39 protein-coding genes, 2 tRNA genes, 1 pseudogene and 1 other annotated feature (1 of these 43 running past the window's edge) are annotated in these 49649 nt (G+C 69.4%); of the genes and pseudogenes, 23 read left to right on the top strand and 19 right to left on the bottom strand.

From position 1 onward, the window contains the following. Window positions 1-56 carry the 5' end (the start) of a UxaA family hydrolase gene (locus AC1RRS_RS21780; protein ID WP_492856980.1) on the bottom strand. 1453 nt of this gene lie to the left of the window's left edge, so 56 of the gene's 1509 nt are visible here — the first part of the coding sequence; the start codon lies at window positions 54-56; its stop codon lies off the left edge, out of view. A 158-nt stretch (window positions 57-214) separates the two neighbouring features. Between AC1RRS_RS21780 and AC1RRS_RS21785 the strand changes: the two genes are divergently transcribed. The 7 genes from AC1RRS_RS21785 (at window position 215) to AC1RRS_RS21815 (ending at window position 9877) form a co-directional block, all read left to right on the top strand. Beyond that, the gene (locus tag AC1RRS_RS21785; protein WP_110120131.1) at window positions 215-1297 is read left to right on the top strand and encodes a LacI family DNA-binding transcriptional regulator; all 1083 of its coding nucleotides are present in this window, start codon (window positions 215-217) and stop codon (window positions 1295-1297) included. A 104-nt stretch (window positions 1298-1401) separates the two neighbouring features. After that, window positions 1402-2856 (top strand): glucuronate isomerase, encoded by a 1455-nt coding sequence (gene uxaC, locus AC1RRS_RS21790; RefSeq protein ID WP_492856981.1) that lies wholly within the window; start codon window positions 1402-1404, stop codon window positions 2854-2856. A 25-nt stretch (window positions 2857-2881) separates the two neighbouring features. After that, the gene (gene kduI, locus AC1RRS_RS21795; protein ID WP_492856982.1) at window positions 2882-3724 is read left to right on the top strand and encodes a 5-dehydro-4-deoxy-D-glucuronate isomerase; all 843 of its coding nucleotides are present in this window, start codon (window positions 2882-2884) and stop codon (window positions 3722-3724) included. A gap of 156 nt (window positions 3725-3880) precedes the next feature. Continuing rightward, complete coding sequence (gene kduD / locus AC1RRS_RS21800) at window positions 3881-4639, top strand: 2-dehydro-3-deoxy-D-gluconate 5-dehydrogenase KduD (RefSeq protein ID WP_492856983.1); 759 nt, start codon at window positions 3881-3883, stop codon at window positions 4637-4639. A gap of 293 nt (window positions 4640-4932) precedes the next feature. Beyond that, the gene (ppc, locus tag AC1RRS_RS21805; RefSeq protein ID WP_487291009.1) at window positions 4933-7659 is read left to right on the top strand and encodes a phosphoenolpyruvate carboxylase; all 2727 of its coding nucleotides are present in this window, start codon (window positions 4933-4935) and stop codon (window positions 7657-7659) included. Window positions 7660-8096: 437 nt separating this feature from the next. Continuing rightward, window positions 8097-8771, top strand: coding sequence for a bifunctional 4-hydroxy-2-oxoglutarate aldolase/2-dehydro-3-deoxy-phosphogluconate aldolase (locus AC1RRS_RS21810; RefSeq protein ID WP_058348668.1), 675 nt, complete (start codon window positions 8097-8099; stop codon window positions 8769-8771). After that, window positions 8771-9877, top strand: a complete 1107-nt coding sequence (locus AC1RRS_RS21815) for a PfkB family carbohydrate kinase (protein ID WP_492856984.1) — start codon at window positions 8771-8773, stop codon at window positions 9875-9877. The genes AC1RRS_RS21810 and AC1RRS_RS21815 overlap by 1 nt, the downstream gene beginning before the upstream one ends. 289 nt (window positions 9878-10166) lie before the next feature. Here the strand turns inward: AC1RRS_RS21815 and AC1RRS_RS21820 are convergent. Beyond that, window positions 10167-12941, bottom strand: a pseudogene (locus tag AC1RRS_RS21820) (M14 family metallopeptidase); the annotation flags it as partial. 159 nt (window positions 12942-13100) lie between these two features. Further along, window positions 13101-13154: a sequence feature (sul1 is cis-regulatory element that is thought to sense ions involved in sulfur or methionine metabolism; They are found in Alphaproteobacteria), on the top strand. Between the two features lie 20 nt (window positions 13155-13174). Between AC1RRS_RS21820 and AC1RRS_RS21825 the strand changes: the two are divergent. Continuing rightward, complete coding sequence (locus AC1RRS_RS21825; RefSeq protein WP_492856985.1) at window positions 13175-14647, top strand: SulP family inorganic anion transporter; 1473 nt, start codon at window positions 13175-13177, stop codon at window positions 14645-14647. Here AC1RRS_RS21825 and AC1RRS_RS21830 read toward each other — a convergent pair. From AC1RRS_RS21830 to pepN, 7 genes are all read right to left on the bottom strand, one after another. After that, window positions 14631-15422 carry a CPBP family glutamic-type intramembrane protease gene (locus AC1RRS_RS21830; RefSeq protein ID WP_492856986.1) on the bottom strand — a complete coding sequence of 264 codons (792 nt, stop codon included), beginning with the start codon at window positions 15420-15422 and terminating at the stop codon, window positions 14631-14633. The genes AC1RRS_RS21825 and AC1RRS_RS21830 overlap by 17 nt on opposite strands. Window positions 15423-15433: 11 nt before the next feature. Next, the gene (locus AC1RRS_RS21835) at window positions 15434-16219 is read right to left on the bottom strand and encodes a MipA/OmpV family protein (protein ID WP_492856987.1); all 786 of its coding nucleotides are present in this window, start codon (window positions 16217-16219) and stop codon (window positions 15434-15436) included. A 132-nt stretch (window positions 16220-16351) separates the two neighbouring features. Next, window positions 16352-17488 carry a helix-turn-helix domain-containing protein gene (locus AC1RRS_RS21840; protein ID WP_492856988.1) on the bottom strand — a complete coding sequence of 379 codons (1137 nt, stop codon included), beginning with the start codon at window positions 17486-17488 and terminating at the stop codon, window positions 16352-16354. 77 nt (window positions 17489-17565) lie between these two features. Beyond that, on the bottom strand, window positions 17566-17943 hold the full coding sequence (locus AC1RRS_RS21845) for a VOC family protein (protein ID WP_492856989.1): 378 nt from the start codon (window positions 17941-17943) through the stop codon (window positions 17566-17568). 6 nt (window positions 17944-17949) lie between these two features. Continuing rightward, complete coding sequence (locus AC1RRS_RS21850) at window positions 17950-18729, bottom strand: hypothetical protein (protein WP_492856990.1); 780 nt, start codon at window positions 18727-18729, stop codon at window positions 17950-17952. A gap of 93 nt (window positions 18730-18822) precedes the next feature. Continuing rightward, window positions 18823-21291, bottom strand: a complete 2469-nt coding sequence (gene pleC / locus AC1RRS_RS21855; protein WP_492856991.1) for a cell cycle histidine kinase PleC — start codon at window positions 21289-21291, stop codon at window positions 18823-18825. 410 nt (window positions 21292-21701) lie between these two features. Then, window positions 21702-24293: an aminopeptidase N gene (pepN, locus tag AC1RRS_RS21860; RefSeq protein WP_492856992.1), complete on the bottom strand. Its 2592-nt coding sequence runs from the start codon at window positions 24291-24293 to the stop codon at window positions 21702-21704. Window positions 24294-24394: 101 nt separating this feature from the next. Between pepN and AC1RRS_RS21865 the strand changes: the two genes are divergently transcribed. Next, window positions 24395-25324: a CPBP family glutamic-type intramembrane protease gene (locus tag AC1RRS_RS21865; RefSeq protein ID WP_492856993.1), complete on the top strand. Its 930-nt coding sequence runs from the start codon at window positions 24395-24397 to the stop codon at window positions 25322-25324. Between the two features lie 103 nt (window positions 25325-25427). Continuing rightward, entirely contained in the window at window positions 25428-26081 is a 654-nt protein-coding gene (locus AC1RRS_RS21870; protein WP_487291021.1) for an OmpW/AlkL family protein, read from the top strand. 170 nt (window positions 26082-26251) lie between these two features. Here the strand turns inward: AC1RRS_RS21870 and AC1RRS_RS21875 are convergent, their stop codons facing one another. Further along, complete coding sequence (locus tag AC1RRS_RS21875) at window positions 26252-26806, bottom strand: hypothetical protein (protein WP_492856994.1); 555 nt, start codon at window positions 26804-26806, stop codon at window positions 26252-26254. A 158-nt stretch (window positions 26807-26964) separates the two neighbouring features. Here AC1RRS_RS21875 and AC1RRS_RS21880 point away from each other — a divergent pair, with 158 nt between their 5' ends. The 6 genes from AC1RRS_RS21880 to AC1RRS_RS21905 all read left to right on the top strand — a co-directional run bounded on the left by AC1RRS_RS21880 (window position 26965) and on the right by AC1RRS_RS21905 (window position 33419). Beyond that, window positions 26965-28080: an acyl-CoA dehydrogenase family protein gene (locus AC1RRS_RS21880; RefSeq protein ID WP_492856995.1), complete on the top strand. Its 1116-nt coding sequence runs from the start codon at window positions 26965-26967 to the stop codon at window positions 28078-28080. A gap of 11 nt (window positions 28081-28091) precedes the next feature. Next, window positions 28092-29312 (top strand): acyl-CoA dehydrogenase family protein, encoded by a 1221-nt coding sequence (locus AC1RRS_RS21885; protein ID WP_492856996.1) that lies wholly within the window; start codon window positions 28092-28094, stop codon window positions 29310-29312. 495 nt (window positions 29313-29807) lie between these two features. Beyond that, window positions 29808-31388 (top strand): tetratricopeptide repeat protein, encoded by a 1581-nt coding sequence (locus tag AC1RRS_RS21890; RefSeq protein ID WP_492856997.1) that lies wholly within the window; start codon window positions 29808-29810, stop codon window positions 31386-31388. Then, complete coding sequence (locus AC1RRS_RS21895) at window positions 31385-32785, top strand: hypothetical protein (protein WP_492856998.1); 1401 nt, start codon at window positions 31385-31387, stop codon at window positions 32783-32785. Before AC1RRS_RS21890 ends, AC1RRS_RS21895 begins: the two co-directional genes overlap by 4 nt. Next, window positions 32782-33276, top strand: a complete 495-nt coding sequence (locus tag AC1RRS_RS21900) for a hypothetical protein (RefSeq protein ID WP_492856999.1) — start codon at window positions 32782-32784, stop codon at window positions 33274-33276. The genes AC1RRS_RS21895 and AC1RRS_RS21900 overlap by 4 nt, the downstream gene beginning before the upstream one ends. Beyond that, window positions 33270-33419, top strand: coding sequence for a hypothetical protein (locus tag AC1RRS_RS21905; protein WP_492857000.1), 150 nt, complete (start codon window positions 33270-33272; stop codon window positions 33417-33419). Before AC1RRS_RS21900 ends, AC1RRS_RS21905 begins: the two co-directional genes overlap by 7 nt. Window positions 33420-33797: 378 nt before the next feature. Here AC1RRS_RS21905 and AC1RRS_RS21910 read toward each other — a convergent pair whose 3' ends face one another. Together AC1RRS_RS21910 and AC1RRS_RS21915 are read right to left on the bottom strand one after the other, a co-directional pair. Beyond that, window positions 33798-35426 carry an amidase gene (locus AC1RRS_RS21910; protein WP_492857001.1) on the bottom strand — a complete coding sequence of 543 codons (1629 nt, stop codon included), beginning with the start codon at window positions 35424-35426 and terminating at the stop codon, window positions 33798-33800. Between the two features lie 69 nt (window positions 35427-35495). Beyond that, window positions 35496-37718, bottom strand: a complete 2223-nt coding sequence (locus tag AC1RRS_RS21915) for a S9 family peptidase (RefSeq protein ID WP_492857002.1) — start codon at window positions 37716-37718, stop codon at window positions 35496-35498. A gap of 97 nt (window positions 37719-37815) precedes the next feature. Between AC1RRS_RS21915 and AC1RRS_RS21920 the strand changes: the two genes are divergently transcribed. From AC1RRS_RS21920 to AC1RRS_RS21930, 3 genes are read left to right on the top strand one after another with little or no spacing between them, the layout of a single operon-like run. Then, window positions 37816-38130, top strand: a complete 315-nt coding sequence (locus AC1RRS_RS21920) for an ArsR/SmtB family transcription factor (RefSeq protein ID WP_487291031.1) — start codon at window positions 37816-37818, stop codon at window positions 38128-38130. 10 nt (window positions 38131-38140) lie between these two features. Continuing rightward, complete coding sequence (locus AC1RRS_RS21925) at window positions 38141-38356, top strand: hypothetical protein (RefSeq protein ID WP_492857003.1); 216 nt, start codon at window positions 38141-38143, stop codon at window positions 38354-38356. Further along, window positions 38356-38790, top strand: coding sequence for a hypothetical protein (locus AC1RRS_RS21930; protein ID WP_492857004.1), 435 nt, complete (start codon window positions 38356-38358; stop codon window positions 38788-38790). Before AC1RRS_RS21925 ends, AC1RRS_RS21930 begins: the two co-directional genes overlap by 1 nt. A 7-nt stretch (window positions 38791-38797) precedes the next feature. Here the strand turns inward: AC1RRS_RS21930 and AC1RRS_RS21935 are convergent, their stop codons facing one another. The 3 genes from AC1RRS_RS21935 to AC1RRS_RS21945 all read right to left on the bottom strand — a co-directional run bounded on the left by AC1RRS_RS21935 (window position 38798) and on the right by AC1RRS_RS21945 (window position 43056). Next, a complete protein-coding gene (locus tag AC1RRS_RS21935; protein ID WP_492857005.1) occupies window positions 38798-41077 on the bottom strand; it encodes a tol-pal system YbgF family protein in 2280 nt (759 codons plus the stop codon). A 20-nt stretch (window positions 41078-41097) separates the two neighbouring features. Continuing rightward, window positions 41098-41832 (bottom strand): hypothetical protein, encoded by a 735-nt coding sequence (locus AC1RRS_RS21940; RefSeq protein ID WP_492857006.1) that lies wholly within the window; start codon window positions 41830-41832, stop codon window positions 41098-41100. Window positions 41833-42081: 249 nt separating this feature from the next. Further along, window positions 42082-43056 (bottom strand): alpha/beta fold hydrolase, encoded by a 975-nt coding sequence (locus AC1RRS_RS21945; protein WP_492857007.1) that lies wholly within the window; start codon window positions 43054-43056, stop codon window positions 42082-42084. A 107-nt stretch (window positions 43057-43163) separates the two neighbouring features. Here AC1RRS_RS21945 and AC1RRS_RS21950 point away from each other — a divergent pair, with 107 nt between their 5' ends. Continuing rightward, window positions 43164-44384 (top strand): multidrug effflux MFS transporter, encoded by a 1221-nt coding sequence (locus AC1RRS_RS21950; RefSeq protein ID WP_110118172.1) that lies wholly within the window; start codon window positions 43164-43166, stop codon window positions 44382-44384. A 253-nt stretch (window positions 44385-44637) separates the two neighbouring features. Here the strand turns inward: AC1RRS_RS21950 and AC1RRS_RS21955 are convergent, their stop codons facing one another. The 4 genes from AC1RRS_RS21955 to rlmB all read right to left on the bottom strand — a co-directional run bounded on the left by AC1RRS_RS21955 (window position 44638) and on the right by rlmB (window position 48476). Then, complete coding sequence (locus tag AC1RRS_RS21955) at window positions 44638-45021, bottom strand: DUF423 domain-containing protein (RefSeq protein WP_492857008.1); 384 nt, start codon at window positions 45019-45021, stop codon at window positions 44638-44640. Window positions 45022-45025: 4 nt separating this feature from the next. After that, window positions 45026-45757, bottom strand: coding sequence for a TerC family protein (locus AC1RRS_RS21960; protein ID WP_487291039.1), 732 nt, complete (start codon window positions 45755-45757; stop codon window positions 45026-45028). A gap of 124 nt (window positions 45758-45881) precedes the next feature. Beyond that, on the bottom strand, window positions 45882-47537 hold the full coding sequence (gene stpX / locus AC1RRS_RS21965; RefSeq protein WP_492857009.1) for a stalk-specific protein StpX: 1656 nt from the start codon (window positions 47535-47537) through the stop codon (window positions 45882-45884). Window positions 47538-47639: 102 nt separating this feature from the next. Beyond that, on the bottom strand, window positions 47640-48476 hold the full coding sequence (rlmB, locus tag AC1RRS_RS21970; RefSeq protein ID WP_492857010.1) for a 23S rRNA (guanosine(2251)-2'-O)-methyltransferase RlmB: 837 nt from the start codon (window positions 48474-48476) through the stop codon (window positions 47640-47642). A 173-nt stretch (window positions 48477-48649) separates the two neighbouring features. On the opposite strand from rlmB, the gene AC1RRS_RS21975 reads away from it, so the two are divergent. From AC1RRS_RS21975 to AC1RRS_RS21985, 3 genes are all read left to right on the top strand, one after another. Beyond that, window positions 48650-48733, top strand: a tRNA-Tyr gene (locus tag AC1RRS_RS21975). Between the two features lie 105 nt (window positions 48734-48838). Continuing rightward, window positions 48839-48912 (top strand) — tRNA-Gly (locus AC1RRS_RS21980). A gap of 54 nt (window positions 48913-48966) precedes the next feature. Continuing rightward, on the top strand, window positions 48967-49649 hold a 683-nt coding region (locus tag AC1RRS_RS21985), incomplete at its 3' end, for a GTP-binding protein (RefSeq protein WP_492857011.1).

A 49649-nucleotide genomic window follows, 5' to 3' on the forward strand; every position in this document is an offset into this window, starting at 1 on the left:
TCGCGCGGGTCGACGCCGTGGATCGATTCGCCGGGTAGGGAGGCTGTTTCGCTCATCTGGGTCTTTGTCTTTGCGACTTTTTGTGCTGCCATCCGGTCCTAAGGGAGTGGAAACCGGTGTCAAGAGCTTCGCCAGCGTGCTTTTTGCCGCTTGATTAGCGACGCTCCAGACGCTGGAGTATGACAAAAAACGAAAACCACTGCATGGAAACGCCGTGACCTCGTCTAAGACGCCAAACAAGTCCGCCGACGACACGGATGTGAACGCCGCGCTGGAAAGCGGTCGTCGCCGCGCCACCATCAACGACATCGCCCGCCTGGCCGGGGTCTCCAAGAAGACCGTCTCGCGGGTCATCAACCAGTCGCCGTTCGTCCGCGAGGAAACCCGCCAGCGTATCGAGGCGGTGATCGCCGAGTGGGGCTACGCCCCCGATCCCCAGGCCCGGGGCCTGGCGTTCCGCCGCTCGTTCCTGATCGGCATGATCTACGACAACCCCAACCCGCAGTACGTCGTCAACATGCAGCTTGGCCTGCTGGACGGCATGCGCGGCTCGGGCTTCGAGCTGGTGGTCCACCCCTGCGACCGCTCCAGCCCGACCTTCCTGCAGGACGTGCGGATGTTCATCGAGCGGCAGAAGCTGTTCGGCGTGATCCTGCCGCCGTCGGTTTCCGAAGACGAGCGCGTCGCCGACCTGTTGCGCGACATCGGCTGCGAATACATCCGCATCGCCTCAGTCCCGCTGGACGAGGAAGAGCACATGATCGTCGGCCACGACCGGCTGGGCGCCCAGGCCATGGGCGAGCACCTGGTCGGCCTGGGCCACGAGCGCATCGGCTTCATCACCGGCCTGCCCAGCTTCCGTTCGTCGCACGAGCGGCGAGGGGGCTTCGAGGACGCCCTGGCGGCGGCGGGGCTGAAGCTCGACCCGGACTATGTGGTGCAGGGCGCCTACACCTTCGAATCGGGCCTGGCCGCCGGCGAGGCGCTGCTGGCCAAGACCCCGCGTCCGACCGCCATCTTCGCCGGCAACGACGAAATGGCCGCCGGCGTGCTGCAGGCCGCCCGCCGCGCAGGCCTGACGGTGCCCGAGGACCTGACCGTGGTCGGCTTCGACGACTTCCAGATCGCGCAGGCCGTCTGGCCGCCGCTGACCACCGTCCACATCCCAACGCGCCAGGTCGGCCGCATGGCCGCCGAGAAGCTGATCGCCCGCGAGGGCAAGGAGCCGGGCGATCCGGCGACCACGATCCCCTATCTGGTGGTGCGCGAGTCTTCCGCCGCTCCCAAACCTGTGTAGGGTGCGCGCCGCGCCCTGCACCTTGCACCAAGTTCTGACACCGGTTACCAAGCGCCTCGAAGCGACCCGCTAGGGTTCGAGGCGAAGGGACGAGGAGACACGCCATGGCCCGCCCCCTGATCTTGCACGACGATCGTCTGTTCCCGGCCGATCCGACCGTGCGCGGCATCGCCCGCGAGCTCTATTCCACCGTCGCGGCCCTGCCGATCATCAGCCCGCACGGCCATACCGACCCGGCCTGGTTCGCCACCAACGAGCCGTTCCGCGACGCCACCGACCTGTTGCTGGCGCCCGACCACTACGTCTTCCGCATGCTCTACAGCCAGGGCGTGGCGTTGGACGACCTGAAGGTTCCCCGCAAGTCCGGCGTGCCGGCCACCGATCCGCGCGCGGCCTGGAAGGTGTTCGCCAAGAACTTCCACCTCTTCCGCGGCACGCCGTCGTGGATCTGGCTGAACCACGTGTTCTCCAAGGTGTTCGGCTTCACCGAGTTCCTCGGCGAGGACAACGCCGACGCCTATTTCGACGGCATCAACGAGGCCCTGGCGACCGACGCCTTCCGCCCGCGCGCCCTGTTCGACCGCTTCAACATCGAGACCCTGGCCACCACCGAAGGCCCGCACGATCCGCTGAAGCACCACAAGGCGATCCGCGAGAGCGGGTGGGGCGGCCACGTCATCACCGCCTATCGCCCCGACGCGGTCATCGACTTCGAGGACGAGCGCAGCCCGCGCGCCTTCGAACGCTTCGCCGAGATCTCGGGCCAGGACGTCTACAGCTGGAAGGGCTATCTCGAAGCCCACCGCATCCGCCGGGCGGCCTTCATCGAGGCCGGCGCCACCTCGTCCGACCACGGCCACCCGACCGCCGCCACGGCCGACCTGTCGCAAGCCGAGACCGAAGCCCTGTTCGCCGACCTGGTGAAGGGGAACTTCACGCCTGAGAAGGCCGAGCTGTTCCGCGCCCAGATGCTGACCGAGATGGCCAAGATGAGCCTCGAGGACGGCCTGGTGATGCAGATCCACCCCGGCTCGCACCGCAACCACAATGTCGGCCTGCTGGACAGCCACGGCCGCGACAAGGGCGCCGACATCCCGATGCGCACCGAGTACGTGGATGCGCTGAAGCCGCTGCTGACCCGCCTGGGCAACGACCCGCGCCTGTCGATCATCCTGTTCACCCTGGACGAGACGACCTACAGCCGCGAACTGGCCCCGCTGGCCGGCCATTATCCCACGCTGAAGCTCGGTCCCTCCTGGTGGTTCCACGACAGCCCGGAAGGCATGATGCGCTTCCGCGAGCAGGTCACCGAGACCGCCGGCTTCTACAACACCGTCGGCTTCAACGACGACACCCGCGCCTTCCTGTCGATCCCCGCCCGCCACGATGTCGCCCGTCGCGTCGACAGCGCCTTCCTGGCGCGCATGGTGAGCGAGCACCGCATGGATTTGGTGGAAGCTCAGGAGCTCATCGTAGACCTGACGTACAATCTGCCTAAGAAGGCCTACAAGCTCGATCAGCCGCGGCCGCTACCGGCCCCGGCGCTCGCCGCCGAATAAGAACACCACTTCCGGAGTAAACTCGATGTTCGCCAAGACCTACCACGCCACCCATCCGGACATGATGTTCGCGGTCAGCAACGACGACCTGCGCGATCGCTACCTGATGCAGGACCTCTTCGTCGAAGGCGAAGTCGTCCTCAACTACAACCACGCTGAACGCTTCGTCGTCGGCGGCGTGGTCGCCGTGGGCGCCGTGAAGCTGCCCGACCAGACCGAACCGGCCTCGGCCGCCGGCCACCCGTTCCTGGAGCGCCGCGAGCTGGGCGTGATCAACGTCGGCGAGACCACCGGCAAGATCACCGTCGATGGCGTCGCCTACGACATCGTTCCGCGTGACGGCCTGTACGTCACCATGGGCGCCAAGGACGTGACCTTCGAAGGCGTGAACGGCGAAGCCGCTCGCTTCTACCTGGTCAGCCTGCCGGCCCACGCCGCGTTCGAGACCAAGAAGCTGGCCTTCGCCGACGCCATCCCGCTGGAGCGCGGCGCTCTCGAAACCTCGAACGAGCGCACCATCTACCAGTACATCGTGCCGACCACCTGCAAGTCGGCCCAGCTGCTGCTGGGCATGACCGTGCTGAAGCCGGGCAGCGTCTGGAACACCATGCCGCCCCACCTGCACGACCGCCGTTCGGAAGCCTATTTCTACTTCGGCCTGGGCGAGAACGACCGGGTGTTCCACTACATGGGCGAGCCGGACGAGATGCGTCACATCGTGATCGCCAACGAAGAGGCCGTCATGAGCCCGCCGTGGTCGATCCACATGGGCTCGGGCACCGCCAACTACACCTTCATCTGGGCGATGGGCGGCGAGAACCTCGACTACACCGACATGAACGTGCTGGACATCTGCCAGCTGAAGTAGGGCCAAAGCCCCTTCCAGTTTTGCTTCGGTTGTCATCCCGGCCGAAGTGGAGCGTAAGAGCCGGGACCCAGGGGCCGCGCGTGTCGCCGCCCCTGGGTCCCGAGCGGCTTTCGAGCCGCCCGGGATGAAGCAATCGGGATCAGGAAACTAAGCACCATGGCCAATCCGTTCAGCCTCGAAGGCAAGGTCGCGCTCGTCACCGGCGCCAACACCGGCATCGGGCAGGGGATCGCCATCGCGCTCGCTGAAGCCGGCGCCGACATCGCCGCCGCGGGCCGCAGCGAACCGACCGAGACCAAGGCCGCCGTCGAGGCCCTGGGCCGCAAGTTCGTGTCGATCAAGGCCGACTTCTCGACCATCGAGCCCGTCCAGCGCGTGGTCGACGAGACCGTCGCCGCCCTCGGCAAGGTCGACATCCTGGTCAACAACGCCGGCATCATCCGCCGCGCCGACTCGATCGAATTTTCCGAAGCCGACTGGGACGCGGTGATCGACACCAACCTGAAGGTCGTCTTCTTCCTCACCCAAGCCTTCGCCAAGCAGGCGCTCGCTCAAGGGACCGGCGCCAAGGTGATCAACATCGCCAGCCTGCTGTCGTTCCAGGGCGGCATCCGCGTGCCGTCGTACACGGCCGCCAAGTCGGGCCTGGCCGGCCTGACCAAGATCCTGGCCAACGAGTGGGCGACCAAGGGCATCAACGTCAACGCCATCGCGCCGGGCTATTTCGACACCAACAACACCGAGGCCCTGCGCGCCGACGCCGACCGCAACGCCTCGATCCTGGCCCGCATCCCGGCCGGCCGCTGGGGGCGCCCGGAAGACCTGGGCGGGGCTGCCGTGTTCCTGGCCTCGTCGGCCGCCGACTACATCCAGGGCGTCACCCTGCCGGTCGATGGCGGCTGGCTGGCCCGCTAAAGCCTTACAGCCTTCGGGACGACCGAACGTTTTGATCCCCGCGAAGGCGACTTCGCGGGGATTTTCCGTTCCGGGACAGGCGGGGACGAAACTGCACCGTTTCACGCACAAAATGCGCGCCAATGAACGATGGTAGCGCAACCATATCACCGCCCGGCTTCCCCCGAGCGACGAAGGGCGCTAGAGCCCGCACAGCGTTCGTCCGGGCCGGGTTGGACGCGAGAACCGTTAGATCAGTTCTTACAGTCCTGACGATCCGCCGCTCCTCCTCGCGGCGGTGATGGAGCATGCGCATGCGCGACTCGGCCCTCTCCCTCGGCTCAGACCGACCCACCAGCCGTGATGTCCGGCGGAACGCCAATCTGCTCGGCGATCTCCTGATCGAGGCCATCGCCTATCTGGAGGGCGACGAGGCCGGCGAGCTGGTGACCAAGGCCCGCAAGGCCGCCTCGCACGAGACCGCCGACGGCGAGGCGCCCGGCCTCGACCACCTGTTCGCCGACCTGTCCAACGACCAGGCCATCTTCCTGGCCCGCGCCTTCGCCAGCCACTCGCTGCTGGCCAATATCGGCGAGGACGTCGCCGGCCGCCGCCGTCACGCCGAGGCCGACGCCCAGCCGGGCGACGAGCGCGCCCGCACCCTGGTCGACGCCGTCGCGGCGCTGAAGGCCGAGGGCAAGACCGACGCCGAGCTGGCCAAGGTGTTCGCCGCCATGAACGTGGTGCCGGTGCTGACCGCCCACCCGACCGAAGTGCGCCGCCGCAGCATGGTCGATCGCGAGACCGAGATCTCGCGCTTGATGACCCTGCGCCGCCACCACCTGCCGGCCGACCTGGAAGCCGACATCCGCGAGCGCCTGTTCCGCGAGATCGCCCTGATGTGGCGCACGCGCCTCTACCGGCCCGAGCGGATCACCGTGAAGGACGAGATCCGCAACGCCCTGTCGATCGTCCGCACCTCGATCCTGCCGGCGATGGTGGATCTCTACGAGGAATGGTCGGGCAAGATCGGCAGCCACGGCCACATCGCGCCGCTGCTGAAGATGGGCTCGTGGCTCGGCGGCGACCGCGACGGCCACCCCGGCGTCAACGGCGAAACCCTGAAGCTCGCTTTGTCGTCGCAGTCGCGGGTGATCCTCGACTGGTACGCCGGCGAGGTGCGCAAGCTTTGGTCTAACCTCGCCGTCTCGACCGCCTACACCCCGGTGTCGCAGGAACTGCTGAACCTGGCCTCCCAGGCCAAGGACCCGTCGGTGCATCGCCTGGACGAGCCCTACCGCCTGGCCCTGGAGCTGATCTTCGACCGCCTCACGGCCGTGTCGCAGAAGCTGACCAACCAGTGGGTGGCCTACGCCACCAGCCGCACCGACGTCGCGCCCTACGACCATCCCGACGCCTTCGTCGCCGACCTGCAGATCATCATCGACTCGCTGGAGGCCAGCGGCGGCGAGCGTCTCGTCGGCTCGTCACTGCGCACCCTGGTGGCCGTCGCCAAGGCCTGCGGCTTCCACCTGATGAGCCTGGACCTGCGCCAGAACGCCGACGTCCACGAGCGCACGATCGACGAGCTCTACCGCCGCGCCGGCACCGGCGTGCGCTATCTGGATCTCGACGAGGAGGCCCGCTCGGCCCTGCTGATCGAGGAGCTGTCGCACCAGCGGCCGCTGGTCTCGCCGTTCACCGCCTACAGCGAGGAGACGGCCAAGGAACTGGCGACGATGGAAGCCGCGGCCCAGGCCGTGCGCGACTACGGCCACGCCTGCATCGGCGCCTACATCATCTCAAAGTCCGCCACCCTGTCGGACATCCTCGAGCCGCTCGTCCTGCTCAAGCAGGTCGGCCTGGTCTGGGGCGGCGCGGCGCCGCGCTCGTCGCTGAAGATCGCCCCGCTGTTCGAGACCATCGAGGACCTGGAGAACGGCCCGCGCGTGCTGCGCCAGTGGCTGGAGCTGCCGATCAGCCGCACCATCCTGGGCGACCGGCCGGTGCAGGAGATCATGCTCGGCTACTCCGACAGCAACAAGGACGGCGGCTATGTCGCCTCCCGTCGGGGCGTGGCGCGCGGGGCCTCGGCCCTGGCGTTCGAGGCCGACCGCATGGGCGTCGGCATCCAGCTGTTCCACGGCCGCGGCGGCAGCGTCGGGCGGGGCGGGGGACCGGCCGCCGAGGCCGTGCTGGCCCAGCCGGCCGGCACCGTCCAGGGCCGCATCCGCATGACCGAGCAGGGCGAGATGATCGCCCGCCGCTTCGGCGACCAGCCCACGGCCCGCCGCAACCTCGACGGCCTGGCCGCCGCGGTGGTGCAGTCGAGCCAGCGCCCGGCCCACCGTCCCGACCCCAAGGTCGAGGGCGCGATGACCGCCCTGGCCCAGGCCTCGTTCGAGGGCTATCGCGCGCTCGTCTATGACGACCCGGCCTTCGAGGACTTCTTCTGGTCGGCCACCCCCATCGGCGAGATCGTCGGCCTCAACATCGGCAGCCGTCCGGCCAGCCGCACCGCCAGCCGCAAGATCGAGGATTTGCGGGCCATTCCGTGGGTGTTCAGCTGGTCGCAGGCCCGCTTCATGCTGCCGGGCTGGTACGGCTTCGCCTCGGGCGTCGAGCGGGCGGGCCTGTCGACCGGTCAGTTGCAGGACCTGGCCGGCGGCTTCGACTTCTTCGCCTCGCTGCTGTCGAACATGGAGCTGGCGCTCGCCCAGAGCCACATGGGCATAGCCGCCCGCTACGTCGCCCTGTCGCCCGACCAGGACAACGCCCAGCGTATTTTCGACGCGATCAAACGCGAGCATGACGCGGCCCAGACCATCGCCCTGGCCATCCGCGGCGGTTCGAGCCTGCTCGACAACCAGCCGGAGCTGGCCGAGTCGGTGACCCTGGCCGGCCACTCGGTCGATCCGCTGAACCACCTGCAGCTGGAACTGCTGGCCCGCCGTCGCGGCGGCGAGCAGGCCGAGGACGTGCGCCTGGCCATCCAGCTGACCGTGGCCGGCATCGCCGCCGGCCTGCGCAACACCGGCTGACCGGAAAAGGGGCGCGCTGATCACCAAATCGGCGCGCCCGTCAAAAAACTCAGCCGCTCGCGCCCAGCGTTTTCTACAGGCTTGCTCAAATGCCGAAACTGCGCTTATCTGTTCATGACACCGGTGACAACGCGAGCCGGGCTCGATTTGATACCGGTGTCATGACGTTTTGGTCCGCCTCGCGCGACCGGGCGTCCTGCGGCTCTTTGAGTTCGCTCCTGCGCAAACTTTTCCAGGGCGTCGGGCTTAGGCTCGGCGCCCTTCATTTTGCCTCGCCCCACCCAAGAGGGCAGGGCGGCTGAAATTGACGTGGCGGCAGCCTCGGCCTGTGGCGCAAGCCGCGCGCGCGGGCTAAGGGATCGCCGAACAGATCTTCCACGCGCGGGGCGCTCAGCGGCGCATCGCGCAAGACCATCCCTTCCGGGAGGAGTACGCGAATGCTGAAGAACCGTATGGCGGTGCTGCAGGCCCTTGAGACCCAGGGCGTGGTGCCGGTGTTCTACCACCCGGACGTCGAGATCTGTAAGAACGTCATCCAGGCCTGCGCCGATGGCGGCGCGCCCTGCATCGAGTTCACCAACCGCGGCGACTTCGCCGCCAACGTCTTCTACGAAGTCACCAAGCACTTCGCTTCGGCCGATCCGCGCGTGATCATGGGCGTCGGCTCGATCGTCGATGCGCCGACCGCCGGCCTCTACATCGCCAACGGCGCCAAGTTCATGGTCAGCCCGATCGTCAACGCCGACGTCGCCAAGCTCTGCAACCGCCGCATGATCCCCTACAGCCCCGGCTGCGGCTCGGCGACCGAGATTTCCTACGCCCAGGAACTGGGCTGCGAGATCGTCAAGGTGTTCCCCGGCTCGTCGGTCGGCGGCCCGGACTTCATCAAGGCCGTGATGGGCCCGATGCCCTGGACCAAGATTATGCCGACGGGCGGCGTCGATCCCGACGAGGCCTCGATCAAGAAGTGGTTCGGCGCGGGCATCGTCGCCGCCGGCATGGGCTCCAAGCTGATCACCCAGGAAGCCCTCGACGCCAAGGACTACGCCGGCATCTCCAAGAAGGTGCGCGAGACGGTCGACCTGATCGCCAAGGTGCGCGGCAAGGCCTGATGAGCGATCCGATCCTTAAGCTTCGCCCGGCGTCGGAGACCCGCTGGGACTGCGCGGCCCTCGGCGAGGTGATGCTGAGGCTCGATCCCGGCGACGGGCGGGTGCGAAACGCCCGCCAGTTCCAGGTCTGGGAAGGCGGCGGCGAGTACAACTTCGCCCGCGGCATGAGCAAGTGCTGGGGTAAACGCTCGACCGTGGCCACGGCCCTGCCGGACAGCGATCTCGGCTGGCTGGTCCAGGACCTGATCGGCCAGGGCGGCGTGGACATGTCCCACGTCGTCTGGCGGCCGTTCGACGGCCTGGGCCGCAACACCCGGGTCGGGCTGAACTTCACCGAGCGCGGCTTCGGCGTGCGCCCGGCCCTGGGCGTCTCCGACCGCGCCAACTCGGCCGCCTCGCAACTGCGTCCCGGCGAGATCGACTGGGAGCGGCTGTTCGGCGAGGAAGGCGTGCGCTGGTTCCACACCGGCGGCGTGTTCACGGCCCTGGCGTCGAACACCGGCGAGGTGGTGCTGGAGGCCCTGGAGGTCGCCAAGAAGCACGGCGTGATCGTCTCCTTCGACCAGAACTACCGCGCCTCGCTGTGGAAGGACCGCGGCGGCCTCGACGCCGCCCAGGCCCTGAACCGCAAGATCGCCGCCATGACCGACGTGATGATCGGCAACGATCATGACTTCGTGGTCTGCCTGGGGATGGAGATCGACGGTCTGGTGAAGGGTCTGGTCCCCACCGATCCGGCCAACTTCAAGACCCTGGCCCCGCAGGCGGTGAAGGCCTTCCCGAACCTCAAGGTGCTGGCCACCACCCTGCGGGCCGTGCGCTCGGCCAGCGTCAACGACTTCGGCGCGATCCTGTGGGCAGACGGGGGCTTCTACGAGGCTCCGATGCGTGACGGCCTGGCCATCTACGACCGCATCGGCGGCGGCGACGGCTTCGCCTCGGGCCTGGCCTACGCCCTGATGGAGAACCTGGGCCCTCAAGCCGCCGTCGACTACGGCGCGGCCCACGCGGCCCTGGCCATGACCACCCCCGGCGACACCTCGATGGTGCGGCTGAAGGAGGTCGAGGCCCTGGTGCAGGGCGCTGGGGCGCGGGTGATCCGCTAAAGAACCTCCCCCTGTGGGGGAGGCGGCCGAAGGCCGGTGGGGGGACGTTCTCAGCTGCCGAGACGGCGGCCGGTTTCGCGATCACTCCCCCCACCGATCGCTTCGCGATCACCTCCCCCACAGGGGGAGGTTCCTAAGAAAAGCCCCGGTCCTGCGACCGGGGCTTTTCCATATCATCACCCGTAAAATCCCCGCGAAAGCGGGGACCCAGGCTTTTTCTGAAACGCGTGGCGCTCGACGATAAAACACCTGGGCCCCCGCTTTCGCGGGGGTTTTACGGTGGTTGGAATTACTTCCCCGCGCTCACCGCCGGCCCGTACAGCAGCCCGTTGAACAGGAACTTGAACGTCCCGTACGACTGCGCCCGCTGGGTGATCTCCGGGCCCATGACGAACAGCTTGCCCTTGCCCACGTCGACGTCGAGGATCGCCGTGGTGTCCTTCAGCTTGTCCTGGCCGACGGCCCAGCCGCTGCGCAGGGGCTTGTCGCCATCAAACCACGAGACTCGCGCAACGCCCTTGGCGTCCGACTTCAGGGTGAAGGTCGGCGAGCGGTCGTAGAAGATGTCCACGTCCGCCGGGATGCCGTAGGCCAGCGGCTGGTTCACGTCGACCTTGGCCCGCAGCACCGAGCCGGGGATGTAGAGCTCCTTGGTCGACAGGCCCACCAGCTTGCCGCCCTCGCTCTTGGCCGTGGCCACCTCGACCGGCGCGCCGAAGGCGGTGGCCAGACGCGTGGAGGCGCCGATGGCGATCACCGTGCCGCCTTGCTCGGCGAAGGCCTTCAGCTGCGGCAGGGTGGTCTCGTCGGTCACCGTGCCCAGCCACGAGCGGTACTCGGCCGGGATCTCTTCCGGCTTGGGCTGCGGATAGCCGCGACCGGCGCGGAACGGGCCGCCGGCCGGGGCGGGCACCACGCCGTCGGCGAACACCAGCACGTCGAAGTCCTTGGCGAGATCCCCGGCGTCCAGGCGCTGCGGGTAGACCACCTGGAAGGGGGCCTCGAACTTCTCGAACATCCAGCGGTTCCAGCCCGACGGCATCGAGCCGCCGTAGACGTCCACCAGGCCGATGCGCACGGGCTTCAGGGCGATGGCCTTGCCGCCGGGCTTGGAGCCGGTCGCCCAGGCGTCGATCCCCAGTTCCTTGACCCCGTCGGCGATCACGGTCGCGGCGGCGGGCGAGTAGGACACCCAGATGGCCCCGGCCGCGAAGCTCTGCTTGCCGGTCTTGGCGCCGTCCTTCAGCCACGAGACCTGGGCGCCGGCCTTCAGCAGACGGTTGGTCAGGGTGAAGGCGTTGTTGGGGGCGTGGTCGATCAGCCAGCCGGCCTTGCCCGAGCCCTTCACGGCGCCCGGCTTGACGGCGATCAGGTCGGGCACGCGCTGGAACGGCCCGTCGAAGCCGTCGAGCACGCGGTCGAACTTGACGCCCATCTGGTAGGCCAGGGTGTAGCCGGTGACGTCGTACGGCGCCTTGGGGGGACCGCCCGGATATTCGGCGTCGTGCGGGTGGTCCTGCGGCTCGAACATGTCGAGGATGTGCGGGCGATAGGCCTGGGCGGTCTTCACCACGTAGGAGCCGGCCGGATAGGTCTTGCCCTCGACGGTGAACGGCTTGGTCGCCTCGTCGACGTCGACGCCCGCCTTGATCAGGGCGTTCAGGAACGCCACCACGGTCGGCTTGTCGGCCTGGTCGGCGGTCAGGATATAGCCGCGCGGATCACGCTTTTCCGGAGCCTGCAGGATGGTCTTGTAGAGCGACGGATCGACGGCGGTCGAGGTGGCCGAGCCGGTGACCTTGCCCTCGAACTTCACCTTGGCGCCGGCTTCCTTCAGGTCGTCGATCTCGGTGGGCGTGATCGTCCAGCTGTCCTTGCTGCCCTTGGCGATCGAGTTGCTGGCCATCTTCCAGATGTTGAACAGCATCCGCTCGCGGTTGCGCGAGGCGTAGTCCATCACCGCCCGGTCCAGGCTCCACTGGTACTCGACCGTCTGGGCCAGATGCCAGGTCTGCGGCGGGGCGGGCATGGGGCGGTCGCCGTTGGGCAGCTGCACCTCGGGCACCAGGTTCAGCGGCATCGGCGTCGGACCGCCGGTGATCTCGGTCAGCAGGCCCACGGCGTTGTGGAAGTAGGCGATGGAGCGTTCCATGCCGTTGTGCCAGGTCGAGTAGGGGGCGGCGCTGCGGGCGCCCGAGCCCGGCTTGTCCTCGGCCACCAGGCGGCTGTGCATAGCCATGCCCACCTCCTGCAGCGAGGTCATGACCAGCGGGTCGTAGTTGTAGTTGAACGGGTCGCGGAACGGCGGCACGAACACCACCATGCCGTTCGGGGCCGGCTGGTGCTGGTTGTAGATGATCTGCGGATACCAGTCGCGGAACAGCACCTTGTTGACGTTGGTGGTCTCGGACATCTGCGACATGAAGCTGTCGCGGTTGTTATCGTGGCCGACGTACTTCTGGTACAGGCGCGGGATCGAGTTGAACTCGCGCTTCTGCGGGTCGGCGTTGCGCATGTACCAGTCCGAGACCAGCTCCATGCCGTCCGGATTGTCGTGGCCGAACAGCACGATGACGTCGTCGAGGATGCGCATCGTCTCCGGATCGGTCTTGGTCAGCATCCGGTAGAGCACCTGGATCTGGCCTTGCGAGGTCACCGTCTCGGTGGCGTGCATGCCCGCGTCGATCCAGACCACGGCCTTGCCGGTGGCGGCCAGCTTCTCGGCCTCCTCGCGGGTGACCTCGCCGCGCGCCAGCTTGCGGGCGACGGCCTTGTATTCGTCCAGCTTGGCCAGGTTGGCGGGCGAGGAGACGATCGCCACCCACTGGGTGCGGCCTTCTTCCGACTTGCCGATGTCGACCAGCTTCATGCGGTCCGACTGGCCGGCCAGGGTCTTCAGATAGGCCTCGTAGGCGGTGTAGTCGGCCAGGAAGTAGTCGCTGCCGGGATCCTGGGCGAAGGCCTGGGCGGGCGGGGTGATCTCTGCCGAGAGCGCGGCGTGGCCGCCGAAACTCATCACCAGCGCCAGGGCGGCCCCGGCCATCGCTACGTGTCGCGTCATCGCACTCCCCATCCACCAAAGCGGGGCGCTTGTTTCGCTGGCCCCCTTAGCTTGACGCAGGCGGAGCATGAAACCGCACGTGGAGCCAGTCGGGACGCAAAAAATGGTTCGCGGTGGCCAGGCTTGCCCCGCGCCGCCGGATGCGGCATCAGCAGGCCGCACAACGGATCCGACCTCGCCGGATGGCTACCCCGGGCGCCGATCCCTCGGGAAACCCGCACCCAAGACAGATCTCCATGAGCTTCCTCGCCAAGACGCGCCAGCAATGGCTCGCCACTCCTGGCCGCGACCTGCTGGCCGGCACGGTCGTCGCCCTGGCCCTGATCCCCGAGGCCCTGGCCTTCGCGTTCATCGCCGGCGTCGACCCGGCCGTGACCCTCTACGCCTCGTTCGTCATCGCCATGACCATCGCCTTCGTCGGCGGCCGTCCGGCGATGATCTCGGCCGCCACCGGGGCCATGTCGCTGCTGATGGGCGGCCTCGTGCGCGAGCACGGCATCGAATATCTGTTCGCCGCCAGCCTGCTGACCGGCGCCATCCAGATCGTCATCGGAACCCTGCGTCTGGGCCGCTACGTGAAGTTCGTCTCGCGCTCGGTGATGAGCGGCTTCGTCAATTCGCTGGCGATCCTGATCTTCATGGCCCAGATGCCCCAGCTGATCGGCGGCAATTGGCAGACCTTCGCCCTGGTGGGAGCGGGCCTTGCGATCATCTATCTCTTCCCGCGCCTGACCAAGGCGGTCCCGTCGTCGCTGGTGGCGATCCTGGCGCTCAGCGCCGTTGCAATCGCCCTGAACCTGCCGGTGCGCACCGTGGGCGACATGGGCCAGCTGCCCACGGCCCTTCCGCGGTTCCACCTGCCGGCCGTGCCGCTGACGCTCGAGACCCTGAGGATCATCGCGCCGGTGTCCCTGACCCTGGCCTTCGTCGGTCTGCTGGAGAGCCTGCTGACCGCCAACCTGCTCGACGACCTGACCGACAGCCCGTCGGACAAGGATCGCGAGACGCGCGGCCAGGGCATCGCCAACCTCGTCTCGCCGCTGCTGGGCGGCATGGCCGGCTGCGCCCTGATCGGCCAGTCGATCATCAACGTGAAGTCCGGCGGCCGCTCGCGCCTGTCGACCTTCTGGGCGGGTCTGTTCCTGCTGATCCTGATCCTGGTGCTGCGCGACTGGGTGGCCAGGATCCCGATGGCCGCCCTGGTGGCGGTGATGATCATGGTCTCGTTCACGACCTTCGACTGGAGTTCGGTGCGCAAGCTGCGCTCGACGCCGGTGCAGTCGACGATCGTCATGCTGGCCACGACCGTGACGGTGCTGGCGACCCGCGACCTGGCCAAGGGCGTGGTCCTGGGCGTGCTGCTCAGCGTGCTGTTCTTCGCCCGCAAGGTCGGGAAGATGATCGCGGTGAAGGAGCGGGCGGACAGCACCGAGACGGTCCGCCGCTATGTCGTCGAGGGCCAGCTGTTCTTCGTCTCGGCCGAGCTGTTCGCCGCCGGCTTCGAGTTCCATGGCCATCCCGAGCGGGTCGAGATCGACATGGCCGGCGTGCGCCTGTGGGACCTGACCGCCGTCGGCGCGCTGGACAAGGTAGTGTCGCGCTATCGCCGCCAGGGCGCGGTGGTGTCGGTCGTCGGCCTCGACGAAACCGGCGCGGCCCTGGTGTCCAGGCTCGGCACCTCCGACGGCGCGCTCACGGCTGCAGGATGACGATCAGCACGGCGGCGATCAGCACCACGCCTTCCACACCGTGGATCACAACGGCCAGCCAGTTGGAGCGGAAGGCCTGGGCCGGCAGGCTGTAGCAGAGGCAGCTGATCACCAGGCCGGGCATGATCCAGATCTTGTGCACGTGATAGCCGGCGAACAGCAGGCCGTTGCCCAGCCACGCCCAGCGCCCCCAGGCCCGCTCCATGCGCGGCAGCAGCACGCCGTGGAACAGCAGGGCCTCGCCCAGGGCGTAGTTGAAGAGGCTGGAGACCAAAGCCAGGGCCAGGATGTCCCACCGGCCCTTGGCCTCGGGTGTGATCAAGTGCTCGATCTGGGCGAAGGCCGGCGCCGCCTCGGCCAGGCGCTGTCCGAAGGGCGTGGCCTGGAACAGTGCGCCGACCGCCTCGTCGCCCAGGAAGCCCAGGCCCACGAACAGCGGACCCAGCAGGAAGGCCGAGGCGAACGGCCGGCCGCTGGACCGCCAGGTCGGCGCCTTCAGCCACAGCCGCCGACGCAGGGCGGGCAGGGTGAAGGGCACGCCCTCCAGCCTCAGAACGACCAGGGCCAGCACGCTCTGCCAGGCCATGCCGACCACCACCATGCGCCAGAACACTAGCCCCGGCAGCGGATCGCCGGGCGTCATCAGCCGGGGCGCGACGACCCAGGCCAGCACCGCCATCGGCGCGACGGCGGCCCCCCAGATCAGCAGGATCAGCAAGGTCTCCCAGGCCAGGGTCAGCCCGCTGGGTACGACCGAAATGCGCGAGGCGTGCACCGGGCGCACGCCTAGAACCGGCGAACGAGGCTGACGAAGCCGGCGGCCGTCTGGCCCTTGTCCATCAGGGGGCTGTCCTTGATGTCGTCGTCGAACACCTCGACCTCGGCGGCGGCGATCACATAGAGCCGCTCGGTCAACTGGTAGCGGGCCTGGACCCCCAGCGAGGGCACGACCACTCCGCCCGACGGCGCCCGGGCGGTGCGCCCGAACTCATAGGCCCGGCCAGCGGCGACCTCGTTCTCGCGCAGGCCATAGAGCCAGGTGGCCAGCTTCTCGTCCTTCCACGACAGGCCGGCCACGGCCTCCAGCGACAGCCGTTCGGTGGGCTGGGCGGCCAGGGTCAGGTCGAGATTGATCTCCTGGCCCTCGGTCTCGCCCGTGGCGTCGGCCAGCAGCTCCAGGCTCAGGGTCGCGGGGCCGGCCATGCCGCTGAACCGCGCGCCGACATCGACGCCGGTGTCGCGCTCCATGAAGGCGAAGTCGCGAGTGTCCTTCGGATCGACCAGCTGGAAGCGCGGGCTGATGCGCCCCTCCAGCTTGAAGTGCTGGGTCTCATAGGCCTTGACCGCCAGGCCCGACAGGTCGGCGGTCAGGTAGCGGTTCTGGTAGAAGAACAGCGGCAGGACGCCGGTCTCGGTTTTCTCGCGGGCGCTCTCATAGGGATTGCTGGTCGCATAGACGCCAGCGCCGAGCAGCAGCAGGTGGTCGGGCTCCTCGCTCTCGGCGCGGGCGGCGAGCGGGTGGAGCGCCAGGGCGCAGGCGGCCAGGGCGGCGCCCTTCAGGCGAAGGATCATGACTGTTTCTCTCGAACGAGGAGGTGACAGTCATGAGGCTGGAGCAGGCGCCGCCGGGCGTCGTCCGGACAGGTAGGCTCGAAGGGGGCGGGCTTCCGATCCTGCTGGACCGGACATTGCTGGAGGGGCGCGTCAGGCGGCGGGGCGGAAGGCGCTGGGCGGCCGGCCGGCGTGCTTTTTCACAGCGGCGTTGAAGGTCGAGCGCGAGTTGAACCCCACCTCATAGGCGATCGAGAGAATGGCTTCGTCGGTGGTGCGGATCCGCTCCACGGCCTCATCGACCCGCCAGCGGTTCACATAGTCGAAGAAGCTCTGGCCCAGGTGCTCGTTCAGCACCTGCGACAGGTGGTTGGGCGAGACGCCGATGCGGGTGGCCAGGGCGCTCAGCGACAGCAGCGGGTCGCGATGCAGGCCGTCGGCCGCCATCGCCCGGTCCAGCCGCGCGGCGATCTCGACCTGACGCGTCTGGGGCAGCGCCGAGCGGGCGTATTTCTCGGCCGGCGGCAGGGCCTTGGGCGTTTCGGTCTGGGGCGTGAAGATCGGCTGCTGCGACAGGCCAAAGAGGCCGATGGCCGCCGTCCAGGCCAGCTCCACCGCAGCGCCCGCGACGTCCAGCCAATCGGCGTGGGCGACGTTCAGCGCCAGGCCCGACTTCACCGCGCCCCAGATCCAGGCTGCCAGCATCACCAGCAGCAGCACCCGCAGCCAGCTCAGGGTACGGTTCTCGATGTTGGAGAAGAGGTCGCGCACCCGCCGCACGTGCCGGCCCATCACCCGGAAGGCGGCGGCCAGGTAGCCCAGGGTCGTCAGCAGGAACAGCGCCACGAAGGCCAGCTGCAGCGGGCCGGCCCAGGCGTCGGTCTCGGCCCCGACGCCGGTGTAGATGGCGATCCGGGTCGGGATCGGCAGGGCGAAGAATGGCAGGGCTAGCAGCAGGGCGATCCCCGCCGGCCAGCAGAGCCGCGCGATCCGCACCGGGCTCCACCCCGCCTCCGGATCCCCGGTCATGGCCACCACATAGGCCAGGATCGCCGGCCCCAGGAACAGCGAGGTCGACCACAGCAGGCCGGTGGCCCACGGCGCTGCGGCATAGACGCCGCCGCGATCCAGGATCAGGTCGACGCCCGACAGCGCGCTCAGCAGCAGGAACACCGCCAGCGCGCTCGCGGGAGCCTTCCGCCAGCCGGGCCGCAGCACCAGCTGCGTCGCCGCGAACAGGCCGATGGCGGCGGCGGCCGACGACAGGATCAGCACCAGGGCGCCGCTCATTCAGTCATTTCCCCGAAACCGCGCGGGAAGCCCTACGCGCGAAACGGCGCGGAGAGTGTCGCGGAACGTGCGTCGCCTCAAGCCTGCGACAGGCTCAGCACGTTGCCATCGGGATCGGCGAACCAGGCGACCTTGGCCTTGCCGTCGGGAGCGGTCCATATGCCCAGGGCGTCCTGGCCGAAGCCCTCGTAGATCGTGAAGACCACGCCCCGGCCGGCCAGGGTCCGCACGGCGGCCTCGATGTCCGTCACGTTCCAGCCGAACACCGGATGGGCGCCGGCCTTGAAGTCGGGCAGGGCGGTCAGGCGGATCAGCGCGTCGCCCGCTCCCAGAAAGTCGCCGAACGGGTCGGAGCTATGCACCGCCAGGCCCAGCTTCTCGACATAGAAGTCGAGCGCGCGCTGACGGTCGCTGACGTGGACGAAGGCGACGGGCGTTCCGGAAATGGCGGGCATGGTCTTTCACTCCCTGCGGGAAGCTGTCAGCGAATCCTGCCGCGAACGCTCGGGCATGGCGACGGACCAGTTGAAGGAGACCTTCCCGTTGCGGCCCGTCGATCCCGTCGCGCCTGGGGGTCCGTCCGGTCCGAGGGCTTTGCTGTCGCATGCGGGCTTGACGGGAACACCCGCGCCGCCCGCGCCGCCTAGGCCTCCGAGACCCCCGCAGATCTGGCCGCCGCAGTTTTGAGGCTGCCCGGCGGCGTTCGTGTCGGTGAGCACCGAGAAGGCCGCCCAGGCCGACTGCGAGGAGGTGACTATGGAGACATTGGCCGCGTCGCCGCCGTTTTGTCCCGGGCCGCCAGGGTTGCCGGCCGAGGCGGCGGCGTCGGCGGCGCAGTCGGATGGGTCGCGTGGCGGTGCATTGGAGCCTGGCGCGCCCGCCACTCCGGCGTTGAGGATCGAGAGGCCCTTGCCCTCCACGTTCTGGACCACCAACTCGACTAGGCCAGAGCTCTCTCCCATTGTCGCCTCTGAGGGGCCAGGGGATATTAGCTGGGCCGTGTCTTCGATGATCAAGAGCTCGATTACCAGCTTCACCGGGAAGCCGTTGGTGAAGATCTGCGCGCCGGGCTTCAGCCGCAACTCGCCGATGTAAGTTGTGCCTTGGTTCGGCACGAACGGCTGGCCCTGCCAAACGATAACGTCCTGGAGAGCCTGCGTCTTGTCGGGCTCGGCCGCGGCCGCGGCCGTCGAAAGCGCCAGTCCGAAGGCGAGCCCGCACGCATATGGAAAACGCACCATTTTGAAGAAGTCTCTCCTGCTACTGCAAGTGAGAGTTTAGCTGTTGCCGCGACCGGTCAAGCTTGTCGGGTGATTTTTGTCGGCGGCACGTCTCTACGCCACCGCGTAGTCGCGCATCTGCATCGGGCTGCTCTGGCTGACCGGCAGGATGAAGCTGACCGTGGTGCCTTCGCCCGGGTTGGAGACCATCTCCAGGGCGCCGTCGTGCATCTCGACCAGCGATTTGGTCAAGGCGAGACCCAGGCCCGTGCCCTGCGTGGTCTTGGAGTGCTGGCTTTCCACCTGCTCGAACGGACGCGCCAGGCGGGCCAGGTCCTCGGCGGCGATGCCGATGCCGGTGTCGGTGACCGACACCTTCACCCGCTCGCCCAGCGGATCGCGGCGAATCTCGGCGCGCACAGTGACGCGGCCCTGGCGCGGGGTGAACTTGATGGCGTTGCTCAGCAGGTTCAGCAGCACCTGCTTGACCGCGCGGTAGTCGGCCTCGATCTCGGGCAGGGGCGGGAAGTCGACCTCCAGCTTCAGCCCGGCGGCCTCGGCGCGGTTGCGCACCAGGCGCACGGCGTCCTCGGTGACGTCTTCCAGGTGCAGCGGCTCGAACTTCAGGTTCATCTTGCCGGCCTCGATCTTCGACATGTCGAGGATGTCGTTGATCAGGGCCAGCAGGTGCTGGCCGGAATTGTGGATGTCGAGGCTGTAGCCCTTGTAGCGCTGGTCGCCGAGCGGGCCGAACATCTCGTTCATCATGATCTCGGAGAAGCCGTTGATGGCGTTCAGCGGCGTGCGCAGCTCGTGGGACATGTTGGCCAGGAACTCGCTCTTGGCCTTGTTGGCGCCCTCGGCCTTGACCTTCTCCATCTCGTACTTGCGGGCCAGCTCGGCCAGCTGCTCCTGGCTGCGCTCCAGGCCGGCGACGGCGTTCTGGAGCTGCTCCTCGTTGCGGCGACGGGCCTCTTCCTGGGTCTTGATGGCGGTGATGTCGGCGGCGGTCATCACGAGGCCGCCCTCGGCCGTGCGCCGCTCGCTGATCTGGATCCAGCGGCCGTCGTTCATCTCGGCCTCGCGCACGCCCTTGGCGCCGGTCGGGTCGGGGATCTCCTGCTTGATGGCCAGGGCCGCGAAGCGGTTGACCTCGGCGCGGGCCGCGCCGGGCTTCAGGATCCGCGGCTCCAGCGAGAAGACGCTGCGGTAGTTCCTGTTGCACATCAGCAGGCGGCCCTGGCGATCCCAGAGCACGAAGGCCTCCGACACGCTCTCGATGGCGTCGCGCAGGCGGTTCTCGGCGGCCTGGGCGCGGGCCTGGGCCAGGCGCTCCTCGGTGACGTCCAGCGCCACGCCGATGATCCGCGAATAGCCGTCCTCGCCGGGCTTGCCGAAGCCCTGGCCGCGGGCGTCCACCCAGATCGAGCGGCCGCCGTGCTCGCGGGCGGGGATGCGGAACGAGACGTCGAAGGCGCCGAACTGGGCGGCGTTGGCCAGGGCCTGGCGCACGCGGTCGCGGTGGTCCGACGAAATCCGCTCGACCAGGTCCTCGCCGGGCGCGACGCCGCCGCCGCCCCAGCCGAACATCGCGCCGGTGACGTCGGACATGTAGACCTCGTCCGAGCGCAGGTCCCATTCCCAGATGCCGCAGCGGGCGGCCTCGACGGCCAGGCGGAAGCGCTGCTCGCTGTCGATGAACTCGCGCTGGGCGGCCTCGGCGCGGCGGCTCTGCAGCATCAGGATCAAGGCCAGGGCGATGCCGGCGGCCAGCGGGATCAGCAGGGTCAGCGCGCCTTCCATCAGGCGGCGGTCGACATTGGCGACGGTGTGGCTGGGGGCGCTGACGGCGGCGATCAGGGCGCCCTGGGCCAGGGGCTCGAAGGCCACGTCCAGGCCCGAGCCGTCGACGCCGCGGCCGGTCAGGGCGGCGGCCCCGCCTTGCAGGTCCTCCACCGACAGGGCGTAGGCCTGGTCGAGGCTGGCGGCGCCCTGCACCGCGCGGCCGACGCCGACCAGCAGGCCGCCGTCCGGCAGGAAGAGGGCGTTGGACTGGGTCTTGTCCGGCTCGCCCAGCAGGCGCGAGGGATCGCCGGCGGCGATGACGTAGCCGCGGCCGGCCGAGGTCTGGGCGGCCATGGCCACGTAGAGGCGGCCGCTGCGGCCGACGCCGCCGATCCAGGCGCTGCGGCCCGAGGCGGCGGCGGCGCGAGCCGCTTCGCGCCAGTCGGCCGAAGTATCGCGGCCGGCCACGGCCATGACTTCGCCGGTGGTGGCCACGGCGACGGCCATGGCCTCGCCGCCGGCGGCGCGCAGGGCGGTCTCGGCCGCGTCCATGGCCGAGGTCGGGTCGCGTTCGAGCAGGTCGCCCGCCGCCGACAGGCCGGCGCGCTGGGCCGCGAGATTGGTCTCGACCTTGCCCGACAGGATCTGGGCCTGGGCGGCCAGGGCCGCGCCGCCGGGCGGGGCGGCGGCTTCCTTCTGGAGCTTGACGACGCCGAGGGCGGTGTAGACGGCCAGCAGCAGCAGTGCGGCCAGGATCACGACGCGGACATAGGCCTGCGACGACCGGGCGGCGCGCATGCGAGCCGCGCCCGCAGCCGAAAGTCCGGCCTTGGCCGTCCTCCCGGGTTTCGCCCCGCCAATCCGCAACGCTTAAAGCTCCCACACCCCCGGCGAGTCAGTTCGCCGACTATGGTGAATCTACCGTACCCGTTCGGTCGGCGTCACCCTGGCGAGGCCCGATTCCCTGGGGGCTGAGCGCTTTGGTCGCAACCGTTGCGCGGAAGAATCACCCCAGGCTCGCGCCAGAGGGCTTCCTTCTCCCCTTGCGGGAGAAGGTGGCGGCCGAAGGCCGACGGATGAGGGGTCTCTCAAACCCTGACCGCCGCATCCAGCCGATCCGCCTTTCGCAGCGGACAGGGCTATCGACCCCTCACCCGACCTCTCTCCGGGAGGCCACCCTCTCCCGCAAGGGGAGAGGGATCTCGTGGTCAATCCAGCGCTCGCCCCGCCAGCTCCAGCACGTTCTTCGACAGGCCCGGCGCGGCCTTCACGCGCTCAAGCTCCCGCCGCATCAGGTCGCCTAGCGCGGGGACATAGCGCCGCCAGCCGCCCAGGGGCTCGACCAGGCGGGCCGCCGTCATCGGGTTGAAGCTGTCCACGATCAGGATCTGGTCGGCCAGGAAGCGGTAGCCCGCGCCGCTGGGGTCGTGGAACCGCGCCGGGTTGGCGCTGGCGAAGCCCTGCACCAGGGCGCGGAAGCGGTTGGGATTGCCGGCGTCGAAGTCCTCGTGCTCGGTCAGGGCCAGAACGCGCGCAAGCGCGCCTTCCGACGGGTCGCGGGCCTGCACCGAGAACCACTTGTCCAGCACCAGCGGCTCGTGCCGCCACTTGGCGTGGAAGGCCGAAAGCGCCTTCTCGCAGGGCTCGCCGCCGACGGCCAGCAGGGCCGAGAGACCGCCCATGGCGTCGGTCAGGGCCGCGGCGGCCTCGAAATGGCCGACGATGCGCTGGACGTTGTCGGCGTGCGGGTCGGCGGCCAGCAGGTCGACACAGGCGTTGCGCAGGGCCCGGCGGCCGGCCGAGGCGGCGTCGGGCGAGAACTCGCCGTCGCTCTGCATGGCGCCGTGGATGCGGGCCAACTGCTCGCCCAGGTACACGGCGATGCGGGCGCGCAAGGCGTCGCGGGCGGCGTGGATCGCGCCCGGATCGGCCGGATCGACGGCCAGGGCCAGGTCGCCCTCGCTCGGCAGGGCCAGCAGCAGGGCCTTGAAGGCCGGATCGGCGGCGGCGTCGTCCAGCGCCTGGCCCAGGGCCTGGGCGTAGCGCTCCTCGCCGACCTCGTCCGGAACCCCCGCCGCGCGAGCCAGGATCAGCCCCCGGGCCAGGCCCTGGCCGGCTTCCCAGCGGTTGAAGAGATCCGGATCGGCGGCGAACAGCACATAGGCGTCGGCGGGCCGCGCGTCGGTGGTCAGGGTCACCGGGGCTGAGAAGCCGCGCAGGGCCGAGATCACCGGCGCCTCTTCCACGCCCTCCCAGCGCACCGTCAGGCTCTCGCCCTCCAGCAGCACCACCTCGCTGTCGCGCAGCGGCGCGCCGGTCTGCGAGAGCAGGCCGATGGTCACCGGGATCGGCAGGGCCTTCTTGACCGGCTGGCCGCTGGTGGGAGCCGTCTTCTGGCTCAGGGTGATCGACAGCGCCTGGGCGGCCGCGTCATAGGCGTGGGTCAGCGACACCGACGGCGTGCCGGCCTGTTCGTACCAGGAGAAGAACGACGACAGGTCGCGGCCCGAAGCTTCCGCGAAGCAGGCGATGAAGGCCTCGACCGTCGTGGCCTCGCCGTCGTGGCGCTCGAAATAGAGGTCCAGGCCGGCCCGGAACGCGTCGGCGCCCAGGATGGTCTTCAGCATGCGGATGATCTCCGCGCCCTTCTCGTAGATGGTCGCGGTGTAGAAGTTGTCGATCTTCAGATAGCTCGACGGCCGCACGGCGTGGGCCAGCGGGCCGGCGTCCTCGGCGAACTGGCGGGCGCGCAGAGCTTTCACGTCCTTGATCCGCTGCACGGCCGCGCCGCGCATGTCGGCGGAAAAGCTCTGGTCGCGGAAGACCGTCAGGCCCTCCTTCAGGCACAGCTGGAACCAGTCGCGGCAGGTGATGCGGTTGCCGGTCCAGTTGTGGAAATATTCGTGGGCGACGACGCTCTCGATGCGCTCGTAGTCGAAGTCGGTCGCCGTCTCCGGCTCGGCCAGCAGGAGGGAGGAGTTGAAGATGTTCAGCCCCTTGTTCTCCATGGCCCCGAAGTTGAAGTCGCGCACGGCCACGATCATGAAGAGGTCCAGATCGTATTCGCGGCCGAACGCCTCCTCGTCCCACTTCATCGAGCGCTTGAGGGCGTCCAAGGCATAGGCGGCGCGCGAGGCCTGGCCGGGATCGACGAACACCTTCAGCGCCACGGTGCGGCCGCTCATGGTGACGAAGTCGTCCTCCAGCACGTCCAGCCGGCCGGCGACCAGGGCGAACAGGTAGGCGGGCTTGGGGAAGGGGTCGTTCCAGACGGCGAAGTGGCGGCCGTTCTTCAGCTGGCCGGCCTCCATCAGGTTGCCGTTGCTCAGCAGGTGCTCGAACGAAGCGTCGGCCTCGATCCGCACGGTGTAGCGGCTCAGCACGTCAGGCCGGTCGGGGAAGAAGGTGATGGTGCGGAAGCCCTCGGCCTCGCACTGGGTGCAGAACCGGCCGCCCGACATGTAGAGGCCCATCAGCGCCTTGTTGGCCGACGGATCGATCTCGACCTCGGTGACCAGTTCGAAGGCGTCGGGGACGTCGGCGATGGTCAGGCGCTCGTCGTCCAGTTCGTACTGGTTGGCGCTCAGGGCCTGGCCGTCGATGGCGATCGCCTTCAGCGCCAGGCGCTCGCCGTTCAGCGACAGCGGCTCGCCGGCAGCTCCGGTGCGGCGCACCTGCAGCGTCGCGGTCACGCGCGTGGCCGACAGCTCCAGCTGGAAGGACAGGTGCGTCGTCTCGATCTCGAACGGGAACGGACGATAGTCGGAGAGCCGGATCGGCTGGGGCGTTTCGGTGCGCATGCGGCCAATGTAGTCGCCCGTCGGGGCCGGGGCGAGGCCGCCGGTTGCGCGGTTTGTCGATTTATCGGCTAGGTTGGCGACTCAATCGGGGGTGTTTTCACGTGTCAGAGATCGCCAATTCGGAACCTGCGCCCGGCCTTTCGCCGGGACGTCGCGCCGCGACCGTCGCCTGGGCGCTGGCCCTGGCCTTGATCGTCACCGTCGCCGGCGCGATCGTGGCCTTCGGCCTGGGCATGATCGGCCTCTACCTCTACGGGGTGATGCGGCCCGAAGAGTCGCTGACCCAGGTCGACGAGGTGCTGCTGAAGCAGGCGCCGATCGCCCTGCTGTGCGGGGCGTTCACGGTCTTGAGCACCTATTCGGTGCTGGTGCGGCTGGTCGAGAAGCGCGACCGCACCGAACTGGCGCCGAACGGTGCCTGGCGCGAAGCCGCGCGCGGGGCCGGTCTGGCCGCCGCCGCCTTCGCCCTGCTGATGGCCGTGCTGACGTTGATCGGCGCGGTGACGTGGGGGCCGCCGTCGCTGGTGGACTGGCGCTGGGCCATTCCGGACCGTCTCGTCACCGGCATCGCCGGCGGCGTGGTGATGGCCGTCGTCGTCCAGGGCGTGCTGACCCGGCTCTTGGCCAAGGCCCTCGGCCCGATCCCGGCCGTCGTTCTCGCCGCCGTGCTGGTCGCCTGCTTCTACCCCGCCTCGGACGGTCCGCTGCTGCTCGCCCAGCGCCTGGGCGCGCTGCTCGGCGGGGCGATCCTGGCCCTGGCCTATCTGCGCAATCAGCGTCTATGGCTTGGCATGGGCCTGGCCGGAGCCTGGGGCGCGCTCGTCCATCTGGTGACCGGCGGCTATGCGCTGGAAGGCGGCTACGACGGCACGGCCGCCTTCATCTCCGAGCCCGAGCGCGGCGCGCTGGTCTCCTGGTTGCGCGGGTCGAGCGGACCCGAAAGCTCGGTCCCGCTGCTGGTCGGCGGCGCGCTGGTCGTCGGCTGGCTGGCCTGGCGCGCCTGGAAGGAGGGCGCCTTCTCGCGGGCTTGAGGCGGATCCCAACAAGCTTGAGGCGGATCAATGTGCGGCCCAGCGGGCGGGCGCATCACCCCTGGCGACGCCTCGACGCGTCGCACTCCAAGGGGATAAGACCATGACCGCCCTCCGCCTCGCCCTGCTGGCTGGCCTGACGCTCGCCGCCGCGACCGGCGCCGCTCAAGCCCAGGAGGCCTTCACGCCCGCCGCCAAGGGGACCTGGCAGGTCAACCTGCGCGCCACCGGCGTGCTGCCCGACGCGGGCGACCCGATCGTCACCTCGGCCGGCGCGGCCACCGGCCTGAAGGCCGACGTCAAGGACGACGTCAAGCCGACCCTGGGCGTCTCCTACTTCATCACCGACAAGCTGGCCGTCGAGGTGATCGCCGGCACGACCCAGCACACCGTTAAGGCCGTGGGGCCGGGAACCGACGTCGTCGTGCACAAGACCTGGGTGCTGCCGCCGGTGGTCTCCGCCCAGTACCACTTCGCGCCCAAGGCCCGGTTCAATCCCTATGTCGGCGCGGGGCTGAACTACATGCTGTTCTACAGCGGCAAGGACCGCAACGGCTTCACCGTCGATCTCGACGACGGCTTCGGCTACGCCCTGCAGGTCGGCGCCGACATCGCCGTGAAGGGGCCCTACGTCGTCAATCTCGACGTCAAGAAGGTGTGGTTCGAGACCGACGCCAAGATCAATGGCGGCGCGCTGAAGTCCAAGGTCAACCTGGATCCGACGGTGGTGTCGGTGGGGATCGGGCGGCGGTTCTAGACCCCGGACAATCTCAAAACTCCCGTCATTCCCGCCCTTGTGGCGGGAACCCCTCTGTCAGCCGCAAAGGCAGTAGTGGCGGCGTGCTCAGCACGCCGCTTGCGCCTCACGTGTCAGCGGAACCAGGGCTTCCCGCCACAAGGGCGGGAATGACGGGAGGATAGGGGGCCTCAGCCCTCAACCGTCCCGCCCGCCGCCGGCGTCTCGTGCAGCTCGCGCTCGATGGCCGCGGCCTTCTGGGCCAAGGCCAGCAGGGCGGGGGGCGCGTCCTCGGGGTGGTCGCCGACCAGGGTCACGATCTCGCGGGCCAGGGCGTGCAGGCGCGGGGCGGTGGCGATCAGCTTGGCCTGGAACTCGATCTTGCGCGGGTCGCGGTCGTACTCGGCCCCCGGCGTGCGCCAGCCGCCCCAGTCGTTGGGATCGGTGACCACCACCGGATAGGTGCCGGGGAAGGGGTGGTGCAGGCAGTCGCCCTCCTGCTGCCACTTGTTGCGGGCCCGCAGCACCCGCCAGTTCGACAGGACGCCGCCTTCCTGCGGGTCCATCTTGTCCTCGGGCTTCAGCTCGTGGGCCAGGAATTCGCGGCCCAGGCCGACGTCGTAGGTCACCCGCACGGGCTCGTCGAAGCCCTTGGCCCAGATGGGCACGATCTTCTCGATCGTCGCCCAGGCGCCGACGCTCTCGACCCAAACCTTCTGGTTCCGCTGGTAGACGGTCTTGGCCATGGGACTCCGGAACTTCGGCTGGAAGGGGGGCTGCGAATACTCGGGTCGCATAAGAACCTGAAATTCTTGACGCCGGGTCAATCTTTCCAGGGGGCGCAAGCTCGGTCATCGTCGTTTCCAACGGCCGTCGACAGAACGGCCAAGGGAGAGAAACGGCCGTGGATTTCGACTATTCCGACGACCAGAAGTTCCTCAAGGACGAGGCCCGCAAATTCCTGAGCGGCCGCTGTCCGCCCGCGGTGGTGCGCGGGGTGCTGGACGATCCCGTCCGCAGCCATGACCAGGCCCTCTGGGCCGCCGTCGCCGAGCAGGGCTGGCTGGGCGCCGCCATTCCCGAAGAGCACGGCGGCCTGGGCCTGGGCCGCGTCGAGCTCTGCGCCATCGCCGAGGAGCTGGGCCGCGCCGTCGCCCCGATCCCCTTCGCCTCCACCGTCTACGTCCTGGCCGAGGCCGTGATGGCCCACGGCTCCGACGCCCAGAAGGCCGCCATCCTGCCGCGTATCGCTTCCGGCGAGCTGATCGGCTGCCTGGCCGTCAGCGAAGGCCCCGGCGTGCTCACCTCCTCGGCGCTGTCGAGCAAGGTGGAGGGCGGCAAGCTCTCGGGCGTGAAGATCCCCGTCACCGACGGCGACATCGCCCACACGGCCATCGTCCTGGCGTCCGAAGGCGGCAAGCCGGGCCTGTTCCTGGTCGACCTGACCGGCGCGGGCGTGAAACGCGAGACGCTGGAGAGCCTGGATCCCACCCGCGGCGTCGCCCGCCTGACCTTCGACGGCGCGGCCGCCGAGCGGCTGGGCGCGGCGGGCGAGGGCTTCGACCTCGTCCAGGCCATCCTCGACCGCGCCGCCGTGCTGCTGGCCTTCGAACAGCTGGGCGGCGCCGACCGCTGCCTGGAGATGGCCAGGGAATACGCCCTGGGCCGCTACGCCTTCGGTCGCGTGATCGCCGGCTACCAGGCCATCAAGCACAAGCTGGCCGACATGTACGTCAAGAACGAGGTCGCCCGCTCCAACGCCTATTACGGCGCCTGGGCCCTGAACGACGACGCTCCCGAACTGCCCACGGCCGCCGCCGCCGCCCGCATCGCCGCCTCGGAAGCCTTCTGGTTCGCCAGCAAGGAAAGCGTCCAGGTGCATGGCGGCATGGGCTTCACCTGGGAGGTCGACTGCCACCTCTACTACCGCCGCTCGCGGCAGCTCTCCCTCGTGGCCGGTTCGCCCCGGCTCTGGAAGGAGCGGCTGGTGAGCGAGCTCGAGAAGAAGAACGCGGCTTAAGGAGAGCGATCATGGATTTCAACGACTCCCCCTCCGAAGCCGCCTATCGCGACAAGGCCCGCGCCTGGCTGGAAGAGGCCGCCGCCGCCCACAAGGCGCAGCACGGCGAACCCAAGCCCAACACCCCCGAGCACATGGCCGCCGCCAAGGCCTGGCAGGCCCGCAAGGCCGCCGCCGGCTACGCCTGCATCACCTGGCCCGCGGCTGTGGGCGGGGGCGGCGGCACGCCGATCGAGTCCGTGATCTTCGGCCAGGAGGAGGGCAAGGCCGGCGTCGCCTACGGCTACTTCACCATCGGCCTGGGCATGTGCGTGCCGACGGTCATGGCCTTTTCCGACACCGACACCAAGAAGCGCTTCGTCTCTCCGGCCGTGAAGGGCGAGGAGATCTGGTGCCAGCTGTTCTCCGAACCGGCCGGCGGCTCCGACGTCGCGGCCCTGCGCACCCGGGCGGTCAAGGACGGCGACGAGTGGGTGATCAACGGCCAGAAGGTCTGGACTACCGGCGCCCACTACAGCGACTTCGGTATTCTCCTTACACGGACGGACCCCGACGTGCCCAAGCACAAGGGCCTGACCATGTTCTGGATCGACATGCGCGACGCCGCCGTCGAGTGCCGGCCGATCCACCAGATGTCGGGCGGACGCGACTTCAACGAGGTCTATTTCAGCGACCTGCGGGTCAAGGACAGCCAGCGCCTGGGCGAGGTCGGGCAGGGCTGGCAGGTGGCGCTCGTCACCCTGATGAACGAGCGCCTGGCCGTCGGCGGCTCGGCCGGTCCCAACTATCGCGAGGTGCTGGAACTGGCCCGCGCCTTGCCGGGCGAGGACGGCCCCGCGCTCAAGAACGACGCCTTCCGCGAGAAGCTGGCCGACTGGTTCGTCGCCTCCCAGGGGCTGAAGTTCACCCGCTTCCGCACCATGACCGCCCTGTCGCGCGGCCAGACCCCGGGACCGGAAAGCTCGATCGGCAAGATCATCTCGGCCAACCAGCTGCAGGATCTGGCCAACACCGCCGTCGAGATGCAGGGCGAGTACGGCGTCCTCACCGGCCCCGAAGCCGCCGCCGGCGCGGCCTTCCAGCAGAGCCTGATGTGGGCCCCCGGCCTGCGCATCGCCGGCGGCACCGACGAGATCCTCAAGAACATCATCGCCGAACGGGTCCTGGGCCTGCCCGGCGACGTGCGCGTCGACAAGGACGTGGCGTTCAAGGACATGCCGACGGGCAGGTGAGGGGGCGATCAATCCCTCTCTCTTTGAGAGAGGGAGGGGCCCGCGCCGAAGGCGTGGGAGGGTGAGAGGTAACAAAGCCAGCCGATCGAAGCGCGGTCGGACGGTCGTCGCCGCCCCGTAGAGCCCGCTTGCTTCCTTCCCACCCACCCCGTGGAAAGGCTCGAGGTTCGCCGGCCAAAGGTGAAACCTCTCACCCTCCCACCGCTCCGCGGCGGGCCCCTCCCTCTCTCCATGAGAGAGGGGTCTCGATTACGAGAATCGCCCGGGCGACCGCGCCTCGCAAACTCGCCCCACGCGCGAAAAATGACGATCCCCTGACAGGCGAAAATCGTGTGATTACACGGAATTAGCCGGGCAACGCGCCTGTTCCACGTTCCAATTAAGGCATGGCGACCGACAGTGGTCGAACGGCGGTCTGGCGAGCTTGACAGCGTCGTCGCCGACGGCTCATGAGTGACTCCGATCTATGGTTAACGGCGGGGCTGGAGGGGAGCGATGCACGAGGCCAGCGACGCTGTTTCGACCCTCCTCGATCGGGGGCTTCACCTGGGGCGGGCGGCGCGGTCGTGGATGACCACCCGGCCGTGGACGCGCCTTGGGCCGACCCGTCGCCTGCCGCTCGGCGTGGCCGCCGCGACCCTGGTCGCCATGCCGCTGTTCGGCTGCGATTTCTCGGCCAACCAGCTGTTCGCCAAGCGCGCCGGCGCCTGCCCGCGGCCGCAGGCGGCTCAGGGCGTCTCGGGTCAGTTCAACCAGCAGCAGATCGAGATCCGCAACCTGCGCCAGGGCGGTTTCCGCGGCGACTTCTTCGCCCAGCTGGAACTGGCCCGCCGCTACGAAGGCCAGCGGGCGGTCGACAAGAACCTCGACGATCCGGTCGAGGCGGCCACCTGGTACGCCATGGCCCTGGCCAATCCGGCCGGCTACGCCCCGATCGCCGCCTACGAGCCGCGCGGCAAGCCGGGCAAGGCCCTGTCGCGCTTCGACGACTGCCGCGCCTATGAGCGCCACGCCGCCTACGGCGCCCTCGACCGCCAGCTGTCGCGGATGTCGACCGAGGAGCGCGAGCAGGTCCGCAACCGGGTGATCTACATCCTGTCGACCCAGGGGGCCGACGGCTTCCGGGCCCTGGCGCGCATGCACGACGGCTATTTCGGCCCCTATGGCGAGCCGTCCGACAACCTCCAGGCCGTCGAGGCCTATGGCGACCGCAAGCATGTCGGCGCCCCTGCCGCGCTCGACCTCTTCCGTCGCAACGACGTCGACGCCTATCTCTACAACTATCTGGCGGTGCAGACCGGCGACGTCTCGGCCTACGTCATGCTCAAGGACTTCGAGCGCTCCTCGCCGCAGCGGGCCTCCTACGGCGGCTTCGTCGAGGGCAAGGCCAAGCGCTGGATCCCGCCCTACGAGTTCTATCCGGCCGACTCCCCGGACTCCGGCGTGCCCCATTCCGACGAGAGCGATCCGTCCGGCGAGGCCCGCGAGGCGGCCCTGGCCCGTCTGCACGAACTGCCCTTCGTCCATATCGGCGAGGCCCTGGCCTATCTGCGGATCATCCCCGCGCCGCTGCTCGACGAGCGGCTGCTGGCGTCGGGCGACGCCCAGACCTTCCAGGCCTCGATCGGCCGCCCGACCACCGGCCGCCTGACGCCGATCGAGAAGGTGAGGGCGGTGCAGTACGCGGCCGTCAACGGCTCGTCCAAGGCCCAGCTCGTCCTGGCGGTGATGTACTCCGAGGGCGTGGGCGTGCCGCGCGACTACGCCCGCGCCTACCACTGGTACGAGGAGGCCGAACGCCAGGGCTCGCCCGAGGCCAAGTACGCCATGTCGACCTTCTTCTCGCTGGGCCTGCAGGGCGTGGCCGACCAGGACCGCGCCAAGGCGGTGGTCTACCAGCTGGACGGCGCCCTGGCCGGTTTCAAGCCGTCGGTCTGGCGCCTGCAGCAACTGCTGGCCCAGGTCTCGCGCCCGCCCCGCGCCCCGGGCGAGCGGCCCCGGCCGTACGAGGCCAGGCCCTATGCCGGCCCCGCGAACGCGCCCGGCCCTTCGAACGCTGAAAGGGACTATCGATGAGACGCCTTCGCCTGTTCGCGGCGGGACTCGTCGCTCTCAGCCTGGCCGCCGTCGGCGCGCCGCAAGCCGCCCTGGCCTCGCCGGACGCCAAGGTCGATCAGCAGATCCGCCCGTGTTTCGGCCTGCTGATCCAGCCGGCCCTGTCGCACGGCTGCAAGGGCTATGTCCCCAAGCGCAAGCCGCCGCGCCGGCCCTACTATCCCTCGCGCCCCTATGAGCGTTACCGCACCAGCGTCGACTGCGACGTTGCCTATCCGGGCGAGGTCAGCGACGTGCTCTCGCGCCTCTATGACGGCGACACCCTCACCCTGATCTCGCGCAACGGCGGGGCCTGCGTCGAGACGCTGAACGTCACCCGCGCGGTGCACATCGTCGCCCGCGACTACAGCCCCTCGCGCGCCCGGCCGATCCTGATGGCCCCGGCCGACCAGCCCTGCATCCGCATCGCCCCGGGCGTGGCCTATGTGGTGCTCGAGAACCTCGGCCTGGAATCGACGCGGGGCGGCACGGCCTCGTGCATCGTCGGCCGCGCCACCGAGCTTGCCCTCAAGGGCGTGGTCGTGCGCTACGACGGCGAAGGCTCGGCCATCGACGTCGCCGACAGCCGGGTGGAGCTCTACCAGACCGCCTTCGTCGGCCGCACCCGCGCCCCGGTGGTCAAGCTGTCGGGCGGCCTTCAGGCCCAGGACGTCGATGTCGCCGCCACCGCCATCGGCATGGCCGTCGAGACCGGCCGCGACAGCCGTCTGCGTGATGTCCGCGTGGTGCGCCTGGGCGACTGGACCGGCTCGTCGCGCGTGCGCAGCTCGGCCGGCTTCGTGCTGACCGGCGTCAACCGGGATCAACTGGTGCAGATCGACGGCCTGTCGACCGACGGCTTCTCGCGCGGCATCTACATCAGCGGCGGCGAGACCACCCTGCAGCGCCCCGTGGTCCGCGACAGCGACTGGGCGGTGGTGCTGGAAGGCGCCGACCTGCGCGTGCTGGACGGCCAGCTGGAAGCCGCCGATGTCGGCATCTACGCCGCCTCGGGCGTGGTCTTCGCCTCCGACAACGCCATCGCCGGCGTGATGCGCGCGGGCCTGTTCGCCGACAGCGGCGCCCAGATCCGCGCCCGCGACAACCGCGTCTTCGCCCGCCCCGGCGGCTGCGAGGCCCTGGTCACCGGCTATTTCGACGGCGCCCTGACCTGCCGTCCTTGGTTCGAGGCGCCGGAACTGTTCCGCACGCCGCGCGACCGCGCCCGCCAGGACTACGACAGCTACTGGCCCACGAGCGCCGTCGCCACCCTGGCCGGTCCCGCGCCCGCCGCCCTGGCCGGCGGTCCCGCCGATCCCTACGACGCCTCGGCCGCCGCCGGCGGTCCTGTCGCCGCCCCTCAAGGAGCTCCGCGATGATCCGCACGCTCGCCATCGGCGTCCTGGCGCTCACCATGGCCGCCGCCGGCCTCGCCCAGGCCCAGCCGGGCCCCGTCGCCGCCAAGCGTCCCGCCGGCCGCGGCGGTCCCTGCGGCGCGCCTCTGACCGGCCAGGCGCCCGACGTCATGACCTATGACCGCGCCACCGGCACCCAGGTGTTCGTCAGCGGCCAGGGCGGCACCGAGGTCTCGGCCTACAACCAGCGCACCGGCTCGTCGGCCGGCCTGCGCGGCGACCTGTCCAAGCCGGGCGTGACGGAGTCCTGCGCCTCCGACGCCCTCACCGGCGACGGCTATGCGGTCACCTCGCGCGGCCCGGGCGACATCGCCGTGGTCGGCCGCGACGGCCAGACCGGCGAGCGCTGGGCCATCAAGCGCACCGACGGCTCGACCGAATACTGGGATCCGCGCGGCGAGCACCGCTGCTTCCGCGCCGGCCTTGGCCTCTTCCCCGGAACCCGCGGATGCTGAAGCGTCTCGCGCTGCTGGGTCTGGCCGCCGCCCTGCTGACCGCCTGCGCCTCTCCGCACGGCCACAGCCCGCCCCCGCCGCCGCGCCCGTCCGAAGTGACACCACCGCCCCCGCCGATCGACGTAATCCGCCCGAAGGTGTGACGCGCCGAAAAAACCTCTCTCTGAGAGAGAGGGAGGGGCCCGCGCCGAAGGCGTGGGAGGGTGAGAGGTTTCACCGCTGGCAGGAAAACCCCAACTTCCCCCATGCCGTCATCCCGGCCGAAGCGCGTAGCGCGTAGAGCCGGGACCCAGGGGCCGCCGCAATGCGCTGGCGACCGCTGGGACGCTTGATCGAGTCGCCCAGTCCAGTCCCCTGGGTCCCGGATAAGCGCTGCGCGCTTTCCGGGATGACGATGGATTTGGCTTTGAGCTTTGAAGGGCTTCGTCAGGTCCGCGCCTCATCCGGAGAGAGTGTAACCTCTCACCCTCCCACCGCTTCGCGGCGGGCCCCTCCCTCTCTCAAAGAGAGAGGGGTCTTCCCTAAGGCCCCACCGTCTCCTTCAACGCCGGCGGCTTCCGTCGCTGCGCCGCCTGCTCATACGCGTAGCCCAGGCTCAGCAGCCGCGCCTCGCTCCAGGCCGGGCCGATGAACGACAGGCCCACGGGCAAGCCCTCGACCTGGCCCATGGGCACGGTCAGGTGCGGATAGCCGGCGACGGCGGGCAGGGTGGTGGCCGAGCCGCCGTAGTGGTCGCCGTTGACCGGGTCGATGGTCCAGGCGGGGCCGGTGGTCGGGGCGATGATCGCGACCGCGCCGGTCTCCTTCAGGATCCTGTCGATGCCTTCGGGACCGGCCAGCCGCTTGGCGTCGGTCCTGGCTTTCAGGTAGTCGGGATCGTCGAGGCCCTTGGACGCTTGCGCCTTCTCGAAGGTCTCCTGGCCGAACCAGCGGGTCTCGGCCGGCGTCGCGGCGTTGAAGGCGATCAGGTCGGCCAGGGTGCGGGCCGGAACCCTCGCCGGGTCGGTCGAGGCCAGATAGGCGGCGATGTCGGCCTTGAACTCGGTGTAGAGCACCACCCCCTCGGCCCGGCCGATGGGGTCCTCGTCGAAGGTGGTCACCTCGACCAGGGTCGCGCCCTGGGCTTTCAGGTCCTCCAGCGCCTGCTCGAACACCGCGTCGGTCCGGGGCGAGCCGCCGGCATAGAACCGCGCCACCGCCAGGGTCACGCCCTTCAGCGCGTCCTTCGACAGCGTGGCGGCGTAGTCGCTCCTGCGGGCGTCGGCCTCGATCGTGGCCGGGTCGGCGGGATCGGAGCCGGCCAGCGCCGTCAGCAGCAGGGCCGCGTCCCGTACCGTCAGGGTCATCGGGCCGGCGGTGTCCTGGCTGTGGCTGATCGGCACGACATGGGTGCGCGAGACGAGGCCCACGGTGGGCTTGAGGCCGACCAGGCCGTTCATCGCCGCCGGGCAGGTGATCGAGCCGTCGGTCTCGGTGCCGATCGCGGCCGGAGCCAGCCCCGCCGCCACCGCCGCCGCCGAGCCGCTGGACGAGCCGCAGGGGCTGCGGTCCAGGGCGTAGGGATTGCGGGTGAAGCCGCCGACCGCGCTCCAGCCGCTGGTCGAGCGTGACGAGCGGATATTGGCCCATTCCGACAGGTTGGCCTTGCCCAGCACCACCATGCCCGCCGCCCGCAGCCGGGCGACCAGGGGCGCGTCACGGCCGGCGACATTGTCCTTCAGCGCCAGCGAGCCGGCGGTGGTGGCCATCGGATCGAGGGTCTCGATGTTGTCCTTGATCAGCACCGACAGGCCGTGGAGCGGGCCGCGCGTCTTGCCCGCCTTACGCTCGGCGTCGAGGGCCCGGGCGATCTCCAGGGCGTCGGGATTGAACGCCAGGACGGCGTTGACCTCCGAACCGATGGCGTGCTGCACCGACAGCCAGCCTTTCACGGAGTCCTCGGCGGAGAATTCGCCGGCGGTCTGTTGGGCCTGTTCCTCGACCAGATCCGACTGCGGACCGATGAGGCCGACCGCATACATGTCGTCCTGGGCGGCTTCGGACTGGGTGGCGGGCAATTCGGCCGGCGCGCCCGGCTTGGCCCGCGGGGCGGCGTGGGCCGGAACGGCCAGCAGCAGGGCGGCCCCGCCGAGCAGCAACAGACGCTTCACGCTCCGCCCTCCATGCGAAAACGGCCCCGGCGATAACCGGGGCCGCTCATTTCGATCACTCGCCCCCGATCACTCGCCCTTGAGCTTGCGGTCGAAGAAGTCGAGATGCGTCTTCATGACGTGCAGGCCCTTAGCCCGGCTGCGGATCACGCTGTGGCGCTCGCCGGGATAGAGCATGGTCTCGAAGGCGATCCCCTTCTTCTGCAAGGCCGCCAGCACGCGGGTGCTGTTCTCGAAGATCACGTTGTCGTCGGCCATGCCGTGGATCAACATCAGGCTGCCCGGCTTGAGGTGATCGATGCGGTTCAGCACGTCCGACTGCGCATAACCGGCCTTGTTCTCGTCCGGCTTGCCCATGAACTGCTCGGTGTAGTGGGTGTCGTAGAGGCCCCACTCGGTGGGCGGGGCGCCCGCGACGCCGGCCGTGAAGGGCGTGCCCTCGGCGGTCAGCATCATCAGGGTCATGAAGCCGCCGTACGACCAGCCCATCACCCCCAGGCGATCGGGATCGACGTAGGGCAGGGTCTTCAGGAAGGCCGCGCCGGCGAACTGGTCCTCGACCTCGACCGTGCCCATCCGGCGGTCCAGCGCCGTCTTGAACGCCGCCGAGCGGTTGGCCGAGCCGCGGTTGTCGAGCTTGAACACCACGTAGCCGGCGTTGGCGAAGGCCTCGTCGTTGACGCTCCAGTTCCTGGTCACGCGCTGGGCGTGCGGGCCGCCATAGACCGAGACGATCACCGGGTACTTCTTGGCCGCATCGAAGTCGGCCGGCTTCAGCAGCGAATAGTGCAGCACCTGGCCGTCGCTGGCCTTCAGCGTGCCGAACTCCGGCACGATGTGGCTCTCGGCATAGGGCGCGTAGGGGTGGCCGGCGCCCAGCTTGTTCTCCTCGATCCAGCGCACGCGCTTGCCGGCCGGGTCGTAGAGCGCCGTCTGCGGCGGGGTCTTGGGGTCCGAATAGGAGCCGACGAAGGCGCCGGTGGCGGCGACCTTGGCGGTCCACCAGCCGCCGGCCGGGGTCATGGCGACCGGGGCGGCGGGCTTGATGTACGACACCGAATAGAGCCGGCGCTCGATCGGAGTGTCGATCGAGGCCCCGAAGAACACCAGGCCGCGCTTCTCGTCGACCGCCTCGACCTTGTCGACCGGCCAGTCGCCCTTGGTCACCTGCGCCAGCAGTTTGCCGTCGGCGGCGTAGTGATAGAGGTGGTTGTTGCCCGACTTCTCCGACGACCACAGGAAGCTGCCGTCCTTCAGGGCGCGGAAGTCGTCGTGCAGTTCGATCCAGTGCGGATCGGTCTCGGTGAGGATGGTCTTGCCGCTAATCTGACCTGGACCCTTGGCCGGATCGAAGGCGATCAGTTCCAGGGTCTTCTGGTCGCGGCTCTGGCGCTGGACGTAGAGGGTCTTGCCGTCCTTCGACCAGGCCACGCGCGCCAGGTAGATGTCCTTGTTGGGCCCCAGGTCGATCTGCACGACCTTGCCCGAGGCCAGGTCCTTGACGAACAGCTCGACCACGGCGTTCGGGCGGCCGGAGCGCGGATAGCGCTGCTCGACCACGGTCGCGCCCGTCGGGCCGATGTCGGCGCGGGGCACGATGTCGACGCCGCTCTCGTCGACGCGGGTGTAGGCGATGCGGGTCTCGTCGGGCGACCACCAGTAGCCGGTGTCGCGGTTCATCTCCTCCTGGGCGATGAACTCGGCCACGCCGAACGAGACGGCGTCCTTGCCCTCGCTCGTCACCGCCGTCTCGTCGCCGCCGGCCAGCGGGCGCACATAGAGGTTCTGGTCGCGGACATAGGAGACGAACTTGCCCTTGGGCGAGACCTTGGCGTCGACCTCGTCGCCGGCCGTCTGGGTCAGGCGGCGCACCTTGCCGTCGGCGACGCTGTCCACATAGAGGTCGCCGTCCAGCGGCACGAGCACGAAGCGGCCCTCGCTGTCCCAGCTGTATTCGACGACGCCGCGGGCCAGCACCCGGGCGCGCTCGCGGCGGGCCTTCTCGGCCTCCGACAGTTCCTTGTCGCCCGACGACAGGGCGTTGGCGTCGATCAGGCGGTAGGGCTCGCCGCCGGCCACGTCGACCGCCCACAGGTCCTGGACGTTGGCGGCCTCGGCCTTGGCCTTCAGATAGGTCACCCGCTTGCCGTCCGGCGACAGGGCCACGCCCTTGGCGGTCGGGCCGTTGATGTCGGGATCGGCGAATAGGCGCTCGGGGGTGAGTTTTTCGGCCATCACGGGATGGGCCAGGGCGAGACAGGCCGACAGGGCCAGGAGCGAGGGACGGATCATGGCGCGGACGCTAGTGCCGAGCGGCGCCGTTGGCAAACCCGCTTGACTCTGTTTCATGTGTCAGAAATAACTGACATATGAAATACGGACTTGCAGCATGATCTCGGGCGACGAGCTGGCGGCGATCCTGTCGGCGCTCGACAACCCCCATCGGCTCCGCATCCTCGCGGCGCTGAAGGTCGGCGGGCGCAACTATGTCAGCCGCCTGGCGCGCGAGATCGGCATCAGCCGGCCGCTGCTGCACCTGCACCTGAACAAGCTCGAGGACGCGGGCCTGGTCAGGAGCCAGCTGGAGCTGTCGGCCGACGGCAAGGCCTTGAACTATTTCGAGGTCGTCGACTTCCGCCTCGAACTCACGCCCGAGACCGTCGCGGCCGCCGCCGCGACGCTGTCCGAGAAACCCGAAAAATAAGGGGGCTTGCATGCAAGCGCACATCTATCTGCTGACGATCTGCCTGCCGCTGGCGACCGTCCTGATCATCTTCGCCATGCGCTACTGGTCCCGCGCGGCCCAGGCCCAAGCCCAAGCGAAGGCCGCTCATCAGGGCGCCGCCGCCCAGCAGGCGGTGCTCGACGGCCTGGACGAGATCAAGGTCCGCCTGAGCGCCATCGAGAAGATCCTCAAGGACGTCGAGTGATGGTCGCCCTCGCGCCTTCGACCCCGAGCCAGGGGACGGACCTGCCCGCCTGGCGGCTCAACGCCCTGCGCTGCGCCTATCTGCTGCTGATCGTCGGCCTGGGCATGCAGGTCTGGCCAGGCATCGTCCTGCGCCACGCCGGCTGGGAGCTGATGGAGGGCGTCGTCCAGTGCATGCTGGGGGCGCTGTCGCTGCTGGCGATCCTGGGCCTGCGCCATCCCTTGCGCATGCTGCCGCTGCTGATGTTCGAGATGGCCTGGAAGGCGATCTGGCTGGCCGTCGTCGCCGCCCCCAGGTGGGCCAGCGGCGGGATGGACGAAGACACCGCCGCCACCGCCTTCGCCTGCCTGCTCGTCGTGGTCTTCCCCATCGTGATCCCCTGGCGGCATCTGGCCGCGACCTTCTTCGCGGGCCCTGGCGACCGCTGGCGCTGAGCGTCGCTCAGTAGTGATAGGGCGACCGCTTGGCCCAGCTCGACTTCGGATAGCGGGCGTGCAGCAGGCGGAAGGCGCGGCCGCTCATGTCGTCCTCGTTGGGGCCCCAGCGGGTGACGCGGATCAGCCAGTAGAGCGCCTCGGGCGAGCGCGGATCCTCCGGATGGGCGCGGGCGTAGGCCAGCACTTCTTCCCAGACGTTCAGCGAGCCCTTCGGCGGTTCGGCCACGTTGTCGGGGAGGAAGGCGCGACGCTCGGCCAGGGCCGTCGGCTGGCCGGCGGCGGCGAACTGCGGCAGCCGCAGCGGGAAGGCGCCCGCGCCGCACTGGCCAAGGCAGGTCAGGTCGCCGAAGCGCTGCTCGTCGTCCCGATCGCCGTAGATGACGCCGGTGTACTGGTAGCGGACCAGCTTCGGCGGAGCGGCCGTCGCTGGCCGCTGGTCGCGTGGCACGATGATCCAGCGGGGCCACGAGCCGCTGAAATTGGCGAGCGAGCCGGTGGGGCGGATGTAGTCGATGAGGTCGGTCCGCAGGCCGGGGATCTTGGCCAGCACGAAGAACTCGACGAACCGCTTGGCCTCGCCCGGCGGGGTGGCGGCGATCCGCGCCCAGTCGGTCTTCAGCTGGGGCAGCGTCTTGGCCAGGTCCCGCGCCAGGGCGTCGATCGCCGCGTCGTCCTGCAGCTGCACCGCCCGCGCGAAACTGGTCAGGGCCACGTCCAGGCGCAGATGGGCCGGCAGGGCGGGATTGCGCGACAGCGCGATCCGCTGCTCCTGCGGCAGGCGGTCGATGATCGCCCGGGCTTCCTCGCCAAAGCCGACGGACCAGGCCAGCGGGGCGATCATCTCGGCGTTGTAGCCGTCGGCCTGGCCGCGCGAGGGAACCGCGCCGTCATGCGCGCAGGCCTCGGCGTCGCCCAGGCAGAGGCGGCGGCGTGTAGCGTGGTTTGTGAAATCGGCGAGGCTGGAAGCGACCTGCAGGCGCTCGGCGGCGAACAGGGCGCGGTCGCTGCCGGACAGGTCCTTGCGGGCCAGGATCGCGTCCAGGCGGACGCGGGTCGCGGCCGGCGGGGCCTGCGCGATGGTCAGCCGCACCAGGTGATACTGCGCGCTCAGCCAGGCCGGGCCGGCCGGAACCTTCTCGGCGTCGGCGGCCAGCGCCTTGGCGGCCGGATCGTCGGGCGAGACCAGGGCCAGCGCCGCCAGCAGCCAGGCCACGTCGCGCGTCCTGGTCCAGCGTTCGCGCGCGTGGGCCAGCGGGGCGGCGGGCTCGAGCGCCTTCAGGGTCTCGATCCAGTCGACCGCGTCGGGCCGGGACGACGCCTTGGCGCCGAGCGTCAGGTAGTCGCGCAAATCGATGGCGATCTGCGGGTAGGGCGCCTGCCGGTTCAGGTCGCGGTCGAGATCGACCAGGGTCTGGCCCGGCTGGTCGCGATAGGCCAGGGCGCGCAGCATGCCCCGGGTCTCGCCCTTGCCGTAGGTTCCGTCCGGCGCCGCGGCCAGTTCGGCGATGGCCGCGCGCGAGCGGGCGAAGCTGGCGGGACTGGGCTTGGCCAGGGCCTCGCGCTGCAAGGCCCGAACCTTCAGATAGAGGCCCATCGGCCGCCAGGGCGAGTTGGGATCGCGGGCGATGTCGCCGAAGCGCTCGGCCGCGGCGTTGTGGAAGCCGTTGTAGAGGGCCAGGGCCGCCGACTGGTAGGCCCGATCCGCGCGCAGCCAGCCGGGCTGGTCGGGCAACATCGGCGGCATCTCGATCCCGGCCTGGCCGCAGGCGGCGAACACCGAGTCCTGCCCGTCCAGCCAGGCCCGCACGGCGGGCGACGAGGCCCCATAGCGCTTGGCCCGGTCGCGCAGGGTGACGATGGCCGTGTCGAAGGCCTCGCGGAAGCAGTTCTGCCGGGTCTGGTAGTTGCCGATGTCGCGTTCGACGCTCAGGTACGACAGCTCGGACTTGACGCCGGGCAGGGTCTCGCGCGCCCGCTGCCAGCCATACACGCCGCCCTTGTCGTCGTAGAACACCGGCGGCGGGGTGCAGCAGTCGTCCGACAGCGCCGCGCCGGCCTGGGGACCGACCTTCAGCCCGTGCAGCAGCCGCCAGTTCAGGAACAGCATCGGCCGGGGTGCGCGGGCCATGACCACGCCCTGCTGGCCGGCATAGAGCCGCTGGAGGTCGCGGGCGTCGCCGCCGCGCGGGTCCAGATACCAGGGAACATCCTCGTCATAGCCCGAGCCGTGGGCCTGGCCCGCCAGAACGCCCCCCAGAGCGCCCACGAAAACCGCGGCGGCCAAGACCGCCCCAACACGCCGCTTCACCGCCATCCCCCAACCTGCCGTCGCGCCGTCTCGAAGTCGGCTTCGCGCCAGCTGTGGGGGGCGAAGAGATAGACGCGGCGTCCGGGAGGCGCTCGAACTATAGGCGTGTCGGTGGAGACCGCCAGAGCTTGGCGACACTTCGGGTTGCGAAAATCGCGCCCTTTCGCCAGGCGCCGGCGCAGCGGCTCGCCGCCCTCGGTCATGCGGAACAGCATGGGTGCGATCTCGTCCACCGGGGCCTGCTCCAGCCAGGTCTCCGTATCGCACCAAGAGGCCAGGGCGGTCATCGACAGCAGGGTTCCAGGCGGCAGTCCGGCCCGCACGTCGGTCAGCACGTCCAGCAGCACCTGGCGCTGCGAGGCGCGCACCTCGAAGTCGACCTGCACCCGGCGGGCGGGGATCGCGGCGGCGTAGTGCAGGACCGCCGCGGACGTCCGGGCGCGCAGGGCGGGCGTCCACGCCAGGGGACGATCGGGGTCGATCTGCACGTGCACCAGGGCGGTGGTCGGCGGCCGGCTGACCTTCAGCGGAAACCGACGTCCCCGCGCCTCCACCGCATCGCCCGACAACTCGACGAAGCCGGTCTGCACCGCCACCTCGGCCCGATCGCCCAGGAAGCGCAGATCCTCCGGCCGCTCCCAGGCCCAGACGACGAGGGTCGAGGGCGGCCGTCCCGACGGCTCACAGCCGGCCAGCGCGATCAGAGCGGCCAGGACGACGGCTGCGCGCAACGGCGGTTCCTTCAGGCGAATCCGGGGAAGGAGGTCAGGCTAGCAACCCTGGCGGTCGCCGTCGTGTGGCGAGGGGGAGGGGGCGCGCTACTTTAATCCGAGCATCCCCGCGAAGGCGGGGACCCAAGCCGAGTCCGCTGATGGATTCACGGCCGCGCCTCATCGCGAGAGCCAGCTTGGATCCCCGCCTTCGCGGGGATGCTCGGTGAAAAAGCGAGTACCGCGTGGCCCAGCGGACGCCAACGCCCCCTAACCGGGAAACCGCCGCTCCAGCCACTCCAGGATCGCCGCGTTCACTTCCGCCGGCTTCTCCTGCTGGGTCCAGTGGCCGCTGCCCTCGACCAGCACCTTCTCCAGGTCCGAGATCTGCTCGCCCATCCGGTCGGCAAGGCTCGGCGGCAACACCACGTCGTGCTCGGCCATGATCATCAGGCAGGGGACGCCGTCGATGCGGCGGGGCAGGGGCTCGGAGCGCTCCCAGTTGCGGGTGAAGTTGCGGTACCAGTTGATCGGCCCGGTGAAGCCGCCCTTCTCGAAGGCCTCCACATAGACCGCCCGCTCGGCGTCCGTCAGGAACTGCTTGTCGTCGCCGGCCGGGTCGAAGTGCTCCAGGGCCAGTTGCAGGGCCAGCGAGCGCCGCTCGGCGGGGCGCGACGAGAAGCCGACCACGCCGTCGCCGGGCAGGCGCATGAAGAAGCGGATGGTCTTGTCCACGTCCTTGGCGAACAGGGCGTCGGCCGCGCCGGGCGTCTGGAAGTGGACGATGTACATGTCCTCGCCATAGGCCGCCTTGAACATCTCGATGGGATCGATGGGCAGGCGCGGCACGAACGGGGTGTTCAGCCCGATGATCCCGGCCACCCGGTCCGGATGCAGCAGCGGCATGGCCCAGACGATGATGCCGCCCCAGTCGTGGCCGCAGAAGATCGCCTTCTCGACGCCCAGGTGATCCAGCAGGCCGACCAGGTCGCCGGTCAGGTGGGCCATGTCGTAGTCGGTGACGGCGGCGGGCTTGTCGGTCAGGCCGTAGCCGCGCTGGTCCGGCGCGATCACCCAGTGGCCGGCTTCGGCGAGGGCGGCGACCTGATGGCGCCAGCTGTAGGCCAGCTCCGGAAAGCCGTGGGAGAAGACGATGGGGACGCCCTTTCGCGGGCCGGCCTCGTAATAGGCCATCCGAACGCCGTTGATCTGCGCGAACCGCGGCTGCGGCCAATGGGCGGCCATGAGCGTCTCCCTTGTTATGTTATCTGCGGTCAGATTGCGGGCGGGGAAGCAGCCTCGCAAGACCGATAAGGGCTTTCCGTAGCGGCAGACGGGAGTAGAAGGCCGGGATGACTTCGGCTCCTCCCGCTTCCCCGCCCGCCACGCCCTGGCGGCTCGTCCTGCTGCTGGGGGCGCTGACGGCCTTCGCGCCGATGTCGATCGACATGTACCTGTCCAGCCTGCCGGCCATCGGCCGCAGCCTGCACGTCGGCGCCGAGCAGACCCAGCTGACCCTGGCGGCCTTCTTCGCGGGCATGGCGCTGGGCCAGTTCGTCTACGGTCCGGCCTCCGACCGCCTGGGCCGGCGCGCGCCGATCCTGCTGGGCGTGGGCATCTACACCGTCGCTTCCCTTACCTGCGCCCTGGCCCCCAACATCGAGGTGCTGCTGGGCGCGCGCTTCGTCCAGGCCCTGGGCGGCTGCGCCGGGGCGGTGGTGGCCCGGGCGGTGGTGCGCGACCGCTTCGACCATGCCGAGACGGCGCGGGTGCTGTCGCTGATGACCCTGATCATGGGTCTCGCCCCCGTGCTGGCGCCGCAGCTGGGCGGGGCGATCGACGCCGTCGCCGGCTGGCGCTGGGTGTTCGGGGTGATGGCCGCCTTCGGCCTGGCGATCGGCGTCTGGGTGGCCCTGGGCCTCAAGGAGTCGCGCTCGGAAGAGACCGCCGCCCAGGCCCGGGCCGAGAACCCCCTGCGCGCCTTCGGCCTGCTGCTGCGGGAAAAGCGCCTGCTGGGCTACGGCCTGGCCGGGGCGCTGAACGGCTCGGTGCTGTTCACCTACATCTCGACCGCGCCCGACCTCGTCATGGGCACCTACGGCCACTCGGCCCTGGTGTTCAACATCGTCTTCGCCCTCAACGCCGTCGGCATCATCGGGGCCAGCCAGGTCAACCGCTTCCTGCTGCGCCGGTTCAAGCCCGACCAGGTGCTGATGCGCGCCAGCGCCGCCTCGGTGGTCCTGGCCCTGGTGCTGACCTTCTTTTCGTGGACGGGTCTGGGCGGCGAGTGGACCGTGCTGCCGGTGCTGTTCCTGGCCCTGTCGACCTACGGCCTGATGTCGGGCAACACCATGGCCGGCGCGCTCAGCGTCGACCCGCGCCGGGCCGGCTCGATCTCGGCCCTGATGGGCGGGGTATCGTTCGCGGCCGGCGCCGTGGCCTCCTGGGCCGGCGGCATGCTGCACGACGGCACCCCGCGCCCGGTGGCGGCGGTGATGTTCGCCTGCCTGGTCGGCTCGGCCCTGGCGATCTTCCTGCTGGCGGTTCCGCGCAAAAAATCCCTCTCTCTTTGAGAGAGGGCGGGGCCCGCCGCGAAGCGGTGGGAGGGTGAGAGGTTTCACCCTGGCAGGCAAATCCCAACGTGCTTCAACGAGCCTCAGCCCTTCAAAGCTTCCCGCCAGGAGGCGGAGCCACCCAAGTCATCTGCATCTAGGGATCGCGACGCGGGTCGAACGCCCCGCGCTTCTTTCGGTGAGTTTGTTACCTCTCACCCTCCCATGGCTGCGCCATGGGCCCCTCCCTCTCTCAAAGAGAGAGGGGTCTTTCTCAGCCTTCGTCGCCGACCTTGCGCGCGGTCCAGGCCAGGACCAGCCAGCCGGCCAGGAAGGCCACGCCGCCGATCGGGGTGATCGCGCCCAGGATTCTCGGCCCGCCGAAGGCCAGGGCGTAGAGCGTGCCCGAGAACACCAGGGATCCGAACAGGAAGAGGCCGGCGGCCAGGTCGCCCGAGCGGCCCGAGGCCCGCGCCACGGCGAAGGCGGCGAACACCGCCAGCGCGTGGGTCATCTCGTAGAGCGCGCCGGTCTTCAGGAGCTCGACGGGCCGGGCCTCGTGCACGCCGTGGGCGGCGAAAGCCCCGACGGCCACCGAGACGAAGCCGCTCAGCGCGGCCAGCGGCAGGTACGTCCTGGGCGTCCAGATTTTGGCCATCGGGTTAGCGGTGCTTCTCGTGCTGGGCCACTTCGTCGGGCTTGATATCGATCACGTTCGGCGCGGCGGCGTTGTATTGCTCGGTCTTGTGCAGGTCCATGACGACGCTGCGGTGGCCTTCCCAGATCATGTGCAGCGAGACGTAGAGCACGATGGCTAGGCCGATGAAGCCGATCCAGCGGTGCTTGTGCAGCAGCTTGGCGATGGCGTTGGCGGCCAGGCCCATCAGGGCGATCGACAGCAGCAGGCCGAACACCAGGATGGCCGGATGCTCGCGGGCCGCGCCGGCCACGGCCAGCACGTTGTCCAGCGACATCGAGACGTCGGCGATCAGCACCTGCAGGAAGGCGCTCTTGAAGCTCTTGGGCGCGCGGGCCTGGGGTTCGGTGTTCGGGTCGGAATCGAGCATGGCCGCGGCGTCGGCGGCGTCCTGGGCGGCCTGCTCGCGCAGCTCGCGCCACATCTTCCAGCACACCCACAGCAGCAGGAAGCCGCCGGCCAGCAGCAGGCCCACCACGCCCAGCAGCCAGGTGGTGATCAAAGCAAAACCGATGCGCAGCACCACGGCCGCGCCCAGGCCGTAGAGGATGACCTTCTTGCGGTCCTTGACCGGCAGGCCGCCCGCCGCCAGGCCCACGGCCACGGCGTTGTCGCCGGCCAGGACCAGGTCGATCATCAGGACTTGCAGGAAGGCCGTCAGCGGGCCGCTAGCGGAGGAAAAGAGCGCGTCGAGCATGCGGTCTCAATGGGGCAGGCGGCGCGCCCTGGCAAGCGCTCAAGGCGGCATGGACGGCGATCGAGGCGCGCCCTGCATGGGAGCGAACGAAAAAGGGCCCGTCCTGCTGGACGGGCCCTCGATCTTAGTGAACCGGTTCCGGTTCGCGGTGGTGGTGATCCGCCGCTTCGTGATGGTCGGCCTTGTGGTCGTCCCCGTGGCCATCGTGGTGCTCGGCGGCCGGTTCATGATGATCCTCGGCGTGGCCGTGATCGTCATGAGGCTCGGCGTGGGCGACCGGCTCGGCGTGGCTCACGTCGCTGACGTGCTGCACCTGCGGGCTGTCGTCGGCCGGAGCCGGGAAGGGCTCGTGCTCGGCGACCGCTTCGGCCTTGGCTTCCTCGTGGTGGTTGAAGGCGGCCACGGCCGCTGCGCCCGCCACGGCGCCGCCGGCGGCGGCCACCATCGGGTTCACATAGGCCACGTCCTGCGCCTTGGGCGTGTCGAACTCGGCTTCGTTGCGGCCGTAGTCGGTCAGGGTGCGGAACTTGCGACGACGCTCGGCCTGGGCCTTGGCCTTGGCGGCGTTGCGCGAGATGGCGACGATGATGATCAGGGCCAGCAGCAGCAGGCCAGCGCCCAGCAGCGACTTGCCCGGCACCTTGCCGATGCCCGGCACCTCGACCTGCTGGTCGAGGAAGGCCGGCAGCTTGAAGCCCTTGGCGGCGGCCTCGACCTTCTCCGGAACCGCGGCCACCTGCTTGGTGATCGCGCCCAGCGAGAAGGGCTGGGGCGCCTTGCCGCCGTCCAGCGACGCGCCGAACTGCGTGGTCAGCTGGCCCTTGGCGTCGGGCGTCGGCTTGACCTGCCAGGCGAAGGTCGTCGGCTCGCCCGGCTTGACGGTCGCGGTCTGGCGGCCGTTCGGGGTGATCTCGTAGCCCTGGCCTTCCAGGTCGGCGTAGGCGCTGACCTTCTTGGCCGGCTTGCCCAGGCCGAACTTGGCGGCCTGTTCCTTGATCAGGTCGCCCAGGGTCGCGGGCAGCGACAGGGTGACCTGGCCTTCCTTGCCGGTCTTCAGGCTCTCGGCCGTGGCCAGCACCGCGCCGCTGGTGGCGGCGGGCGCGACGGCGGCCTGCAGCTTCTCGACCTTCGGCGGCAGCTTGACGGCGGCCGGAGCCGCGATCGGCGCGACGACCGGCGGAACCACCGGAGCCTTGGCCACGACCGTCGGCTTGGCGGGCGGAGCGGCGGGCTTCAGGACCTCGGGCTTGGCGACCTGCACGGGCGGCGGCGGCGCCTTGGCGACCACCGGAGCCGGCTTCGGCGCGGGTTTCGCGGCGACCACGGCGGGCTTAGGAGCAGGCTTGGCGACCGCGACCGGCGCGGGACGCGCGGCGGCCACGGTGGTGGTGCGCGCATGATGCGGTTTCGGCTTGGCGTGCGCACGCGTCTCGACCTTGCCCGAGCCGCGCGGATTGGCGATCGGCCGCATGGCCGTGACCAGGGTGCCGTCGGCGCGGCGCCAGGTCTTGATACGCGAATCGCTGCTGGTGACGGCTACCGGCTGCGGCTGGGCGACCGGGCCGCCCAGCAGGCCTTCCGACGGCGGCGCTTCGCTCGGAGCCGCCCCCAGCAGCTCCGGCTTCTGCGCCGGCGCGGGCGCCGGTTCGCTGGCGGCGGTCGGCGGCGTGTCGGCCGGCTCCCGCGCGCCGCAGCCCGTCAGGGCCAGCGCCAACACCGCGGACGAGGCAAGAGCCGTCGTCCTGAACTTCACCTGCAACATCGGGTCCCCCGATCCCATGCCTATGATCCCTCGCGAGCTGTCGTACTTGAAGGCTCGCGAAGCCAATCGCCCGCGAGGAAAACACGTCGTTGCGACGAAATCAAAACGGTTAATCGTATTTTACGAACCGATTTCCCCCGTGGCGCGAACTCTGGACGTTTCATAGAGCGCGATCGCCGCCGCGGCGGACACATTCAGGCTCTCGAAGCCGCCGGGCATGGGGATTTTTCCCATCGCGTCGCAATGTTCGGCAACCAGGCGCCGCACGCCTTCGCCCTCCGAACCGAGCACCAGCACGGTCGGTCCGCCGTCGAGCACCGCCTCCAGGCTCTCCTCGGCCTCGCCGGCCAGGGCCACGGCCCGCCAGCCCAGGTCGGCCAGTTCCTCGAGCGCCCGGGAAAGATTGACGACGCGCGCATAGGGGACCTTGTCCACCGCCCCGACGGCGGTCTTGGCCAGCACGCCCGACAGCACGGGAGCATGGCGGTCCTGCAGCACCGCGCCCTTCACCCCGAAGGCGGCGGCTGAGCGGAAGATGGCGCCGACGTTCTGCGGGTCGGTGATCTGGTCGAGCATGACGATCACGCCCTTGGCCGGCGTGCCCAGTTCGGCCAGCGACAGCGGCTCGGGCTCGTCCACCTTCATGGCGATTCCCTGGTGCACGGCGCCCTGGGGCAACTGGCGGGCGATATCTTGCGCCTCCATCACCTGCAAGGCGGGGTGGCGCTGGAGATTCGGCGCGAGTCGCTTGGCGCGGTCCGGGGTGACCAGAAGGCGCTTCGGCGCGGGTCTGGCGGGGTTCGAAAGCGCCGCCTCGACCGCGTGATTCCCCCAGATCCAGTCCTTTTCGTCGCTGTGAGGCTTGGAAAAGTGCTTGTTTTTCTGAGGCTTGCCGCGATTTTCACGTTCTGGCGCTTTTGGCCTTCCACGGTCGTTGCGTTCAGAATGAGAGGACACTATAAGACGCGCTCCGATTTGGGGGCCACGAGGTTCCGCGAGCCGGTCCGGCGCTGCTTAGCACCGTCCGAACCTGCTCAAAGAGCTTTTGTTCCTCGATCCACAGCAGCCGTTTGACACGGCCGCCAAGATCGAAGATACGGCCGCCTCTTCCGGAGTTCACATCGCGCCGTGGGGGAATGTCCCGAGCGGCAAAGGGGGCGGACTGTAAATCCGCTGCGAAAGCTTCGAAGGTTCGAGTCCTTCTTCCCCCACCACGCGCGATGAACTGAACGACCGGAAGGTGGGCGAGGCCCCCGAGCCAAGAGACGGGAGCCGATCGCGACCCCGCTGCCAGCTAGGCCCATTCTTGGTCCTACAGGGCGGGTATAGCACAATGGTAGTGCAGCAGCCTTCCAAGCTGAGGATGCGGGTTCGATTCCCGCTACCCGCTCCAGCTCCCCCGAAGTGATACCCGTAACAATCAGCCGCCGGCGCGAAGGTAGAGACGATGGCCAAGGAAAAGTTCGAACGTAATAAGCCGCACTGCAACATCGGCACCATCGGTCACGTTGACCATGGCAAGACGACGCTGACGGCCGCGATCACGATCACGCTGGCGAAGTCGGGCGGCGCGACCGCCAAGAACTACGCCGACATCGACGCCGCGCCGGAAGAAAAGGCCCGCGGCATCACGATCAACACGGCTCACGTCGAGTATGAGACGGCCAACCGTCACTACGCTCACGTCGACTGCCCCGGCCACGCCGACTACGTGAAGAACATGATCACGGGCGCGGCGCAGATGGACGGCGCGATCCTGGTGGTTTCGGCCGCCGACGGTCCGATGCCGCAGACCCGCGAGCACATCCTGCTGGCCCGTCAGGTCGGCGTGCCGGCTCTGGTCGTGTTCATGAACAAGGTCGACATGGTCGACGACGAAGAGCTGCTGGAGCTCGTCGAAATGGAAGTGCGCGAGCTGCTCAGCTCGTACCAGTTCCCGGGCGACGACATTCCGATCACCAAGGGTTCGGCCCTGGCCGCCGTGGAAAACCGCGACGCCAACATCGGCGAAGAGAAGATTCTCGAGCTGATGGCTTCGGTCGACGCCTACATCCCGCAGCCGGAACGCCCGATCGACCAGGCGTTCCTGATGCCGGTGGAAGACGTGTTCTCGATCTCGGGCCGCGGCAC

Source organism: Caulobacter sp. GW821-FHT12A07 (assembly GCF_058807655.1).

Bases quoted from the DNA above. Each gene is read 5' to 3' on its own strand.
- uxaC (WP_492856981.1), top strand. From the start codon at position 1,402: ATGGCCCGCCCCCTGATCTTGCACGACGATCGTCTGTTCCCGGCCGAT.
- kduI (WP_492856982.1), top strand. From the start codon at position 2,882: ATGTTCGCCAAGACCTACCACGCCACCCATCCGGACATGATGTTCGCG.
- kduD (WP_492856983.1), top strand. From the start codon at position 3,881: ATGGCCAATCCGTTCAGCCTCGAAGGCAAGGTCGCGCTCGTCACCGGC.
- ppc (WP_487291009.1), top strand. From the start codon at position 4,933: ATGCGCGACTCGGCCCTCTCCCTCGGCTCAGACCGACCCACCAGCCGT.
- AC1RRS_RS21810 (WP_058348668.1), top strand. From the start codon at position 8,097: ATGCTGAAGAACCGTATGGCGGTGCTGCAGGCCCTTGAGACCCAGGGC.
- AC1RRS_RS21815 (WP_492856984.1), top strand. From the start codon at position 8,771: ATGAGCGATCCGATCCTTAAGCTTCGCCCGGCGTCGGAGACCCGCTGG.
- AC1RRS_RS21825 (WP_492856985.1), top strand. From the start codon at position 13,175: ATGAGCTTCCTCGCCAAGACGCGCCAGCAATGGCTCGCCACTCCTGGC.
- AC1RRS_RS21835 (WP_492856987.1), bottom strand. From the start codon at position 16,219: ATGATCCTTCGCCTGAAGGGCGCCGCCCTGGCCGCCTGCGCCCTGGCG.
- AC1RRS_RS21840 (WP_492856988.1), bottom strand. From the start codon at position 17,488: ATGAGCGGCGCCCTGGTGCTGATCCTGTCGTCGGCCGCCGCCGCCATC.
- AC1RRS_RS21845 (WP_492856989.1), bottom strand. From the start codon at position 17,943: ATGCCCGCCATTTCCGGAACGCCCGTCGCCTTCGTCCACGTCAGCGAC.
- AC1RRS_RS21850 (WP_492856990.1), bottom strand. From the start codon at position 18,729: ATGGTGCGTTTTCCATATGCGTGCGGGCTCGCCTTCGGACTGGCGCTT.
- pleC (WP_492856991.1), bottom strand. From the start codon at position 21,291: ATGCGCGCCGCCCGGTCGTCGCAGGCCTATGTCCGCGTCGTGATCCTG.
- pepN (WP_492856992.1), bottom strand. From the start codon at position 24,293: ATGCGCACCGAAACGCCCCAGCCGATCCGGCTCTCCGACTATCGTCCG.
- AC1RRS_RS21870 (WP_487291021.1), top strand. From the start codon at position 25,428: ATGACCGCCCTCCGCCTCGCCCTGCTGGCTGGCCTGACGCTCGCCGCC.
- AC1RRS_RS21875 (WP_492856994.1), bottom strand. From the start codon at position 26,806: ATGGCCAAGACCGTCTACCAGCGGAACCAGAAGGTTTGGGTCGAGAGC.
- AC1RRS_RS21885 (WP_492856996.1), top strand. From the start codon at position 28,092: ATGGATTTCAACGACTCCCCCTCCGAAGCCGCCTATCGCGACAAGGCC.
- AC1RRS_RS21890 (WP_492856997.1), top strand. From the start codon at position 29,808: ATGCACGAGGCCAGCGACGCTGTTTCGACCCTCCTCGATCGGGGGCTT.
- AC1RRS_RS21895 (WP_492856998.1), top strand. From the start codon at position 31,385: ATGAGACGCCTTCGCCTGTTCGCGGCGGGACTCGTCGCTCTCAGCCTG.
- AC1RRS_RS21900 (WP_492856999.1), top strand. From the start codon at position 32,782: ATGATCCGCACGCTCGCCATCGGCGTCCTGGCGCTCACCATGGCCGCC.
- AC1RRS_RS21905 (WP_492857000.1), top strand. From the start codon at position 33,270: ATGCTGAAGCGTCTCGCGCTGCTGGGTCTGGCCGCCGCCCTGCTGACC.
- AC1RRS_RS21915 (WP_492857002.1), bottom strand. From the start codon at position 37,718: ATGATCCGTCCCTCGCTCCTGGCCCTGTCGGCCTGTCTCGCCCTGGCC.
- AC1RRS_RS21920 (WP_487291031.1), top strand. From the start codon at position 37,816: ATGATCTCGGGCGACGAGCTGGCGGCGATCCTGTCGGCGCTCGACAAC.
- AC1RRS_RS21925 (WP_492857003.1), top strand. From the start codon at position 38,141: ATGCAAGCGCACATCTATCTGCTGACGATCTGCCTGCCGCTGGCGACC.
- AC1RRS_RS21930 (WP_492857004.1), top strand. From the start codon at position 38,356: ATGGTCGCCCTCGCGCCTTCGACCCCGAGCCAGGGGACGGACCTGCCC.
- AC1RRS_RS21945 (WP_492857007.1), bottom strand. From the start codon at position 43,056: ATGGCCGCCCATTGGCCGCAGCCGCGGTTCGCGCAGATCAACGGCGTT.
- AC1RRS_RS21950 (WP_110118172.1), top strand. From the start codon at position 43,164: ATGACTTCGGCTCCTCCCGCTTCCCCGCCCGCCACGCCCTGGCGGCTC.
- AC1RRS_RS21955 (WP_492857008.1), bottom strand. From the start codon at position 45,021: ATGGCCAAAATCTGGACGCCCAGGACGTACCTGCCGCTGGCCGCGCTG.
- AC1RRS_RS21960 (WP_487291039.1), bottom strand. From the start codon at position 45,757: ATGCTCGACGCGCTCTTTTCCTCCGCTAGCGGCCCGCTGACGGCCTTC.
- stpX (WP_492857009.1), bottom strand. From the start codon at position 47,537: ATGGGATCGGGGGACCCGATGTTGCAGGTGAAGTTCAGGACGACGGCT.